The organism is Micromonospora sp. D93 (assembly GCF_018070365.1).
In the GTDB taxonomy this organism is placed as follows: domain Bacteria; phylum Actinomycetota; class Actinomycetes; order Mycobacteriales; family Micromonosporaceae; genus Micromonospora; species Micromonospora ureilytica.
Genome location: NZ_JAGPXW010000003.1, coordinates 223166 through 279443, shown reverse-complemented (window position 1 = coordinate 279443; position 56278 = coordinate 223166). Strand labels below are relative to the sequence as shown.

At 71.4% G+C, this 56278-nt stretch carries 53 protein-coding genes and 1 riboswitch (2 of these 54 cut by a window edge); of the genes, 25 read left to right on the top strand and 28 right to left on the bottom strand.

Annotated features, from left to right (window positions below; translation table 11 throughout):
* Both KBX71_RS05695 and KBX71_RS05690 read left to right on the top strand, forming a co-directional pair.
* Positions 1–376: the 3' portion of an SRPBCC domain-containing protein gene (locus KBX71_RS05695; RefSeq protein ID WP_210816883.1), read on the top strand. The gene continues 722 nt to the left of window position 1, outside the view; the window shows 376 of its 1098 coding nt (coding positions 723–1098); its start codon lies beyond the left edge, outside the window; the stop codon is at positions 374–376.
* 13 nt (positions 377–389) lie between these two features.
* Positions 390–1025, top strand: coding sequence for a hypothetical protein (locus tag KBX71_RS05690; RefSeq protein WP_210816881.1), 636 nt, complete (start codon positions 390–392; stop codon positions 1023–1025).
* A 45-nt stretch (positions 1026–1070) separates the two neighbouring features.
* Here the strand turns inward: KBX71_RS05690 and KBX71_RS05685 are convergent, their stop codons facing one another.
* The gene (locus KBX71_RS05685) at positions 1071–3107 is read right to left on the bottom strand and encodes a glycosyl hydrolase family 28-related protein (protein WP_210816880.1); all 2037 of its coding nucleotides are present in this window, start codon (positions 3105–3107) and stop codon (positions 1071–1073) included.
* A gap of 219 nt (positions 3108–3326) precedes the next feature.
* Between KBX71_RS05685 and KBX71_RS05680 the strand changes: the two genes are divergently transcribed.
* From KBX71_RS05680 to KBX71_RS05665, 4 genes are all read left to right on the top strand, one after another.
* Positions 3327–4421, top strand: coding sequence for a PIN domain-containing protein (locus KBX71_RS05680; protein WP_210816879.1), 1095 nt, complete (start codon positions 3327–3329; stop codon positions 4419–4421).
* A gap of 177 nt (positions 4422–4598) precedes the next feature.
* Positions 4599–4820 (top strand): hypothetical protein, encoded by a 222-nt coding sequence (locus KBX71_RS05675; RefSeq protein WP_030335934.1) that lies wholly within the window; start codon positions 4599–4601, stop codon positions 4818–4820.
* Between the two features lie 453 nt (positions 4821–5273).
* Positions 5274–5525, top strand: coding sequence for a winged helix-turn-helix domain-containing protein (locus tag KBX71_RS05670; protein ID WP_210816877.1), 252 nt, complete (start codon positions 5274–5276; stop codon positions 5523–5525).
* 442 nt (positions 5526–5967) lie between these two features.
* Positions 5968–6126 carry a hypothetical protein gene (locus tag KBX71_RS05665; RefSeq protein WP_167492920.1) on the top strand — a complete coding sequence of 53 codons (159 nt, stop codon included), beginning with the start codon at positions 5968–5970 and terminating at the stop codon, positions 6124–6126.
* 172 nt (positions 6127–6298) lie between these two features.
* Here the strand turns inward: KBX71_RS05665 and KBX71_RS05660 are convergent, their stop codons facing one another.
* From KBX71_RS05660 to KBX71_RS05645, 4 genes are all read right to left on the bottom strand, one after another.
* Positions 6299–6781 carry a DUF1062 domain-containing protein gene (locus KBX71_RS05660; protein WP_307846971.1) on the bottom strand — a complete coding sequence of 161 codons (483 nt, stop codon included), beginning with the start codon at positions 6779–6781 and terminating at the stop codon, positions 6299–6301.
* A 303-nt stretch (positions 6782–7084) separates the two neighbouring features.
* A complete protein-coding gene (locus KBX71_RS05655; RefSeq protein ID WP_210816875.1) occupies positions 7085–8146 on the bottom strand; it encodes a Gfo/Idh/MocA family oxidoreductase in 1062 nt (353 codons plus the stop codon).
* A gap of 95 nt (positions 8147–8241) precedes the next feature.
* Positions 8242–8907, bottom strand: coding sequence for a response regulator transcription factor (locus tag KBX71_RS05650; RefSeq protein ID WP_210816874.1), 666 nt, complete (start codon positions 8905–8907; stop codon positions 8242–8244).
* Entirely contained in the window at positions 8895–10187 is a 1293-nt protein-coding gene (locus KBX71_RS05645; protein ID WP_210816873.1) for a sensor domain-containing protein, read from the bottom strand. Before KBX71_RS05645 ends, KBX71_RS05650 begins: the two co-directional genes overlap by 13 nt.
* 164 nt (positions 10188–10351) lie before the next feature.
* Here KBX71_RS05645 and KBX71_RS05640 point away from each other — a divergent pair, with 164 nt between their 5' ends.
* The 3 genes from KBX71_RS05640 (at position 10352) to KBX71_RS05630 (ending at position 13528) form a co-directional block, all read left to right on the top strand.
* Complete coding sequence (locus tag KBX71_RS05640; protein ID WP_210816872.1) at positions 10352–11047, top strand: SDR family oxidoreductase; 696 nt, start codon at positions 10352–10354, stop codon at positions 11045–11047.
* Entirely contained in the window at positions 11041–12675 is a 1635-nt protein-coding gene (locus tag KBX71_RS05635; protein WP_210816871.1) for an MFS transporter, read from the top strand. The genes KBX71_RS05640 and KBX71_RS05635 overlap by 7 nt, the downstream gene beginning before the upstream one ends.
* An 85-nt stretch (positions 12676–12760) precedes the next feature.
* Entirely contained in the window at positions 12761–13528 is a 768-nt protein-coding gene (locus KBX71_RS05630; RefSeq protein WP_210816868.1) for a TetR/AcrR family transcriptional regulator, read from the top strand.
* 25 nt (positions 13529–13553) lie between these two features.
* Here the strand turns inward: KBX71_RS05630 and KBX71_RS05625 are convergent, their stop codons facing one another.
* Positions 13554–14363, bottom strand: a complete 810-nt coding sequence (locus tag KBX71_RS05625; RefSeq protein WP_210816867.1) for a helix-turn-helix domain-containing protein — start codon at positions 14361–14363, stop codon at positions 13554–13556.
* A 131-nt stretch (positions 14364–14494) separates the two neighbouring features.
* On the opposite strand from KBX71_RS05625, the gene KBX71_RS05620 reads away from it, so the two are divergent.
* The 3 genes from KBX71_RS05620 to KBX71_RS05610 all read left to right on the top strand — a co-directional run bounded on the left by KBX71_RS05620 (position 14495) and on the right by KBX71_RS05610 (position 18914).
* Entirely contained in the window at positions 14495–15436 is a 942-nt protein-coding gene (locus tag KBX71_RS05620; RefSeq protein ID WP_210816865.1) for an SDR family NAD(P)-dependent oxidoreductase, read from the top strand.
* A 98-nt stretch (positions 15437–15534) separates the two neighbouring features.
* Positions 15535–16737, top strand: a complete 1203-nt coding sequence (locus tag KBX71_RS05615; RefSeq protein WP_210816860.1) for a low temperature requirement protein A — start codon at positions 15535–15537, stop codon at positions 16735–16737.
* 8 nt (positions 16738–16745) lie between these two features.
* Positions 16746–18914, top strand: coding sequence for a hypothetical protein (locus tag KBX71_RS05610; RefSeq protein ID WP_210816859.1), 2169 nt, complete (start codon positions 16746–16748; stop codon positions 18912–18914).
* A gap of 41 nt (positions 18915–18955) precedes the next feature.
* Here the strand turns inward: KBX71_RS05610 and KBX71_RS05605 are convergent, their stop codons facing one another.
* From KBX71_RS05605 to KBX71_RS05595, 3 genes are all read right to left on the bottom strand, one after another.
* Complete coding sequence (locus KBX71_RS05605) at positions 18956–19354, bottom strand: hypothetical protein (RefSeq protein ID WP_210816858.1); 399 nt, start codon at positions 19352–19354, stop codon at positions 18956–18958.
* Positions 19351–19800: a hypothetical protein gene (locus KBX71_RS05600; protein WP_210816856.1), complete on the bottom strand. Its 450-nt coding sequence runs from the start codon at positions 19798–19800 to the stop codon at positions 19351–19353. The genes KBX71_RS05605 and KBX71_RS05600 overlap by 4 nt, the downstream gene beginning before the upstream one ends.
* A gap of 367 nt (positions 19801–20167) precedes the next feature.
* Complete coding sequence (locus KBX71_RS05595; protein WP_210816854.1) at positions 20168–21046, bottom strand: alpha/beta fold hydrolase; 879 nt, start codon at positions 21044–21046, stop codon at positions 20168–20170.
* A 138-nt stretch (positions 21047–21184) separates the two neighbouring features.
* On the opposite strand from KBX71_RS05595, the gene KBX71_RS05590 reads away from it, so the two are divergent.
* A complete protein-coding gene (locus tag KBX71_RS05590) occupies positions 21185–24523 on the top strand; it encodes a BTAD domain-containing putative transcriptional regulator (protein WP_210816852.1) in 3339 nt (1112 codons plus the stop codon).
* 216 nt (positions 24524–24739) lie between these two features.
* Here the strand turns inward: KBX71_RS05590 and KBX71_RS05585 are convergent, their stop codons facing one another.
* On the bottom strand, positions 24740–25093 hold the full coding sequence (locus KBX71_RS05585) for a hypothetical protein (RefSeq protein WP_210816851.1): 354 nt from the start codon (positions 25091–25093) through the stop codon (positions 24740–24742).
* Positions 25094–25472: 379 nt separating this feature from the next.
* On the opposite strand from KBX71_RS05585, the gene KBX71_RS05580 reads away from it, so the two are divergent.
* Both KBX71_RS05580 and KBX71_RS05575 read left to right on the top strand, forming a co-directional pair.
* On the top strand, positions 25473–25691 hold the full coding sequence (locus KBX71_RS05580; RefSeq protein ID WP_210816850.1) for a winged helix-turn-helix domain-containing protein: 219 nt from the start codon (positions 25473–25475) through the stop codon (positions 25689–25691).
* Positions 25692–25942: 251 nt separating this feature from the next.
* Positions 25943–27517 (top strand): Na+/H+ antiporter, encoded by a 1575-nt coding sequence (locus KBX71_RS05575; protein WP_210816849.1) that lies wholly within the window; start codon positions 25943–25945, stop codon positions 27515–27517.
* 8 nt (positions 27518–27525) lie between these two features.
* Here KBX71_RS05575 and KBX71_RS05570 read toward each other — a convergent pair whose 3' ends face one another.
* The 5 genes from KBX71_RS05570 to KBX71_RS05550 form a co-directional block, all read right to left on the bottom strand.
* On the bottom strand, positions 27526–28269 hold the full coding sequence (locus KBX71_RS05570; RefSeq protein ID WP_210816848.1) for an amino acid ABC transporter ATP-binding protein: 744 nt from the start codon (positions 28267–28269) through the stop codon (positions 27526–27528).
* Positions 28266–29039 (bottom strand): amino acid ABC transporter permease, encoded by a 774-nt coding sequence (locus tag KBX71_RS05565; protein ID WP_210816847.1) that lies wholly within the window; start codon positions 29037–29039, stop codon positions 28266–28268. The genes KBX71_RS05570 and KBX71_RS05565 overlap by 4 nt, the downstream gene beginning before the upstream one ends.
* Before the next feature lie 39 nt (positions 29040–29078).
* Positions 29079–29960: an ABC transporter substrate-binding protein gene (locus tag KBX71_RS05560; protein WP_210816846.1), complete on the bottom strand. Its 882-nt coding sequence runs from the start codon at positions 29958–29960 to the stop codon at positions 29079–29081.
* A gap of 100 nt (positions 29961–30060) precedes the next feature.
* Complete coding sequence (locus tag KBX71_RS05555; protein ID WP_167493100.1) at positions 30061–30201, bottom strand: hypothetical protein; 141 nt, start codon at positions 30199–30201, stop codon at positions 30061–30063.
* Positions 30202–30233: 32 nt separating this feature from the next.
* Positions 30234–30345, bottom strand: a riboswitch (SAM riboswitch).
* An 86-nt stretch (positions 30346–30431) separates the two neighbouring features.
* Positions 30432–32390 carry an amino acid transporter gene (locus KBX71_RS05550; protein WP_210816845.1) on the bottom strand — a complete coding sequence of 653 codons (1959 nt, stop codon included), beginning with the start codon at positions 32388–32390 and terminating at the stop codon, positions 30432–30434.
* A gap of 154 nt (positions 32391–32544) precedes the next feature.
* Between KBX71_RS05550 and corA the strand changes: the two genes are divergently transcribed.
* Positions 32545–33669 (top strand): magnesium/cobalt transporter CorA, encoded by a 1125-nt coding sequence (gene corA / locus KBX71_RS05545; protein ID WP_196927531.1) that lies wholly within the window; start codon positions 32545–32547, stop codon positions 33667–33669.
* A 16-nt stretch (positions 33670–33685) separates the two neighbouring features.
* Here the strand turns inward: corA and KBX71_RS05540 are convergent, their stop codons facing one another.
* Together KBX71_RS05540 and KBX71_RS05535 are read right to left on the bottom strand one after the other, a co-directional pair.
* The gene (locus tag KBX71_RS05540; RefSeq protein WP_196927530.1) at positions 33686–33871 is read right to left on the bottom strand and encodes a hypothetical protein; all 186 of its coding nucleotides are present in this window, start codon (positions 33869–33871) and stop codon (positions 33686–33688) included.
* A 196-nt stretch (positions 33872–34067) separates the two neighbouring features.
* The gene (locus KBX71_RS05535) at positions 34068–34583 is read right to left on the bottom strand and encodes a 2'-5' RNA ligase family protein (protein ID WP_210816844.1); all 516 of its coding nucleotides are present in this window, start codon (positions 34581–34583) and stop codon (positions 34068–34070) included.
* A gap of 79 nt (positions 34584–34662) precedes the next feature.
* Here KBX71_RS05535 and KBX71_RS05530 point away from each other — a divergent pair, with 79 nt between their 5' ends.
* The 3 genes from KBX71_RS05530 to KBX71_RS05520 all read left to right on the top strand — a co-directional run bounded on the left by KBX71_RS05530 (position 34663) and on the right by KBX71_RS05520 (position 37714).
* Positions 34663–35172, top strand: a complete 510-nt coding sequence (locus tag KBX71_RS05530; RefSeq protein WP_210816842.1) for a DUF664 domain-containing protein — start codon at positions 34663–34665, stop codon at positions 35170–35172.
* Positions 35173–35252: 80 nt separating this feature from the next.
* On the top strand, positions 35253–35660 hold the full coding sequence (locus tag KBX71_RS05525; protein WP_210816840.1) for an SCP2 sterol-binding domain-containing protein: 408 nt from the start codon (positions 35253–35255) through the stop codon (positions 35658–35660).
* Entirely contained in the window at positions 35657–37714 is a 2058-nt protein-coding gene (locus KBX71_RS05520) for a glycogen debranching N-terminal domain-containing protein (protein ID WP_210816838.1), read from the top strand. Before KBX71_RS05525 ends, KBX71_RS05520 begins: the two co-directional genes overlap by 4 nt.
* A 49-nt stretch (positions 37715–37763) precedes the next feature.
* Here the strand turns inward: KBX71_RS05520 and KBX71_RS05515 are convergent, their stop codons facing one another.
* Positions 37764–38267 carry a DinB family protein gene (locus KBX71_RS05515; protein ID WP_210816836.1) on the bottom strand — a complete coding sequence of 168 codons (504 nt, stop codon included), beginning with the start codon at positions 38265–38267 and terminating at the stop codon, positions 37764–37766.
* Between the two features lie 99 nt (positions 38268–38366).
* Between KBX71_RS05515 and KBX71_RS05510 the strand changes: the two genes are divergently transcribed.
* On the top strand, positions 38367–39272 hold the full coding sequence (locus tag KBX71_RS05510) for a DUF72 domain-containing protein (protein WP_210816835.1): 906 nt from the start codon (positions 38367–38369) through the stop codon (positions 39270–39272).
* Positions 39273–39310: 38 nt separating this feature from the next.
* On the opposite strand, the gene KBX71_RS05505 is transcribed toward KBX71_RS05510, so the two are convergent.
* Positions 39311–39682, bottom strand: a complete 372-nt coding sequence (locus KBX71_RS05505) for a hypothetical protein (RefSeq protein WP_210816834.1) — start codon at positions 39680–39682, stop codon at positions 39311–39313.
* Positions 39683–39839: 157 nt separating this feature from the next.
* Positions 39840–40469 carry a hypothetical protein gene (locus KBX71_RS05500; RefSeq protein WP_124821501.1) on the bottom strand — a complete coding sequence of 210 codons (630 nt, stop codon included), beginning with the start codon at positions 40467–40469 and terminating at the stop codon, positions 39840–39842.
* 197 nt (positions 40470–40666) lie between these two features.
* On the opposite strand from KBX71_RS05500, the gene KBX71_RS05495 reads away from it, so the two are divergent.
* A complete protein-coding gene (locus KBX71_RS05495) occupies positions 40667–40837 on the top strand; it encodes a hypothetical protein (RefSeq protein WP_167493101.1) in 171 nt (56 codons plus the stop codon).
* Between the two features lie 33 nt (positions 40838–40870).
* Here KBX71_RS05495 and KBX71_RS05490 read toward each other — a convergent pair whose 3' ends face one another.
* Both KBX71_RS05490 and KBX71_RS05485 read right to left on the bottom strand, forming a co-directional pair.
* Positions 40871–41734, bottom strand: coding sequence for an alpha/beta fold hydrolase (locus KBX71_RS05490; protein WP_210816833.1), 864 nt, complete (start codon positions 41732–41734; stop codon positions 40871–40873).
* Between the two features lie 141 nt (positions 41735–41875).
* A complete protein-coding gene (locus KBX71_RS05485; protein WP_210816832.1) occupies positions 41876–43132 on the bottom strand; it encodes a hypothetical protein in 1257 nt (418 codons plus the stop codon).
* 339 nt (positions 43133–43471) lie between these two features.
* Here KBX71_RS05485 and KBX71_RS05480 point away from each other — a divergent pair, with 339 nt between their 5' ends.
* The 3 genes from KBX71_RS05480 to KBX71_RS05470 all read left to right on the top strand — a co-directional run bounded on the left by KBX71_RS05480 (position 43472) and on the right by KBX71_RS05470 (position 48809).
* On the top strand, positions 43472–45529 hold the full coding sequence (locus KBX71_RS05480) for a type IIA DNA topoisomerase subunit B (RefSeq protein WP_210816831.1): 2058 nt from the start codon (positions 43472–43474) through the stop codon (positions 45527–45529).
* A 32-nt stretch (positions 45530–45561) separates the two neighbouring features.
* On the top strand, positions 45562–48045 hold the full coding sequence (locus KBX71_RS05475) for a DNA topoisomerase (ATP-hydrolyzing) subunit A (protein ID WP_210816830.1): 2484 nt from the start codon (positions 45562–45564) through the stop codon (positions 48043–48045).
* A gap of 245 nt (positions 48046–48290) precedes the next feature.
* A complete protein-coding gene (locus KBX71_RS05470) occupies positions 48291–48809 on the top strand; it encodes a TrmH family RNA methyltransferase (protein WP_307846970.1) in 519 nt (172 codons plus the stop codon).
* A 146-nt stretch (positions 48810–48955) separates the two neighbouring features.
* Here KBX71_RS05470 and KBX71_RS05465 read toward each other — a convergent pair whose 3' ends face one another.
* A complete protein-coding gene (locus KBX71_RS05465) occupies positions 48956–49402 on the bottom strand; it encodes a hypothetical protein (protein ID WP_210816829.1) in 447 nt (148 codons plus the stop codon).
* A 75-nt stretch (positions 49403–49477) separates the two neighbouring features.
* The gene (locus KBX71_RS05460; protein WP_210816828.1) at positions 49478–50047 is read right to left on the bottom strand and encodes a peptidoglycan-binding protein; all 570 of its coding nucleotides are present in this window, start codon (positions 50045–50047) and stop codon (positions 49478–49480) included.
* A 333-nt stretch (positions 50048–50380) separates the two neighbouring features.
* Here KBX71_RS05460 and KBX71_RS05455 point away from each other — a divergent pair, with 333 nt between their 5' ends.
* On the top strand, positions 50381–53128 hold the full coding sequence (locus KBX71_RS05455) for a BTAD domain-containing putative transcriptional regulator (protein WP_307846969.1): 2748 nt from the start codon (positions 50381–50383) through the stop codon (positions 53126–53128).
* Between the two features lie 11 nt (positions 53129–53139).
* On the opposite strand, the gene KBX71_RS05450 is transcribed toward KBX71_RS05455, so the two are convergent.
* From KBX71_RS05450 to KBX71_RS05435, 4 genes are all read right to left on the bottom strand, one after another.
* Positions 53140–53775 (bottom strand): alpha-ketoglutarate-dependent dioxygenase AlkB, encoded by a 636-nt coding sequence (locus tag KBX71_RS05450; RefSeq protein WP_210816826.1) that lies wholly within the window; start codon positions 53773–53775, stop codon positions 53140–53142.
* Between the two features lie 67 nt (positions 53776–53842).
* Entirely contained in the window at positions 53843–54937 is a 1095-nt protein-coding gene (locus KBX71_RS05445) for a PseG/SpsG family protein (RefSeq protein ID WP_210817033.1), read from the bottom strand.
* On the bottom strand, positions 54934–55695 hold the full coding sequence (locus tag KBX71_RS05440; protein WP_307846968.1) for a glycosyltransferase family protein: 762 nt from the start codon (positions 55693–55695) through the stop codon (positions 54934–54936). The genes KBX71_RS05445 and KBX71_RS05440 overlap by 4 nt, the downstream gene beginning before the upstream one ends.
* Positions 55692–56278 carry the final stretch of a class I SAM-dependent methyltransferase gene (locus tag KBX71_RS05435; protein ID WP_210816825.1) on the bottom strand. 1240 nt of this gene lie beyond the right edge of the window, so only the last 587 of its 1827 coding nucleotides appear in the window; its start codon lies beyond the right edge, outside the window; it ends in the stop codon at positions 55692–55694. The genes KBX71_RS05440 and KBX71_RS05435 overlap by 4 nt, the downstream gene beginning before the upstream one ends.

Here is a 56278-nt window from a genome sequence, read left to right as displayed (position 1 = left end):
CCGGACCCCGTCGGCGAAGCCCTCGCGGACGCCCTCGTCGACCGCCCCACCCCCGCCGCCGGCACCCGTGGTGGTGGCCCGCTACGAGACCGACTCCAGCCGCCTGTTCGGCTACACCGGCGAGATCGTTGTCGACAACCCCGGCAGCGCACCGGTGGCGGACTGGGCCGTGGTGGTCACCCTCGCCGAAGGCACCACAGTCGATGACGTCGACGGCGCGAGCGGCCGACAGGACGGACGGGCGATCACCTTCACCGGAGCCGCCGTTGCGGCTGGGAAATCCCTGACGATCAGCTTCGATGTGCGCGACAGTCGACCGAAGGCCCGGGAACCGGAGAGCTGCACGATCGGCGGGCAACCCTGCGCGGGCCTCTGACTAGGCTGCCGTCATGGCACTACTGCACAGGGCGACCCTGCGCCCCACGAAGCTGGACCTGCTGGCGACCTGGCTGCCCGACCAGAAGTGGTTCGCCGGCCCGGCCGGCGTCGAGGTGGTGAGCCGAGGCGCCTACCGCTTCGACGACCCGGCCGGCGAGGTCGGCATCGAGACGATGCTGGTCAGCGCCGCCGACGGGCCGGTCCACCATGTTCCGCTCACCTACCGAGCCGCGCCCCTCGACGGTGCGGACGCCTGGCTCGTCGGCACCACCGAGCACTCGGTGCTCGGCCGGCGCTGGGTGTACGACGGCTGCGTCGACCCGGTGTACGCCGCCGCGCTCGCCCACGCGATCCTCACCGGCAGCGGCCAGGCGGAGCAGTACTTCGAGGTCGACGGCCGGCGCGAGGTGCGTGAGCCGACGGTGACGCTCGTCGTCGACGGCGCGGCCGACGCTCCCCTACCGGCCGTCGGCGCGGTGCGACGGGTCGTCGAGGAGGACCGCACGCTCATCGACACCGACACCGTCGAGCTGGTCGTCGTACGTCGGCCGGGTGCCGGGGCCGACGGGCCAGCCGGCGTGACGCTGAGCGGTCGGTGGGACGGTCAGTCGACGACAGTGCCGCTTGCGTACGCCAGGACGCGCTGATCTGTGCGCGGTGGGCGGCCCGACGTCTCGGGCCGCCCACCGCTCTCACCACTGTGCCGGAGGCGGGGGCGGCGACACGGGCGGCCGGTCGTCGCAGGTGATGGTGTTGGGCAGCAGCCACGGTGCGAGCCACCCGCCGTCGTTACCGCCGAGGTCGGTCACTGTGAACTCCGAACCGGCCGGGGTGAAGTGGAACGATCCGCAGTTGTTGACGCCTACCGCTCCCACGTTGCGGGCGTCCACGTTGGCGAACGAGGCGGACCCGGCCGCGCGGGCGCTGACCACCGAGGTGCCGGTGCCGTCGACCCGGACGTTCCGGAACCGCGCATCGGAGATCGAGTAGAGATCCTTCACCGGCCAGTCGCTGACCAGCATGATCGCGTTGTACGTGTTGTCCAGGTACGCGTCGCCGGTCACCTCGATGGGCGCCTCGATGCTGCGATCCAGGGCGAAGACCCAGATGGCGCCGAGCCCGATGTTCCAGTTCAGCTCGTAGGTGCCGGCGCGGGCTGTGGTGTTGTTGGTGAACCGCAGGTGCCCGGTGAACGGCTCCGCGCCGAAGCGGGCCCCGGCGTGCAGGCCGCTACCCTCGCGTACCGGGTCGGCGACCAGGTTGTGCGAGACGGTGGTGTCGGTGCCGCCGTAGATGGCGATGCCGTTGGCCAGGGTCGGTGACTGCACTGTGTTGTGGTCGAACGTGTTCCGCGCGTTGGCCGTCTTCTCCGACCACATCGCCAGGCCGTCGTCGCCGGTGTTGCGGACGAAGTTGTGCGACACGAGGGAGTCGGTCACACCGGTGTGGAAGTTGAGCGCGTCGGCGATCTGGTCGACGACGATGTTGTTGGTGACGCGGACGTTGCGCATCGGGCCGTCGAACCACAGGCCCGCCTTGGTGTGGTGCAGGTACAGCCCGTCGATGGTGGAGTCGCTCATCGCCCCGCCGATCGCGTTAACCTGGTCGGTGTCGATGCGCTCCCGCACGTCGCCCTCGATGGCGAAGCCGGAGAGGTGCACGTTGCGGCTGCCGCCGTCGGCGGCGTCCCGACCGTAGAACCCGACTCCGGTGTGCACGGAGCCGTCCGGCGCGGGGGTCGGCAGGGCGACCTCGCGGCCCTTGATGATGGTGTACCAGTTGCCGGCGCCCTCGATGGTCACGTCGTCGACGATGACGTGCCGGTTGACCTGGTAGGTGCCCGGCGGGACGTACACCTTGAGGTGGGCGCGCCGAGCGAAGGCGATGGCCCGGTCCAGCGCGTCGGCCGAGTCCCGCCGGCCGGTCGGGTCGGCCCCGAAGGCGAGCACGTTCGCCGCGAGCAGCCGGACGTGTGGCGGCGCGACCAACTCGGAGTCGAGCAGGTCGATGACGGTCCAGGCGGCGGCGCTGCCGGGCGGCGCGGTGAGTCGGACCTTGTCGCCGGCCCGGTAGGTACGCCCGAGCAGCAGTCGCTGCTCGTCGTAGAAGTGGGTGGGCCGGAACGGCGTGCTGATGCTCGGGTACGGCGTGGTGGCCGACGGCACGCACTGGCACTCGGTGATCCACCAGTCCGGGTGCAGCAGCCCGGCCTGCGGGTCGTTGGTGAACGGGTACTGGTTGTAGAGCCACGAGTACTGCGACGTGAGCGTCATGGTGCGCAGGTGCTTGCCGTTGACAGCGACCCGCAGCGGCGCGGTGATCCCACCACCCTGCGGCGCGTCCGGGATGCTGTACCGCACGGTGATCCCGTTCGCCGCGCTGGGCAGGACGAACTCCACGTACTCACCGGGCGTGAGCCGGACCGCCCGGCGGCCGGAAGCCTCCGCGGGCAGTGTGTAGGCGGACCGGTCGGGCCCGATGATCTCGCCGTTGGTGCGGGCGTTCTCCGCTTCCTGCTCGAGAAAGTCGACGTCCGCGCCGCGTCCGGCGACCAGCGCCGGATCGAGGGCGGCCCGGGTGACCACCGGCTGCGCGCCGGCGGACGCCTGTGGACTGGCGGCGGCCACTGTGGGCCCGGCGACCAGCACGGCGAGACCGGCCGCGAGAGCGACGGCGGTGCCGCCGGGCCGGCCGGGGCGTCCCCGCGCCGGCGTGAGGCTGCGAAACATCGGTGACCCTCCTGGGTGGGTGGTGGTGGAGGTCCGTCCGGCGTCCCCCCGACGCCCGACATTGATCGTCATGATGCAGCACCGAACATGGCACTGCAAGACACCTATCGAACAACGAAAATAAACGACTATTAGGCCGCAAGAAATGGACGGACGTCGAGTTGAGGTGTCGCGCGTCGTCCGCCCCGGCCAGCTCAGGCCCGGCGTAGGCTGGTCCGCGTGGATCAAGAAGACCGGATCGCCCTCTTTCTCGACTACGAGAACCTCGCGTTGGGCGCGCGCGACCACCGCGGCGGCGCGGCCTTCGACTTCCGGCCCATCGCCGACGCGCTGGCCGAACGAGGGCGGGTGGTCGTGCGCCGGGCGTACGCCGACTGGTCCTACTTCGACGAGGACCGACGGATGCTCACCCGGTCCCACGTCGAGCTGATCGAGATTCCGCAGCGGATGGGCGCGTCCCGTAAGAACGCCGCGGACATCAAAATGGCCGTCGACGCGATCGAGTTGGCATTCGAACGCGACTACATCTCCACCTTCGTGATCTGTAGTGGTGACAGCGACTTCACCCCTCTGGTGCACAAACTGCGCGAGCTGAACAAGCGGGTCATCGGCGTCGGGGTCGAGGGGTCCACATCGGGGCTACTGCCCCCGGCGTGCGACGAGTTCCTCTACTACGACCGGCTGGAGGGCGTCGACATCCCGCCGGCCCGTGGTCGGCGCGCTCGCCCGACCACCCGACCGGCCGGCGCCGAGCAACGCCCAGCCGAGCCGGAGCGGGAGCAGGAACCGGAGGCGGACCGTCGGCCGGCGGGGGAGGAGCCCGGCCGCGACGTGGACGCCCTCGCCGTGCTCGTCGCCCAGTCGGTCGCCGGGTTGCAGGGCAGCGCCAACGGTGAGGTCACCGCCTCCCGACTCAAGCGCACCCTGCTGCGCAAGGACCCGACCTTCAGTGAGTCCGACTACGGCTTCCGCACCTTCGGCGAACTGCTGCGTCACCTCGCCGAGCGCAACGTGATCGAGTTGGGCGAGGGCCCGGCGAAGGGTGATCCCGAGGTCTCGCTGCCCGAACACGGCGACCGGGAGGTGGCGTTCGGCCTGCTCCGGGGCGTCGTGGCGGACCTGGGCAGCGGCGGCAACCCGGTGGCGTTGTCCGGGTTGAAGAACCAGGTACGCAGGGCCCGCCCGGACTTCAGCGAGAAGAAGCTCGGCTACCGCAGCTTCCTACAGTTCTGCAAGGCCGCCGCCACCGCGGGCGTACTGGATCTGCGCTGGAGCCCGGAGGCCGACGACTACCTTCTGACCACCCAACCCTGACCGCTCCGGCCCCTTCGGGGTGGCCTCCTGATTCGCAAGTCAGGAGCGGGAGAACCGCCCGTTATGGTTTCGAACCGTCAACGGTTGGGCCGAAATGCGCCTGGAATGTCGCTCTTGCCCAGGTCCGAGCATACCTGCGCCGTACCCTCGGCGCGGGAATTGCTATACGGTCGGCGAATGAAGGTGGAGGAACACTGGTGGAACGGAGACACGACCCCGCGCGGGCGCAGGGACGTGTACATCCGTACTGACGGGCAGGGTTGGGAGGTCCGCGCCCAGATCGGTGGGGCGTCGGGTCGTGAGCGGGTGCAGCAGTGCCCCAGCCGGGCCTCGGCGGCCATCCTCGCCGACGCCTGGCGCGGCACCCACCCATCCTGGCGCGAGCTAAAGCAGCGCTGATCCGGCACCGGGCCGGGTCGGCAACGCTCCCGGGCTTCAGCCCGGCGCACCCGCCGACCGGCCCGGCGCTCGGTAACGTTCGTCCGCCGCAAGCGCTCCGCGGTTCACCCGCCGCCCGTGCCAACCCACAGGTCACCGCTTCTGAAGCATGACGGAAGCAACGTCTGCCAGAAGCGCCAACGCCTAATCCAGTTGCGAGCAGTTGTCGCGACCTTGGCACTCAAGGCAACCGCCCGCTCGCCACGGCCTCTCAAGAGCCCGAGTCCAGTGGGTGTTCAGCACCCGTCCGGCCGTGAACAACTCCGTCGCCTTGGACACGGGTTCGTCGATCGGCATCATCGGCACCCCTTTCGCGAGACAGGCTCAGGCCCGCCCAGGGTCGACCTGTTCGCCGTCGCCCCTGGGCGGGATCGTTGATCCGGTCCGCCGTTTGCCGAACGAAGGAACCTTCACATGCCCATACCTACCGGCGGATACCGCGAGGTGGCCGAGGACCTTGCCGCTCGGATCAAGAGCGGCGAGTACGCGGCAGGGGAGCGTCTGCCCACCTACAACGAACTGTCGGACCTCTACGACGTCAGTGTGACCACGGTCCAGCGGGCGATCATCGTTCTTCAGACACGCGGCCTGGTGGTGGGTCTCCAGGGCCGTGGCCTCTGGGTCGCCGAAGACGTGGGATCTCCTCGATCACCTGATGAGGAGTAGTTCAACACCGTTGCGTTAGCGAGCGGTTGCTGGGTGCAAGGGCGCGGTGAGCACAGGTCCCCCACTCCAGAAACGCCCCGCCCGCGCCGATCTTGCAGTTTCGGTCGCCGATATGCGCCGATTGCCCTCTTGTGTCGCGACAGTAAACGCAAGATCGCGGAAGAGGGGCACCCCACCCTCGTCGATCATGGAGTTACGGTGCCGGGTATGGCTCGATCCGGGCACTTTGCCACCCACCACAAGTCCATGATCGACAAGAACAGCGCGGGGTTGACGAACAGCCACTCCGCCTAACGCAACGGTGTTGAGGAGTAGTTGCTGGCGGCTCGATTCAACTACTCATCATCACGTGATCAGGGGATATGGCGGACCTTCGTGTCCCCGCCGTCAGTTCGGGTACACGTACACGGATGTCTGCCAGTCGCGCCCGATGGAGGTCCCGATGTCGCAGGGTCCCGACGAGGAGAACCCCAGGCTCGACGAGGAGATCCGAGAGGCCGAGCGGCGGCTCGCCGATCTGGCCACATCGTCGGACGACGCGCTGACCGACGATGACGCTCGCGCGCCGGACGACGCTCGCTCCGAGCAGAACGCCGACTGAGGCCACCGGAACCGGACGGCGGGCAGATCCACTCGACTTCCGTGAAATTGCGGTGTTGGAGGCGGACTAACCCCGCGCTTTCACGGAAACCGAGTCGATCAATGTGCTGGCCGCCCAACCGCCGCCAACAGGGCCTGCCCGGCGTCGTGCCGGACAGGCCCCGAGGGCGGGGTCAGCGTTTGAGGGTGAAGGCGAAGTCCCCGGAGAGCTTGCCGGCCAACCGGGCCGCCGAGACGACCTTCCCCTCCGTGATCAGTCGGTCGACCTCGGCGCGGGAGAGGCCGCAACCCTCAGCGATCAGTCGGGCCGGCCGGACCGGGATCCGCACGGCGTTGCGGACCGCGACGTCGATCACGTCGAGGTCCAGGTGATCCGATCCGCCGGTGTCGAGACGCCAGGCGTCGGTCCAGTCCAGGACGAACCGGTTTCGGCGCTGAACGTCCGGATCCTGGAGCAGATCGGCGGTCAGGCCGGTGTCGTTGGCATGGAGCCGGTCCAGCAGTTCGGGTGGGATGGAGCGCACGGTCATCCGCTCCAGGACGGTGAGCTTGGCCGTCTCCCCGCACGCGGTGCAGAGCACGAGAAGCCAGACGTCGAGCAGCTTCTGGTTGGCGTTGACACGGAACTTGCCGCTCGCCCGAAGGCGTTGGGACACGCACGCGTGGCAACGGCGGCGAACGATCGGTAGGCAGGTGGGCACGACGGCCCAATTTTTGAGCACAGAAGTACACCGGTTTCAGTGAGAAGTCCGCAGCAAAAAGGAGCGCGGCGCAACTGCGCGACGCGCGACAGATCAGCTCTCGGGAGGTCTCACAGGGTGTACAACGGCACGTCCTTGCCTAGACGACCACGTTGCGCAGCACGGTAACGGCGCACGGCGGCGCCGCTCCACCGGTTTTCGGGCACGCCTCGGGAGCCCGGGTGGCGGGAGGCGCGCCGGTCGGGTGTCAGGCCCAGGTCAGGCGGTCGGGACCGGCAGCACCACGCCCTCGGTCGCCGACCGGTGCGCCAGCTCGATCAACTCGACAGTGTGGACCGAGTCCCGTGGGTCCACCGGCATCGGTGCGCCGTCGCGCAGCGCGGCCGCCACCTGTGCGTAGAAGCTCTGGTACGCGCCGGGCCGGGTCGGCACCGGCCGCAGGTCACCGTCGACGCCGAGCAGGCCGTAGCGCTCCGGCGGGACCTCGCCCCAGCCGGGCTGGTCCGGTCGACCACCGTCGTGCAGCGCCGCCTCCTGCACGTCCAGCCCGTAGCTGGTGTAGCCGGCCCGGTCGCCCAGCACCCGCAGGCGCGGCCCGAGTTGGGCGGTCACCGCGCCCATCCACAGGTGCGAGTGGACCCCGTTGGCGTGGGTCAGCGCCACGAAGGCGTCGTCGTCGACGGCCGCGCCCGCCCGGCGACGGTCCACCTCCGCGTAGACCCGGTCGACACTGCCAAACAGCTGCACCGCCTGGTCGACGAGGTGGGCGCCGAGGTCGAAGAGGGCGCCGCCGGCCTCCTCCGGACCGGCGAGCTCCCGCCAGCCCGGCTTGATCGTCGGACGGAACCGCTCGAACCGGGACTCGAAGCGCAGCACCTGCCCCAACTCGCCCTGCTCGACCAGGCGGCGGACGGTCAGGAAGTCGCCGTCCCAGCGCCGGTTCTGGAAGACCGTCAGCGGCACCCCACGCTCGGTCGCCTCGTCGATCAGGACGCGGCCCTCCGCGGCGGTCGGGGAGAGGGGCTTGTCGACGACGACAGGGAGGCCGGCGGCGAGGGCCGCGCGCGCCATCGGCACGTGCTGCCGGTTCGGCGTCGCCACCACGACCAGGTCCAAAGCGTCCGGGGTACGCCACAGCTCCTCGGCGTCGTCGACCAGGCGGGCGTCGGGGAAGTGCTGTCGCGCCTGCTCGCGTCGCTGCGGATCACGGGTCACGATGGCGTCGAGCCGCAGCCCGGGAGTCGCGGCGATCAGCGGCGCGTGGAACACCCGGCCCGCCAGCCCGTACCCCAACAGACCAACCCGCAGCGCCTTCGCCATGCCGTGCCCCCGTCTCCCTGGTCCGCGCCCTGACCTGGCGCCGGTACCGCTGATGAGGTGAATCTACGCGCGGGCCCGAGCCCGGCCGACGCTGGTCAGCTCACCGGGTCGGCGCGCAGGTAGGTGAGGACCGCGAGCACCCGACGGTTGGTGTCGTCGCTGGGCGGCAGGTCGAGCTTCAGCAGGATGTTGCCGACGTGCTTGCCGACCGCCGCCTCGCTGACGTGCAGCCGGCCGGCGATCGACGCGTTGGACCGCCCCTCGGCGAGCAGGGCCAACACCTCGCGTTCCCGGGCGGAGAGCGCGGCGAGCGGGTCGCGCGGGCGGTGCAGAAGTTGCCGGACCACGTCCGGGTCGATGGCGGTGCCGCCACCGGCGACCCGGCGCAGCGTGTCGACGAACTCGGTGACCTCGGCGACCCGGTCCTTGAGCAGGTAGCCCACCCGTTGGCCGTCGCCGCTGTCCAGTAGCGCCGTGGCGTACCCGGTCTGCACGTACTGGCTGAGCACCACGACCGGGAGGTCAGGTCGCTCGGTGCGGAGCGCGACGGCCGCGCGCAGCCCGTCGTCGCGGCGGCCCGGCGGCATCCGGATGTCGGTCACCACCAGGTCCGGTTGGTGGTCGCGGGCCGCCGCGAGCAGGTCCGGTGCGGTGCCGACGGCCGCGCACACAGTGAAGTCGAAGCGGGTCAGCAGCGCGACCAGACCCTCCCGCAGCAGCACCTCGTCCTCGGCGAGCACCACCCGGGTCACCGACGACATGGCAGCTCCACCCGGACCACTGTAGGCCCGCCGGGCGGGCTGGACAGCAGCAGCCGGCCGTCCACGGCGGCGACCCGGTCGGCGAGCCCGGTCAGGCCGGTGCCCCGGGCCGGGTCGGCGCCGCCGTGACCGTCGTCGGTCACCTCGACGACGAGGTCACCGCCGGCCCGGGTGAGGCGTACGTCGGCGCGGGTCGCCCGAGCGTGCCGGGCCACGTTGCCCAACGCCTCGGAGACCACGAAGTAGGCGGTGGTCTCCACGATCTCCGGCAACTCGTCGTGCAGGTCGGCGTGCACGGCCACCGGGATGGTGGCGGCGTCGGCCAACTCGCGTACGGCTCCGGCCAGGCCAAGGTCGGTGAGGCTCTGCGGGCGGATGCCGTGCACCAACTGCCGCAGCATCACCATCAGACCCCGGGCCTGGTCGTGGGCCACGGCGAGTGGTCGGGAGGCGGGGGAGTCCTCGGGTACGTCCAGCCGGGCCAGACCCAGCTGGAGGGTGAGGCTGGTGAGCCGGGGCTGCGCGCCGTCGTGCAGGTCGCGCTCGATGCGGCGGCGTTCGGCCTCGTACGCGCCGACCAGTCGGGTGCGGGAGCGGGTGACCTCCCGCAGGGCCGCCGCGTCCACCGGATGGGCCAGTGCCCACCGGGCCACGGCGGCCTGGACGGCGGCGAGCAGACCGGTGGCATACCAGAGCACCGGGATCAGCAGCACCCCCACGATCGCGTACGGAACGGCTTCGCCGGTGCTGTCGATCGGCTGCCAGATCACCACCGGCTGGTTGGCGTCGCCGGCCAGCCAGGGGCTGGAGATCATCCCGAGGTCGAGCAGCACCAGGATCAGGAACACCCAGTACGCGACAGGCGTGAAGCCGCCCAGCCAGAACAGGTACGCCACCTCCCGCCAGGTCGCGGGGCTGCGGTAGCGGGCGGCGAGGCCGGGCCACGGCGACGAGGGCAGCGGACGGTTGTCGACGAGCCGGACCCGCCACCGCTCGACGGCGGCCACCGCGAAGCTCAGGATCGGGGCCAACGCCACCAGGATGACGCTGCCGGTGATCAGGAACAGCATCAGCGCGATGCTCGGCGGTCGGCCGTGCCGCCGGAGCGTGCTGAAGACGGGCAGCATGGGGCCGCCGATGACGAGCAGCCCGACGGCGAGGAACCCGGCGATCGGCACGGTGGTGACCAGGTAGGCCAGCGCGCGCCAGGGCCACGCGGAGATCAGCCAGCGGCGGCGGCGCAGCGCCTCGGCCAGGTGCGAAGGGTGTTCCGTGGTCATGCAGCAGACGCTAATCGGGAGCGACCGGGTGCCCCAGCCGTCCAGATCCACTCTTCGGGGTATGCCCAGCACTACCGGCCGAACGGGTGTGCGGGGTCCGGAAACGGGAAGAACGGGCCGTCACGCGGCCCTGCGTGACCTGTGCGAGCGGCGGCTGGAGAGACATGGGTGCCAGAACCTTCGTGGTGGTCGGCGGGACCAGCGGTCTCGGCCTCGCGGTGGCCCGACTGCTCGTCGACGAGCATCAGGTCGTGGTGTTCGGCAACGTGCCGGCCGAGGTCGCCGCCGCGACCGACGAGCTGGGTTGCGACGGCGCGGTCTGCGACATCTCCTCGTACGAGCAGGTCCGCGACGGGTTCGCCGAGGTGGTCGAGCGCTACGGCACCATCGACGGGGTGGCTGCCTGCGCCTCGATGTGGGCGGGCGGCGACCTGGGGGACCTGTCGGTGGAGCACATCCGCCGGGCCGTGGAGATCAACGTTCTGGGCATCACCTACCTGCTGCGGGAGGCGGTGCAGCACCTGCACCGGCAGGGCCACGGCAACGTCGTCTACATCGGCGCGCTGGCGCTGGCGGCCCCCCGGCCCGGCATCCCCGTCTACCGGGCCACCAAGAGTTACGGCAACAGCCTTGTCGACTCGCTGGCCGAGGCCCAGCACAGCAACCGGGTCAAGGTGATGCAGCTGCATCCCGGGCCGATGCCGACGCGGCTACAGGAACGGGTCGGCGCGGAGTTCCTGGACGAGGTGTACGCGATGCCCGAACAGGTCGCCGCCGAGGTCGTCCGGCTGCTGCTGCTCGAACCCGACGACCTCTACGTCTCCGGTGAGCGCGTGCTGCGCGCGGACGGGCGGTGGTGACGGCCGCAGCCGGACCCACCGACCGTCCGGCCTCGGCCTGGGCGCCGCTGCGAACGGCGGTCTACCGCAACCTGTGGCTGGCCCTGCTCGCCGCCAACATCGGCACCTGGATGCAGACCGTCGGCGCCCAGTGGCTGCTGATCAACCACTCCAACGCCTCCACCCTTGTCGCGTTGGTGCAGACCGCCAGTCTGCTGCCGGTGCTGCTGCTGGCGTTGCCCGCCGGGGTGCTGGCCGACAGCTTCGACCGCCGGCACCTGCTGATCGCCGTGCAGCTGTTCCTGGTGGCGGTGGCTGTGGCGTTGACGCTGCTCACCCTGACCGACCGGATGCCGCCGGCGCTGCTGCTCACCCTCACCTTCGCGTTCGGGGTGGGGCAGGCGCTGACCCTGCCGGCCTGGGCGGCGGTGATCCCGGAGCTGGTGCCGCAGGACCAACTGCGGTCGGCGTCCGCGCTCGGTTCGATAAGCGTGAACGTGGCGAGGGCGGTCGGCCCCGCGGTGGCCGGCGTGCTGATCGCCCGTACCGGAGTCGCCCCGGTCTTCGGCATCAACGCGGTCGCCTTCGGGATCTTCGCGTACGCGCTGTGGCGTTGGCGGCCCGCCAACGCGCGCGCGGTCGAGGTGCCCGAGCGGTTCACCGCCGCGTTGCGCGCCGGCAGCCGCTACGTACGCCACTCGCCGACCGTACGCCGGCTGTTGCGCCGTGCGTTGGTCTTCGTGGTCCCGGCCAGCGCGCTGTGGGCCTTGCTGCCGTTGGTGGCGAGTCGGCGGCTGGGACTGGGCTCCGGCGGGTACGGGGTGCTGTTGGCCGCCCTCGGCGTGGGCGCCATCGCGGGTGGCGTGCTGCTGGCCGTGATCCGCACCCGGCTGTCGGCCAACCAGTTGCTGCTGATCGCCGGTGCGTTGTTCACAGTGACGCTGACAGTGGTCGGCACCGTGCGGGTGGTGCCGCTGGTGCTGCTCGCCCTGCTGCCCGCCGGGATGGCCTGGGTGACGGTGCTGGCCAACGTCAACGCCGAGATGCAGCTCTTCCTGCCCAGTTGGGTGCGGGCCCGGGGTCTGGCCGTCTACCAGGTGTGCTTCGCCGGTGGGCAGGCGGTCGGCGCGCTGCTCTGGGGGTTGGTGGCCGACATGGCCGGGCTGCTCCTCGCGTACCTGGCGGCGGCGGCGCTGATGCTTCTCGGCACCCTGACGAGTCGGATCTGGCCGTTGCCGGACCTGCGGTCGGTGAACCGGGAACCGGCGGCCTACTGGCCGCAACTGCACCTGGCGCACGAGCCGGACCCGGGGGTGGGGCCGGTGCTGGTGACTGTGCAGTACACCGTCCGGCCGGAGCGGACCCAACGGTTCCTGGCGGCGATGGACCTGGTGCGTGGCGCGCGGCAGCGGACCGGAGCGATGCGCTGGGGGCTGTTCCGCCCGGCCGAGACGGTGGACCGGTTCGTCGAGGTGTATCTGGTGCCGTCCTGGGACGAGCACCTGCGCCAGCACGGTGGCCGGTTGACCGGCGAGGACCGCGCGGCCGAGCAACGGGCCCGGGAGCTGACCGACGGGGAACCGGAGGTCCGACACCTGGTGCCCGCCGCCGCCGGTCCGACGCTGTCGGACGACCGCGAGGCGCTCTGACGCACACCGTGGCGACCGCGCGGGGGAGCAGGCCGGCGCAGCGCGGGCGTACGGCGTACGGCCACCTGGTTAGGATGGTCGCACCATGGCGAGTGAGCGCAAGTCGACCGCAGACCCGGCCCGCAGCCTGGCCCTTCTCTGGCGCACCCGGGAGCCGACCAGCCGCAGCGCCGGTCCGGCGCTCAGTGTCGACCGGATCGTCCGGGCCGCGATCGACGTCGCCGACGCCGAGGGGCTCGACGCGCTGACCATGCGCCGGGTCGGTGAGGCGCTGGGAGTCGGCACGATGTCGGTCTACACCTACGTGCCGGGCAAGGCCGAACTCGTCGCCGTCATGATCGACACCGCGTACGGCGAGATGCCGCGTCCCGCCGTCGAGGCCGACTGGCGTACCCGGCTGGAGCGGATCGCCCGCGACAACCTGGCGCTCTACCAGCGGCATCCCTGGATGCTGCGGGCCGAGACGACGCGCCCGGTGCTCGGCCCGCACCTGATGGCCAAGTACGACTACGAGCTCGGTGCGGTCGTCGACATCGGGCTCACCGACGTCGAGGTCGACGCGGTGCTCACCCTTGTGCTGGGTCACGTGAAGAGCGCCGCGCGCGCAGCCTCCGAGGTGGTCGACCTGGAGCGCGAGTCCGGCATGACCGACGGCCAGTGGTGGCAGTCGCATGCGCCCTGGCTGGAGACGTTCATGGCCGCCAACGCCTACCCGACCGCCTCCCGGATCGGCACCGCGGCGGGCCAGCAGCACGGCGCCGCGTACGGCCCGGAGTACGCGTTCGAGTTCGGTCTGCAACGCGTTCTCGACGGGATCTCGGTGGTGGTCGCCGAGCGGGCGGCCACCCGGTAGCCGGCCCGCTTCGGAAACGGCGACGCTAGCCTCGGGCCAGCCGGGCGAGTGAGCGCGCCGACGGGCTGCCCGGTTCGGCGTGATAGACCACCAGCGACTGGGTGGTGCCGCTGATCGTCAGCTTCTCGTAGCGCAACGCCAACTCGCCCAGCTCCGGGTGCTGGAACACCCGCACCCCACCGCCCGCGCGGGCGGTGACGTCGTGCCGGGCCCACAACCGCCGAAACCGTTCGCTGCCGGCGGTCAGCTCCTCGACCAGCTCGACGAGGCGGGGGTCGTCCACCTCGGGGCCGACCTGTGCGCGCAGGCCCGCCACCGCGTTGGCCGCGACCGCCGTCAGGGCCGGGTAGAGCGCTGGCACGCTCGGGTCCAGGAAGACCGCGCGCAACAGGTTCACCCCGGGGGTGAAGATCGGTGCCAGCGCGGTCGCGACGGGGTTGGCGAAGAGCACGTCCAGGTGTCGGCCGTGCACGAAGGCGGGCGTCTCGGCCCACGAGCCGACCAGCTGCCGGATGCCCACCGGCACCCGCTCCGATGGTCGCGCCGCCCGGCGGGCCGGCACCGGCCGGGCCAGGCCGTGCAGGTGTGCCGCGGCGTCCGCGTCCAGCATCAGCGCGCGGGCCAGGGCCTCGACCACCTGCGTCGACGGGTGCCGGTCACGCCCCTGCTCCAACCGCAGGTAGTAGTCGGCGCTGATGCCGGCGAGCAGGGCGGCCTCCTCGCGGCGCAGGCCGGGCACCCGCCGACGGCCGTGTGCGGGCAACCCGACGTCACCCGGCCCGATCAGCTCGCGCCGGGCACGCAGGTATTCGCCGAGCGGGCCGGCCGTGCTCACCCGCCCATCGTAGGAGCCGCCACCGGCCGCCCAACCTGGTCCTGCCACTACCAGGAAAAACAGGGAACCGGCTAGCACCTGCCGTCTGGGTGACAGTGTCGGGGTAAGCGTGATCGAGAGACGGGACAGCAATGACAGAGCGCATCACGACCCCCTTCGGTTTCGCCTCGACCGCCGACGAGGTCATCGCCGGCGTCGACCTGACCGGCAAGCGGGCCGTCGTCACCGGCGGCGCCGCCGGCATCGGCGTCGAGACGGCCCGGTCGCTCGCCGCCGCCGGCGCCGAGGTCGTGCTCGGGGTCCGCCGGGTCGCGGCGGGTGAGCAGGCCGCCGCCGACATCGCGGCCAGCATCGGCGCGGAGCGGGTCACCGTCCGGGCACTGGACCTGGCCGACCAGGATTCGGTACGCCAGTTCGTCGCCGGCTGGGACCAGCCGCTGCACATCCTGGTCAACAACGCGGGGATCATGGCGCTGCCCGAGTTGGAGCGCACCGCCGAGGGCTGGGAGATGCAGTTCGCCACCAACTTCATGGGGCACTTCGCGTTGACCGTCGGCCTGCACGACGCTCTGGCCACGGCCGGCGGCGCCCGGGTGGTGTCGGTCAGCTCCAGCGGCAACCTCTTCTCCCCGGTGATCTTCGACGACCTGCACTTCGCGTTCCGGCCGTACGACCCGCTGCTGGCCTACGGGCAGTCCAAGAGCGCCGAGGCTCTGCTCGCCGTGGAGGCCACCCGCCGCTGGGCCGGCGAGGGCATCTACTCCAACGCGCTGAACCCGGGCGCCATCGCCACCGGCCTGCAGAAGCACACAGGTGGGCTCAAGTCGCCGAAGGAGATGCACAAGACCCCGCAGCAGGGGGCCGCGACCTCGGTGCTGCTCGCGGCGTCCCCGTTGCTGGACGGCGTCGGCGGTCGCTACTTCGAGGACTGCACCGAGGCCCCGGTCGTCACCGAGCGGCCGGCCGACTACAGCGGCGTGGCCGCGTACGCGGTCGACCCGGGCAACGCCGAGCGGCTCTGGGACCTGGCAACGGACCTGATCTCCCGAGGCGGCGGCACCGCCGGGCGCTGACGACGACGGCCCGGCTCGGCGAAACCCACCCGGGCCCGGTCGACCGGGTGGTACGACTGGGGCGGCGGTGAGCAGCTGCGGGCCGGGGAAGGATGACGATGGCGGGCAGGCTTCCGGGAGGGCTGCTGCTCCGGCGGGAGAACCCGGGCAAGGCGTCGTTCCTGGAACTCTTCTTCGACCTGGCGTTCATCTTCGCGCTGACCCGGTTGTCCCGGACGCTGCTCGACGACCCCAGCATCAACGGTGGCTTCGAGGTGCTGCTGATGCTGGCGGCGCTCTGGTGGGTGTGGTTCGTGACCGCCTGGTCGGCGGACTGGTTCGACCCCCGCGCCCCGCTGATCGTCGTACTGCTGCTCTGGACGATGTTCGGTGGCCTGCTGATGGCCGCGGCCGTACCCACCACGTTCGACGAGCACGCCATGGTGTTCGCCATCGCCTACGTGGCCATCCACCTGGGTCGGGGGGCGATCCTGATCCCCGCGCTGCGGGGGCACCCGCTACAGGTGCGCAGCCTGCGGGTGGCGGTCTGGTTCGCGATCTCCGGAGCGCTCTGGGTGGTCGGGGCGGCCGTCGCTCCGGCCCGGGAGGTGCTCTGGGCGCTGGCACTGCTGCTGGAGTACTCCCTGGCACGGCTGCGCTGGCCGTTCCCGTGGCTCGGACGCAGTACCTGGCCGGAACTCCAGGTGAACGGGAGGCACCTCTCCGAGCGGTACCAACAGATCTTCATCATCGCCCTGGGTGAGCTGATCCTGATCGCCGGTGTCACCTACAGCGCGTCCAGCCTGGACCGGGACAGCACTGTGGCCTTCGCCCTGGCGTTCGTGACCGCGGTGGCCCTCGCCCGGCTCTACCTGGTGCCCGCCGGCGGGCGGCTGGGCGCCAGAATCGAGGCGGAGGGCACGTCCGGCAGCAAGTTGACGCTGATGGCGGGCTACCTGCACCTCGTCATGATCGCCGGTGTGCTGGCCACCTCGGTCGCCATGGAGATGACGATCGGCCATCCGGAGGAACACAACACGGGGCAGACGACAGTGGGCGTCATCGGCCCCGCGTTGTTCCTGACCGCCCGGATTCTGCTCGCCATGATGGTCGACGGCAGCCGGCCCTGGGCGCGCCTGGTCGGTGTGCCGGCCATCATCGTGGGCGGCCTGGCCACCGTGCGGTCTCCGCAACTGGTCAACAGCGCCGTCGTCGCCGGGGTGCTGCTGCTGATCGTCCTGTTCGACGCGATGCCGGGACTGCGGCGGTTCATTCGCCAGTCCGGCAAGAGCGACGCGTCCGACCAGCGGCGACACGGGTAGCTGCCCCGATGTCGGAGAGAAGACGGCAGCGGGGCGACCAACCGCGCGCACCCGACGTGGTGGAGTTGCGGGTGCACGGCGTGTCCGGGGCGGACCCCACTGTCATCCTCGACCAGGCGCAGGTCCGGCAGGTCGCCGGCGACGGCAGCGGGGGCTTCCACCGCGCCGCCCGGTCGGACGGCGGCGGCCCGGACGGGGTGACGCTGGAGGCGTACCGCTGGGGTGATCTGCCCTCGGGCACCGTCGGCCGGACCCTCGCCATGGTCTTCCTGCTGCCGTTCATGCTCAGCAACGTGGCCGTGTGGATGCGCCCCACGGGCCACCGCCGAGCCGGCTGGGTCACCGTGCTGTGTCGGCTTCTCGCGCTCAACCTCACAGTGCTGTACGTGGTGTCCATCGCCGGGGTCGCCCTCGACCTGCTCGCCTGGCGGTGTCTCGGCGCGGCCCCCTGCCGCGCGCCCTTCGACACCATGGCCGGGCTCGACGGCCGGCACGTCGGGCAGCGGCTGGCCGTGCTGGCGCTCCTGCCGATCGCCGCCATCGGGGTCCTGCGCCTGCTCGGCACCCGTCGGTCCGGCCCGGCCGACAATCCACTGTGGGCCGTGGAGCCGCTGGTGCACAGGCTGCGCGCGATCCACGTCGCCGCCGCGCTCGCCGTACTCAATGTCGTGTTGCTCACGGCCCGTCGCGCCGGCGGTGCGACGTTCTCCACGACGTTGCTGCTGGCGCTCAGTGCGGCGGTGTTGCTGGCCTGCGTCGGTCTGCTCGCCGTTCCGGGGATGATCGACCGGGCGGCGACCGCGCGAACGGCCACCTGGACCGCCCGCACGTTGGGCGTGGTGGCGGCCGGCCTGAGCGTGGCGACCCTCGCCACCGTGGCGGTCGACCGGCGCGCCTGGTTGCCGGCGGCCGGGCTGCCCGGCTACGGCGGGATCGCGGGTGTCGCGCTGTTCGGCCAGATGGTGCTGCTGGTGCTGCTCAGTGGGGTGGTGCTGTGGCACCACGGTCGGGTGGGCGGCCGGTCAGCGCTGCCCGATGGCCTGGGCGCGGCGGTCCTCGCCGCCTTCGCGGTCGGCCTGACCGGCGCGCTCTCCGCCGGCCTCGTCTACCAGACGGGGGAGTTGCTCGGTGGCTACCGCGGTGACGGTGGGCCACCGCTGCCGTATCGCTGGACGCTGCTGGCCTTCTTCCTGCACGTGGTCGCGGCGGTGCTGCTGTGTGGCGCGTTGACAGTGGTGTCGCTGCGCCGCCGGCGGCGTGCGGCGGCGGCGATCACCGCCCGGGACTTCCCGGTCGTGCCGCCGGAGGCGGTCGGTCGGCTGCGGCTGACGACGAAGACCATCGCCCAGGCGCGGTTCACCGAGTGGTTGGGTCTGCTGGCCGCCACCTACGCGGCGCTCGCGGTGGTCGGACTGGCGACGAGCCTGGTGGGGAGTACCGGGCGCGACCCGGAGGAGTTGACCCGGCAGCTGTTCGGGCTGCCGGTCGGAGCCGTCCAGATGGGGCTCAGCGGCGGCAGCTACCTCCTCGCCGCGTTGCTGGTCACGCTGTTGGCGGGTGGTGTGTTCGCCTACCGGACCGTGTGGTTTCGCCGGCACGTCGGCATCCTGTGGGACCTGGGCACCTTCTGGCCCCGGGCCGCGCACCCGTTCGCGCCGCCGAGCTACGCGGACCGGGCGGTGCCGGAACTGGCCGACCGGATCAGCCAACTGACCGAGCGACACGTCGGGGTGTTGCTCTGTGGGCACAGCCACGGGTCCGCGCTGCTCGCTCTCGCGGTGCTGCGGCTGCCCCCGCGCGTACGTCAACGGGTCGCCCTGCTCACCTACGGGTCACCGCTGGACCGCCTGTACGCCCGGCTCTTTCCGGCCTACCTCAACGAGGAGGTGCTGCGTGAGGTGGGGGAGCGCGTCCAGTGGCGGTGGCTCAACCTCTGGCGGGACACCGACCCGGTCGGCGGCTGGGTCTTCGCCGCGCACCGCCCCGGCGATCCGCCTCCGGACCCGGACGATCCGGCTAGCCAGGTCGACAGGCGGTTGCGGGACCCACCGGACCTGCTGCCGGCGCCGGGGGAGCGGTCCGCGACGCCGCTACGGGGACATCATCCGGGCGAGTGCGACAGCGAGTTCCGGGCGGCGGTGCGCGAACTCGCCGAACGCCTGCGTGATGCTGGCTGAGCCGTGCCGCCGGACCGAACAGTGCGGGGACGCGACGTGGCTCAACGTTCCATTTCGGGAATCCGGTCGGACTCCGCCACCGTCGCTCGGACCTTCCGCAGCGTGGCGTCCGGGGCACGGATGGCGGCACGCCAGCGGTCCAGCGTCCGAGTGAGCACCCGGACCACGAACTGCAACTGGTTGACCTGCTCGCGGAGCGTGCCCAGCTCGGACCGGGCGCTGAGCGCCTCGCCCTCCAACTGGTTGACCCGGGTCTGCAACGGCTGCACGAGGGTCAGGGCGGCCTCGGTGAGCGTGTCGGCGGCATCGGCCTTGAACTTGCCCCGCTGCACCACGACGGTGGCGATCGCGGCCAGGCCGGTGCCTCCGCCGAGGATGCCGAGCACGCTGAGCGCCACCTGCACCCAGTGCGGTGCGGCGGGCGCGGGTGCGGTGTTCACGTCACACCTGCCTGGAGCTGTTCGTACGGGACGGTTTCGCAGGCTCGGGCCAGACGACGCAGGTCGATGGCGATCTGCGCGGCCCGCCAGAGCGACCCGACCGTCACCGCCATCACGAACGCCGCCGCGACGATGGAATTTCGTCCCGACATCACCAACACGGCAACCGCGTACATGCCGGTGATCGTTCCGAGCACCAGCACCGACGCGAGTTCGAGGCCGAGCCCGGTGGAGAGCCGGCCGGGCCACAGGATGCCCAGTAGCCCACCCACGCCCACCGCGATCAATCCGAGCTCCCAGGCGGCCTGGATGGGCGCTGGCATGGACGTCTGAACAGACGTCGGCCGGACGTCGAGGGTCATCATCAGAATGCCGCAGAGAGGCGCCGCGACCAGGACAGCGATCTCGTACGGTTGGTGGCGGGATCGGATACGTAGGTTTCCCACGGCAACTCCTTGGTCCAGGACCGGCGTCCGGCAGCGGCTGGTGGACCACTGCCGTTCGGGGATCGAGACTGTCGGGCTGCGGTCCGTGCGGCGAAGCCCAGCGGCGCGTTGCCCGTGGACGGTCGTTGAGGCGAGAAGATGGAGCGACTCGACGTCGTTGGCTGCCGGTATCTGCCTGTGTATCACCGATGACCGGTTCGCGTCCACCTGGTGTAACGTCGTATTTCCGCAGGTCAGGAACCTTTTAGGCTTGTTTCGATGCCGTGGGCGCAAGAAGTGCGACCCGGTCACTTCACCACCTCGGTGGCGAGGAGAGTGTCGGATATCTTGCCGAGGGTGACAGTGGTGTGGCCGGGTCGCCGATCGATCAACGGGCGAGCAGGTCCCGCAGCGCCCGGAGCACCTCGGCCGGCGCCTCCTCGGCCATGAAGTGTCCGCAGCCGACCGTCTGGTGGTCCAGGTCCGGCGCCCAGGCCCGCCACACCGCCGCCGCGTCGTAGCCCAGCGCCGCGCCCCAGTCCTGCTGGAGCACCGTCACCGGCATCCGCAGCTGGTTGCCGGCCGCCCGGTCAGCGGCGTCGTGGGCCACGTCGATCCCGGCGGATGCCCGATAGTCGGCGACGATCGAGGGGACCGCGTCACGTGACGCGCGCAGGTACGCGGCCCGCACGTCCGCCGGCAGGGCCTCCGGATCACGGGTCCAGACGTCCAGGAAGTGCCCGAAGAAGGCGTCCGGGCTGCCGGCGATCAACCCTTCGGGCAGGCCGGGCGGCTGCGCCATCAGGTACAGGTGAAACGCGACAGCGGCGTTGACGCCGTGCAGCACGTCCCACATGTCCAGGGTGGGTAGCACGTCGAGCAGGGCCAGCTGAGTGATCGCCGCCGGATGGTCGAGGCCGGCGCGGAACGCGACCAGGGCACCCCGGTCGTGCCCGGCCAACGCGAACCGGTCATGACCGAGCGCGCCGGCCAGCGCCACGATGTCGGCGGCCATGGTGCGCTTGGCGTACCCGACGCCGTCGCTGTCGAGGGGTTTGTCGCTGTCGCCGTACCCCCGCAGGTCGGGGCAGATGACCGTGTGGTCGGCGGCCAGGTCGGCCGCGACGTGCCGCCACATGAGGTGGGTCTGCGGAAAGCCGTGCAACAGCACGATCGCCGGCCCGGAACCGCCCACGGCGGCGTTGAGCGTCACCCCGTCGGCGACGGTGACGCGTCGGTAGTCGAATCCGTTGATCCTGGGGTCCACGGGGAACCTTCCTGGTGAGCAGTGCCGGCGGGGGCGGTGGCCCGTCGCCGTCGTACCTCGTCGAGCCTGCCCGGAGGTCATCAGCAGCCGGTCAGCGTCGAATCAGTGCCGGCCGGACCACGCGCCTAGGGTGGTGCCATGACCAGGCAACTGACGGCGCCCGTCGTGGTGACCTTCGGTGTTCTCGGGCCGGTGATCGCCGCGACCGAGCGCGGCCCGGTCCCCCTGCGGGGCCACCGGCAGCGCCTGGTGCTGGGCCGGCTGTTGATCGCCCACGGTCGGGTGGTGCCTGTGGATCGGCTCGTCGACGACCTGTGGGAGGTCCCACCGGACGGCGCGGTGGGCGCGATCCGGACCTTCGTCGCCGACCTGCGCCGGGCCCTGGAACCCGATCGACCACCCCGGCAACCGCCAGGGATCCTGGTCACCGAGCCACCCGGGTACGTGCTCAAGGCCGCCCCGGAAACGGTGGACGCCGGACAGTTCGAGGCGGCCGTCGGGGAGGCGGGCCGACTGCTGGCGGCGGGACGCCCCGGGCCGGCCCTGGCCGCGCTGGAGACGGCACTCGGGCTCTGGCGGGGGCCCGCCTACGCCGACTGCGCCAACGAGTCCTGGGCGGTCGCGGAGATCAACCGGCTGAACGAGTTACGGATGCTCGCCGTCGAGCGACGGGCGGAGGCGCTCCTCGCGGTGGGCCGACCGGACGACGCCGCCGCGGACCTACCGGCGCACCTGGCCAGCCACCCGCTGCGCGAGGACGCCTGGCGGCTGCTCGCGGTGGCCCGGTACCGCGCCGGCCGGCAGGGCGACGCGCTGGCCGCGCTGCGGGAGGCCCGCCACGTCCTGGTGACCGAGTTGGGCGTGGACCCGGGGCCCGAGCTGCGGCGACTCGAAGCCGACATCCTGGCCCAGGCGCCGCACCTCACCCCGCCCCCCGAACGGGCCGCCACCCCCGACCTCCGGGAGGTCGCTCGACCCGTCGAGGTGGGGCAGCGCCCGTTCGTCGGCCGCGACGCCGAACTGGAGCGGCTGCGGCGCGCCGCCGCAGCCGCGTCCCGACGCCACCAGCCCACGCTCGCCCTGCTCAGCGGCGACCCGGGCGCCGGCAAGACGGCGCTGGCCGAGGCCCTGACCCGGCGCCTCGTCGCGGACGGCTGGACCACGGCGTGGGGACGCAGCCCGGAGTACGAGGGCGCCCCACCAGCGTGGCCGTGGACCCAGATCACCGACGCGCTCGCCGGGCCGGCCGCCCCCGTCGTCACCGTCGAGCCGGCCGCCGGCTCGGCGGGCCCCGCCGAGAGCCGGTTTCGCCGGCACCGTGCGGTGGCGTCGCTGCTCTCGGCGGTCGCCGACCGAGAGCCGGTCCTCCTGGTCCTCGACGACCTGCACCGCGCCGACGGTGACACCCTGGACCTGTTGACCGCACTGCTCACCGGCCCGCAGCCGGTCACCGGTCCGGTGCTGATCCTCGGCACCTACCGGGCCACCGAGATCAGCCCGGAGCTGACCGCCACCCTGGCCCGCGCCGCCCGACTGGAACCGGTCCGGGAATATCTAGCCGGTCTGCCCGCGTCGGCGACCGGTGAGCTGGCCGGCGCCATCGTCGGGGCCGAGCTGGACCCGGCCACCGCCCGGTCGATCCACAGGCGCAGCGGCGGTAACCCGTTCTTCGTCCGCGAACTGGCCCAGCTGTACGCGGCTGCGGGGGAGGCGGGTCTGGCCGCCGTGCCGCCCGGGGTACGCGACGTGATCCGGCACCGGTTGGCGCAGCTGCCCGCCTCGACCCGTACCGTGCTGCGGCAGGCGGCAGTGCTCGGCCGGGACCTCGACGCGGACGTGCTCGGCACGTTGGCCGGTGACCCGACGGCGGCGCTGGAGGCCGTGGACCGCGCCCTGGCGGCCGGGTTCCTCACCGAGAGGGAATCCGACGGGCGGCTGCGCTTCACCCACATCCTGGTCCGCGACACGCTCTACGCCGACCTGTCCGCACCGCGCCGCTCCGCCTGGCACGCGGCCGTCGCCGAGGTGCTGCGACAGCGGGAACCCGTCGAGCCGGCGGCCCTCGCGTACCACCTGCTGCGCGCCGGTGGGCCGGTCGCCGCCGCCCAGGCGTCGACGTACGCCAGGTTGGCGGCCGAGCGGGCCGAACGGGGCGGCAGCCCGCACGAGGCGGCCCGCCTGTGGGGCCAGGCGATCGAGGCGTACGACCGCGCCGGCGGGACCGAGCCGCGCGGGCGGGTGACCGCGCTGCTCGGACTGGGGCGGGCGCTGGCCGTGACCGGCCGGCTTGCCGAGGCGCGGCGACGGCGAGCCGAGGCGATCACCGCCGCCGAGTCCACCGGCGATCCCCTGCTGATCCAGGAGGTGCTCGCGGGCTTCGACGTGCCCGCCAGCTGGACGCGCAACGACGACGATCTGCTCTCCGGGCACATCGTCCGAGCCGCCGAACACGCCCTGACCGCGCTCGGCCCGACCGGTTCGGCGCAGCGCAGCCGGCTGCTGAGCACCCTCGCGCTGGAGCTGCGCGGCACCACCACCGATCGTGGCCGCCGCGCCGCCGACGAGGCCGAAACTATTGCCCGCGACATCGGCGATCCCGGGCTGCTGGCCTTCGCGCTCAACGCCCGCTTCATGCACGCCTTCGAGCGCGTCGGTCTGGCCGACGAACGGGCCCGGATCGGTGTCGACCTGGTCGACCTGGCCGCCCGGCACCATCTGGTGACCTTCGAGGTGCTCGGCCACCTCGTCCTGGTCCAGGCCCACTGCGCGCTGGCCGACCGGCCCGGCGCCGACGCGCACGCGCGCGCCGCCGACCGCCTCGCCGAACGGTACGAGCTGCCGTTGGTCGGCGTCTTCACCCAGTGGTACGCCGCACTGCGCCTCGCGCTCGACGGTCAGTCGGCCGCGGCGGCGGACGCGTACCGGGCGGCGGCCGATCGAATGCCCGCCGACGGTATGCCGGGACTGGCCCAGGGGTTGCTGCCGCTCGCCCTGCTCGGGCTGAGGCTGGCCGACGCCGTCAGCGACGACTCACCGGCAGGCGACGCCCGGTTGGTCCCCGAGCTGCGACCGATTCCCGGGCCGGACGACGAGGACTGGGCGCGGCTGGACTGGGGCCCGCACGAGCCCTGGGTCCGACCACTGCTGCTCGCCGCCGCCGGCGACCCCAGCGGCACCCGGGCGGCGCTGTGGGCCCTGCCGGACGGGCCGCACGACCTGCTGCGGGAGGTGCGGCTGTGCCTCACCGCTCGGGCGGCGCTGGCCATCGGCGACCGGCCAACCATGGAACGCGTCGCCGTCGCGCTCCGCCCGGCCGCCGCCGAACTGGCCGCCGGCAGCGGGGTGGTCACCGTCGGCCCGGTAGCCGGGCACCTCGCGGATCTGGCCGCTGCGCTGGGCCACGACGAGGAAGCCGCCGAGTACCGCCGTACCGCCAGGGTGCTCACCGCGCGCGTCCGCGCCGAGCACCCAACCTGAGCGCCACCAGGCGAAGGCTGCCCGATGCCAGGGCCGGCACCTCATTTACTGAACGGGCCGACGCTGGTGACCATGCCCGATGCTCTTCATGGCCAGCTTCCACAACGCCGAGGCGGCGCACTACCCCACCGCCTGGCAGCCGCACCGCTCCAGGGGCCACGTACTTCGTAGATCTTGGACACTTTCCGTTACGGCGTAACGGAAACTGTCCAAGATCTACGAACGACCGCCAAGCCGAACGCCGGGCCGCGCCTGTCGCGCCGCGACGGCCGGAATCTGTGAAGCACGGCCTTGGCCCGTACGCGTCGGGTAACGCTCCTTAGGCCCCGGTTTGCTGACCACTGTTGGTGCCGGGGCGACCCGCAGCCCGGCTTTGATCACGTACAGCTCACGCTTGGCCGTGGCCAGCCCTCGCGCGTCGAGGACGTACCCCGAAACCCACACCCACCCGTTGTACGGGTCGACCTCGCCGATGGACCCCAGCCGCATCATCAGCGCCCGGTCCCCGGTGAACTGCACCGAACAGTCCGGGCCGATGAACACGACGTCTCCGGCCTTCACGGCAACCAACCGATGAACCTGCGTCGGAGCACATCCGGGGGTGCCCAGCTCAGCCGATCGCATCCCTCGCACAGCCACAGTGGCAGGACCGGTGCGTGTGTGGTCATCGGCTTTCACCTGGCCAGTGGCCCCGGTTGATTGGGATCTTGTGTCTGGCACGACAGGGCAGCTCGTTCCCGCACTTGTAGACGTTGCGCCACCTGACCCACGACCACACCGGCTTATGCCTGCGCGCCAGGGTCATGGCTACTGCCGCGACGTACTCGTTGAAGCTCACCATCGGCACGTCTCCAACCTACGTTACTGGGTACGCTGGGTGTACCTACGATACCCCGTGTCGTCTCATGAATCCCCCTGCGTGTTCTCTGGAATGCAGGGAGGACGACCGATGGCTGAGCCGCTCTATCAACAGATCGCAGACGACATCACGAGACAGATTGAGTCGGGCGTGTTGAAGCCTGGCGACAAGCTGCCCAGCACATCTCAGCTCTGCGCGCTCTACGAAGTGAGTGAGACAGTCATCCGCTTCGTCATGATCCAACTTAAGGCTCGGGGCTTGGTGTATGGCCAGCCCGGCCGAGGGGTCTACGTCACGGCGCGCGACTAGCGCCGGCCACTGAACAGGTCTGTTAGCTGGGCAAGGCGCACGGCGAAACCACGACCCATGCCGAGAAGTAGCCCGTAGCTCTTCTCTCCCGGCTCACGCTTTCTCCCGGTGCCCGGTCTCGTGCCGCACGACACGCCCCTGCTCGGGCTACCCGGCGACTTGCCGGTTTCCGCCGGAACCCACCGCCGGGTGCGGTCAGATGGAACCGTCGGCGCGTCCGCCGTCGGCCATGGTCCGAGGGGGGAGTACGCGTGGAGGCGCTCATCCTGATCGTGGCGCTCGGCGTCACAGTCCTCGTCGGCACCACCCTCGGCGGTCGGTACCGGGTCGCCCCACCGGTCCTGCTCATCGCGTTGGGCGTGTTGCTCGGGCTCACACCGCCGCTGTCCGAGGTCACCCTGGAACCGGACCTGGTCCTGCTGATCTTCCTGCCGGCGATCCTGTACCGGGAGAGCCTCACCATCAGCCTGCGCGAGATCCGGGCGAACCTGCCGGTGATCGGGTTGCTGGCCGTGGTGCTGGTGGTGCTCACCATGGTCACGGTGTCGCTCGCGGCGCAGGCGCTCGGGGTGAACCCCGCCGCCGCCTGGGTGCTCGGCGCGGTCCTCGCGCCGACCGACGCCGCCGCGGTCACCGGCCTGGCCAAACGGTTGCCCCGGAAGCTGCTCACCACCCTGCACGCGGAGAGCCTGGTCAACGACGGCACCGCGCTGGTGATCTTCGCGGTGGCCGTGGCTCTGCTCAGCCAGAGCGCCGAGCCGGGTGTGCTGGGTATCGGCGAGGAGTTCGTCGGCGCCAGCGTCGGCGGCGTGGTCGCCGGTCTGCTGGTGGGGGCCGCCGTGGTGCTGATCCGCAAACGGCTCGACGATCCGCTGCGCGAGGGCGCGCTCAGCGTGCTGACACCCTTCGGCGCCTTCCTGCTCGCCGATTCGGTGCACGCCAGTGGTGTGCTGGCGGTGGTGGTCGCCGGCCTGGTGCTGGCCTACGCCGGCCCTCGGGTGATCCGCGCCCGGTCCCGGGTGCTGGCGTACGCGTTCTGGGACCTGACCACGTTCCTGATCAACGGCGGGTTGTTCGTCCTGCTCGGCACGCAGATTCCCCGCGCGGTCCGGAGCATCACCAGCACCTCGCCCGAGCGGGCTCTGGTGATCGTCGTCGTGGTCACCCTGGTCGTGATCGGCACCCGCCTGCTCTTCGTCTACCTGACCGCGCAGTCGGCCCGGGTACGCCGCCGGCGGATGGTGGACCCGAGCCAGGGGCCGTCGACCTGGCGGGTGGGGACGGTCGCGGGCTGGTCCGGCTTCCGGGGTGCCGTGTCGCTCGCCGCCGCCCTGGCCGTCCCGACGGTGACTGTCGACGGCCGTCCGGTGGTCGAACGCGACCTGATCATCTTCGTCACCGCGCTGGTGATCGTGCTGATCATGCTCTTGCAGGGCACCACCCTGCCACTGGTGGTGCGCTGGGCCGGTCTGAGCGGCGACCCGGAACGCGTCGACGAGGCCCGCAACGCCCGGCGGCGGGCCACCGAGGTGGGCCTTGCCGCTCTTCCCCAGGTCGCCGCCGAGGTCGGTGCCCAGGACGACTCGGTACGTCGGTTGCAGGCCGAGTACCAGCGGCATCTGGCCGACCTCGACGAGAGCGGCGGCAACACCGCCGAGGAGCGCCGGCTGGAGCGGCGGCTGCGCCTCGGCGTCCTCGCCCACAAGAGGCGGGAGGTCACCCGGCTGCGCGACAACCGGGAGATCGACGACCTGGTGCTGCAGGAACTCCAGGCCGCGCTGGACAACGAGGAGATCCGGCTGCTGGGGCGCGGGCCCAACGAGTGACCGTCGGCTCAGAGCACCTGGTCGAGAAACCGGCGAAGCCGCGGATGCTCGGCCCGCTCGAAGATCGCCTCGGGTGGGCCGGCCTCCAGCACCACGCCCCGGTCCATGAAGGCCACGGTGTCGGCGACCTGCCGGGCGAAGCCCATCTCGTGGGTCACCACCACCATGGTCATCCCGGCGGCGGACAGGTCGGCCATCACCCCGAGGACGCCCTTGACCAACTCCGGGTCGAGCGCCGAGGTCGCCTCGTCGAAGAGCATCACCTCGGGCCGCAGCGCCAGCGCGCGGGCGATCGCCACCCGCTGTTGCTGACCGCCGGAGAGCTGCGCCGGCCGGGAGTTCGCCTTGCCGGCCAGCCCCACCAGCTCCAACTGGGCGCGGGCGACAGTCTCCGCCTCGTCCGCCCCGAGCTTGCGCAGCCGGCGCAGCGCCAGCGTGATGTTGCGCAGCACGCTCATGTGGGGAAAGAGGTTGAACTGCTGGAACACCATGCCCACCCGCTGCCGCAGCGCGTCCGGGTCGTCGCCCAGCACACTGCGCCCGTCCAGCAGCACGTCGCCCCGGTCCGGTTCGATGAGCCGGTTGATGGTGCGCAGCAGCGTGGACTTGCCCGACCCGGACGGGCCGATGACGCAGGCCGTCGCACCACGCGGCACCGAGAGGTCGACGCCGCGCAGCACCCGGTTCGGTCCGAAGGCGAGGTGCACGTCGCGTACGTCGAGGCTGACCGAGGTCGTCGTGGCGGTGGTCATCGCCGATCTCCTTCCGTCGCGGCGTACGACGCGGTGTCGTCGTCCTCCTCGGTCGACGCGGTTGCCGGCCGACCGTTGCGCAGCCGCCTGTCGATCCAGTTGACGACGTGCGTCAGCGGAACGGTCAACGCCAGGTAGCAGAGCCCCGCCAGCAGCAGCGCCGACTCGTTGCCGGTGGTGGCCGCGTAGTCCTGCCCGATCCGGAACAGCTCCCGTTGGCTGGCCACCAGGCCGAGGAAGTAGACCAGGCTGGAGTCCTTGATCAGCGCGATGAGCTGGTTGACCCAGGCCGGCAGCACCCGTCGGATCCCCTGCGGGATGATCACCACCCGCATCGCGTCGGCCCAGGAGAAGCCGAGTGCCCGCGCGCCCTCCAACTGGGCGGCCTCCACCGACTGGATACCCGAGCGGAAGATCTCCCCGATGTACGCGGCGGCGATGAGCGACAGCGCCAGGATGCCCAACGGGTAGGGATCCGGTCCCCAGACCTGCATGCCCAGCGGGGCCAGCCCGACACCGATCAGCAGGATCGTCGCTGCGGCCGGTAGTCCCCGGAACACGTCGGTGTAGACCCGCGCCGGCCAGCGCAACCAGCGGCTGCGGGAGATCCCGGCGACGGCCAACAGCAGGCCCAGCACCGAGCCGAGCAGGGCGGCGGAGACCGCCAGGATCAGCGTGTTGGGCAACCCGACGGTCAGCATCTCGGGCAGCGCCTCGCGCATCGCGTCCCAGTCGAAGAAGGTCTCCCACAGGGTGCTCAACGGATCCATCGGTCGCCCCTCCTACCGCCCCGCTCGCTCGTCACCGGCTCAGGACGCGGCCGACGCGGACGCCGACGGCACGGCCGGCGCGGCCGGCGGCTTCACCGTGCCGCTGCCCGGCGTGAAGTCCGCCGGGATCGGTCGGCCCGGGTAGTACTGCGCCTGCAACCGGCTCCAGGTGCCATCGGCGACGACCTCGTCGAGGCCCTTGTTCAGCGCCTCGCGCAGCTTGTCGCCGCCCTTGGCGACGGCGTACGCGGTCGGTGCCGGGCTGAGCTGCTTGGCCGCCACGGTGATCTTGCCGTTGCTGTCCGTGGCGGACTTCTCGCCGATCTCCGCCGGGGCAATCCAGGCGTCGGCGGTACCCGCCTTGAGCTGGTTGATCGCACCGTTGTAGTCCGGCACCCGCACCGGGTTGAGCTGCTTGCCGGTGGCGTAGTCGTCCTGGACGGTGCCCTGCACCACCACTACCCGCTTGCCAGCGAGCTGGTCGAAGCTGGTGATCGGAGAGCCGGCCGGGACGTCCAGGCCGAAGTAGCCGAAGTCGTAGCCGTTGCCGAAGTCGACTGTCTTCTTGCGGGCCTCGGTGATGGTGATCGAGGAACTGCCGACGTCGAACTTCCGGTTGTTGACCTGGCTGAGCAGCGCGGAGAAGTCGGTGCCGACGAACTCGACAGTGAGGCCGAGCTTGCCGGCCACGGCGGTCAGCAGGTCGTTGTCGAAGCCGGTGAACTTGCCGTCCTTGAGATACACGTTCGGCGGGGCGTCGGTCAGCGTGCCGGCGCGCAGCACGCCCGGCTGCGCCAGACCGTACGGGTTGGCGGTGGCGTCGGACGAGCTGTCGTCGCCGCAGGCGGTGAGGGCGGTGGCGGCCAGGATCGTGGCAGCGCCCAGGGCGGCGGCGCGGGTCAGGGCAGGAAAGAGTCGCACGGGTGTCTCCGAAGGGTGGTGTCTCGGCGCGCACGGACGTGCGCCACCGACGGCGCGCCCGCTGGGCGTACCGGTGGGAAGGAGCTCGGGAAGGGGTGTGCTAGAGCGCGGTGCCGCGACGACAGGCGGCGCTGCACATTCGCATCATGTCCACGTGCCGTCGCCGGGTCAGTGCGGGCGACTGTCGACCGGTGCGGGAGGCCGCGACGTCGGTCGGTGGGGTGGTGCTGAGGATGCGCATGGTTCTCCCGGGTCTGTGCTGACCTGGGTGCCAGGCCACGCTTGCACCGACGTCGTGCCGGTGCCTGGTCTTCACCCGGGGCACCCCACCGCGGAGGAGGGTTGCCGGCCAGCGAGCCGGGGCTTCGCGCTGGCACTCATGACCTGCGCAGAGGCTAGCAGCAGGAACGGGTGGGTCGTCCAGTCGGTATGACCACGCTCACCGTGCGCGGCGGGCTGCCCGCTCGCAGGTCAGCCGGCGTGCACGTGCGGTCGACGGTGCGGGTCGGGCTCCTGGCGGCGCAGGATCTCCCGGGTCACCGAGGCGATGGCGCCCTGTCCGAACGCCAGGTAGCGCAGGAAGTTGCGAGTCGGGCCGCCCTCGGACCACTCGAAGTAGATGTGCGGGCGTCGCCGGCTGCGGTCGCGGATCTCCAGCAGCAGGGCGGCGAGCGCGGTGGGCACCGACGAGCTGGCCAGGCTGAGCACCGGGAAGCGGCCGTCGACCACGCCGCCCCGGACCAGCAGCTCGGCCTCGAAGTCGGACGGGTCGGTGACAGTGACCTCGACGAAGATGACGTCGCTGTCGTCGGGGAAGTCGTTGTCCGCCATGGTCTGGGCCAACTTGGCGCGGTACTCCGCCTCGTCACGCCTGTCGGGTTCGTGGGCGATGAGACGGATCCGCCGTCCGGCCCGTTCGTCGATCATCCGGGCCGCGACCGGGTCCAGCTCGACGTGGTCGACGCGCAGCTCGTAGGCCCGCATCAGCCGGGACAGCACCGAGACCAGGATGATCCCGCCGATGAAGCAGGCGGCGATCTTGACACCGTCCGGGCGCTCCACCACGTTCGCCAGCGTGGTGTAAACGAAGATCACCGCGATGACTCCGAACGCGATGGTGCTGCCACGCTGACGCCGCCGGAGCGCCGCGAGCGTCACCGCCGTCGCCGCCGAGGTGATCAACACCAGGACCCCTGTGGCGTACGCGCCGCCCTGCGCGTCCACGCTGGCCTCGAAGACGATGGTGATCAGGAACGCCACGGCGGTGAAGACCAGCACCAGCGGCCGGACGGCTCGCGCCCAGGTTGGCGCCATGCCGTAGCGCGGCAGGTAGCGCGGCACGAGATTGAGCAGACCAGCCATCGCCGATGCCCCCGCGAACCAGAGGATCCCGATGGTGGACAGGTCGTAGATGGTGCCGAACACCTCGCCGAGGTGGGCGTGCGCCAGGTAGGCCAGCGCCCGCCCGTTCGCCGGCCCGCCCGGCTGGAAGGCGTCCGGCGGGATGAGCACTGTGGTCGTCACGCTGCTGGTGATCAGAAATACGCTCATGATCACCGCCGCGGTGGTGAGCAGCCGGCGCGCGCCACGGATCCGGCCCAGCGGTCGTGCCTCCGAGTCCTGCGGGTCGCCCCGTACGCTCGGCATGACCGCCACCCCGGTCTCGAAGCCGGACAGACCCAACGCCAGCTTCGGGAAGACCAGCAGCGACAGCCCGACCACCAACCACGGATCGCCGTGCCCGGTGGTCAGCATGGTGGTCCAGTCGCCGACCGCGCTCGGATGCGTCACCACCCGCCACAGCGCGTCGGCCACCACCACCGCGTTCAGCGTCAGATAGATCGCGACCAGGACGACGGCGATCCCGATGGCCTCGGTGAATCCCTTGAGGAACACCACGCCCAGCAGCGACACGAGCAGCAGCGTGACCAGCACCTCGTGCCCCTTGAGCCCGCTCGGCCAGAACGGGTTCTCGTCGATGTGCGCCGTCGCGTCGGCGGCCGAGAGGGTGATGGTGATGATGAAGTCGGTGGCCGCGAAACCGAGCAGCACCAGCACCAGCAACTTGCCCGGCCAGTAGCTCAGCAGGCGTACCAGCATCGCGATGGAGCCCTCGCCGTGTGGGCTCTCCACCGCCACCCGCCGGTAGACCGGCAGCGCCCCCAGCAGGGTCACCAGCACCAGCACCAGCGTCGCCACCGGCGAGAGCGCCCCGGCCGCCAGCGCCGCGATGCCCGGCTGGTAACCCAGTGTGGAGAAGTAGTCGACACCGGTCAGGCACATCACCTTCCACCACGGGTGGTGCCGGTGCTCCGGCGGGCGCCCGTGTGGCCCCGGGTGCTGCACGGCCTGGTCCGAGCCGGCGGCGAGTAGCCACCCCCGCAACCGGCCGGCACGTCTGTCGACCTCCACCGGCGCGTCCCCCGTCATCCCGCCCACGGTCACCGTGAGTATCCGCCCGCCGGGCCGCCCCCGTCCGCCGGTGCGCGGAACCCAGCCGACGCCCCGGCGGGTTTCGGGCTCAGGACAGGGGGGAAGCAGCGCCCCGGGCTGGACCGGACGGCACCGGGGGAGGGGACAGGGCATGGTCGGCGGCCGTCGCTTCCGCCCGGGTGGTGGCTTCGGCCGCCAACTCGACGAGTACGAGACGACTGTCGATGTGCCGCCGTCCACGGAGCCACCCGCCCCGTCCCACGGCGGTCTGGTGGACAGCGCGGTCTACGTCCGGGGGCACCGGTTCGCCTCGCCCTCCGGCCTCGCCGAGACGTACCGCTGCCTCCAGGAGCAGGACGGCGCGATGGCCTGGATCGGGTTGTACCGACCCGACATCGACCAGATCACCTCGCTGGCCCGGGAGTTCCGGCTGCACGACCTGGCGGTCGAGGACGCGATCAACGCCCACCAGCGGCCCAAGCTGGAGCGGTACGGGCACACGCTGTTCGTGGTGCTGCGCGCCGCCCGCTACGACGACCTCCGGGAGGAGGTCGAGTTCTCCGAGTTGCACCTGTTCATCGGGCCGGGCTTCGTGGTCACCGTCCGACACGGTGAGGCGCCCGATCTGGCCGCGGTGCGGCGGCGGATGGAGACCGAGGCGCAGATGCTCGCCCGGGGCTCGGAGGCGATCCTGTACGCGATCCTCGACCAGGTCGTCGACGGGTACGCGCCGGTGGTGGCCGGGCTGGAGAACGACATTGACGAGATCGAGACCCAGGTGTTCGGTGGCGACCCGAACGCGAGCCGCCGCATCTACGGCCTCAGCCGCGAGGTCATCCAGTTCCAGCGGGCCGCCCGCCCACTGCTCAGCGTGCTCGACGCGCTGGCCGTCGGCGCGGGTAGCGACGACGAGGAGCTGCGGCGCTACCTGCGCGACGTGACCGACCACCTGACCCAGGTGGTGGAGCGGGTGGACGGTTTCCGGCACCTGTTGCAGAACATCCTCACCGTCAACGCCACCCTCGTCTCGCAGCAGCAGAACGAGGAGATGCGCAGCCTCACCGCAGCCAGCTACAGCCAGAACGAGGAGCTGAAGAAGGTTTCCTCCTGGGCGGCGATCCTCTTCGCTCCCACGCTCATCGGCACCGTGTACGGCATGAACTTCGTCCACATGCCAGAGCTGAACTGGCGCTTCGGCTACCTCTTCGCGCTGCTGTTGATGCTGCTGGTCTGCGGCACCCTCTACGTGATCTTCAAGCGGCGCGGCTGGCTCTGAGCCGGGCGGCCGGGATTCACTCGATGCCGCGCAGGATGTGCCGTTCGTCCTCGACGTCGTCGTCGCCGGCACCGATCCGGCCGAGCAGCACGGCGGCCGCCCAGATCGTCAGTGGCGTAGCCGCCCCGGTCAGCCCGCCGCCGGTCCGGTCGTCCCGGGTCTGGCTCCGCTCCGTGCGCGGTGGCCTGCGCTGAGCCTGCATGGGCCCTGCCTCTCCTCGTCGAAGCCGCCGTGGGCGGCGCGGGACGGACCCGCGCCACCGGCCGGGCGAACCGCCTGCGAGCAGCACGCCACCGGTACGACAGCCACTCGAACCTTCCCACGTCCGGCCACATCCGCACCGCTTGTTTTCGGGTTTCCGACTGTCGCCCGCCAAACCGGACATTACGGATTGACGGTCAGGGCAGCGGGTGGGCGATACCACGCGCGTGGTCGGTGAGCGCCGCGCCGACCACGGTCGCGGCCAGCGGTAACACCTCCAGGCAGCGGCGCACCGCGGCGGCCATCAGCGCGTTCGGCACCCGCATGGAGAGCGTGCAGTGCGGCACCCAGCGCCCCGGCTGGTAGTGCTCGGCGAGGGGGATGCCGGCGGCGGCGAGTCGGTCGTGCACCAGCCGGTGGTGCGCCAGCAGCTCCGGGGTGGGCGCCGGGCCGAGCCAGAGCACCCGACCGACGAACTGGCCGGCGTGCTGGAAGTCGAGCCGCAGTGGGGCGGCCACCACCGTCCCCTGTAGCGCCTCGGCGACCTGCTCCGTGTCGAAACGGGGCGCCACCGTGAGCGAGACGTGCGGACGGTGGCGCTGCTCCAGCAGTGAGCGCATGCTCTGCACGCCCTCGGCCTCCAGCGCGTCCCAGAGCACCCGGATCCGGCGGGTGGCGTCCGGGTCCAGGTACAACTCCACCGCGGCGACCATTCGATCACCGTAGCGGCCGAGGTTTGCGCGCCCGAATCCAGCGGTACCTGGTCGGAAAGCGACAAGAAAGGCGTACCCAGTGGATGTGAGTGACCTGCTGACCGAGGCGTACGACCGGCTGCCCGACCTCGTTCGCGCCGCCGTCGACGGCCTCAGCCCCGAGCAACTGCGCCACCAGCCCGGTCCGGGCGCCAACACGGTCGGCTGGCTGGTCTGGCACCTCACCCGGGTGCAGGACCACCACGTCGCCGACCTGCTCGACGCCGACCAGATCTGGGTCAGCGGTGACTGGGCTGGCCGGTTCGGGCTCACCGCCGACCCCGACGACACCGGCTACGGGCACTCGGCCGCGCAGGTCGCGGCGGTGCGGCCGGAGAGTGCGCAGGCGTTGATCGACTACTACGGGGCGGTCGCCGCGCGTACCGGAAGCTTCCTGGCCGGCCTGGGCCCGACGGACCTGGACCGCGTGGTCGACGAGGGGTGGGATCCGCCGGTCACCCTCGGCGTCCGGTTGGTCAGCATCGTCGACGACGACCTGCAACACGTGGGCCAGGCCGCCTACGTGCGCGGCCTGATCGAGGCCACCTGACGCGCTCCTCACCCGTTTCGGGTGAACCGCGCTCACCCCGACGCGGGTGATCCTGCGGGAAACCGTGGGGAGGGGACCCGATGGGCGCGACGGCGGAGCAGTACCTGCGACAGCTGGACACCGGTCGGCGGCCCGACCTGCCGGAGACCACAGCGGGAACGCTGCGGCTGGATCTCCGTGACGACGGCAGCACCGATCACTGGTACCTGACCATCGCGGACCAACACGTCCGGGTGACCCGCTCGGCCGACGACGCCGATCTGGTGGTGCGGGCCGACCGGACGGTCTTCGACCGGATGGCGCGCGGCGAGCTGCACCCGGGCGCGGGCCTGCTGCGCAACGAGCTGACCGTGCACGGCAACATGCGACTGCTGATGCTGCTGCGGCGGATCTTCGCCGGGCCGGGCGGCGCCCGCCATCCGCACGAGCTGGGCCGGGCCGCGTTGGTTGGCCGGGCCGCGTCGACCGCTCGGGATGAGCGGTCGTGAAGCAGGAACTGGTGCACGTCATCGCGGGCAACCTGTTCGCCATCAGCGACGCCCAGGGCGACATCGAGATCGATCCGCAGACCCCGGTCGGACTCTTCGCGTACGACACGCGCTACCTGTCCCACTGGGTGCTCAGGATCGACGGTGAACGGATCAATGCGCTAGCCCGCGACGACCTCACGTACTTCGAGACCCGGTTCTTCCTGGTCCCCGGTGCGGCGAGCCACTACGTCGACGCCGACATGTCGATCATCAGGCACCGCTCGGTCCACGACTGTTTCCACGAGAAGATCACAGTGCTCAACCACTCGTCGCAGCCCGCCGAATACACCGTCCGGATGGAGATGGCCAGCGACTTCACCGACATCGTCGAGGTCGGGCAGCTCCGGCAGCGGGCCGTCGAGGTCACCGCCGACTCGGCGGACCAGCGGCTCGTGCTGCGCTACCAGCGGGACCGGTTCGTGCGCGAGACCACAGTACGCAGCACCGTCCCCGCCGAGGTGGACGAGCGGGGAATGACGTTTCGGATCCGGATCGCACCCGAGGGGAAATGGGAGACCGACCTGCACGTCAGTGTGACCATGGGCGGCGAGGAAGGCCGGGATCTCCGCGCCGACCTGCAGTCGCACCAACAGACCGTGCGGACGGGGATGCGCGAGGACCTGGCGCAGTGGCTGGACCGGGCGCCGCAGCTGGTGGCCGAACGCAACGGCCTGGAGGAGCTCTACCAGGGCAGCCTCGCGGACCTGGAGGCACTGCGGTACAAACCGTTGTCGTACCGCGAGAGGGTGCCGATCGGTGGTCTGCCGTGGGCGATGGGGCTGCGCGGACGGGACGCCATCATCACCTGCCTGCAGACGATGGCGTTCACCCCCGAACTGGCCCCGGCGACGCTACGGATGCTGGCGCTCATGCAGGGCGGTCAGCTCGACGACGCGCTGGACGAGGAACCCGGCAAGATCCTGGCCCAACTCCGGTACGGCGAGACCGGGGCGTTCAACGACCGGACGAGCGCGCTGTACTACGGCGCGGCGGACACCACCCCACTCTTCGTCGTGTTGCTTGACGAGTACGAGCGCTGGTCCGGTGACGCGGACCTGGTCCGCGAGCTGCGCCACCCGGCCCGGATGGCGCTGGACTGGATCGACGAGTACGGCGACCTGACCGGGGACGGCTACGTGCGCTACCAGCGCCGCAACGAACGCGACGGCACGATCAACCAGTGCTGGAAGGACTCCCCGGAGGCCGTCGTCGACGCCCAGGGTCGGCAACCCGCCTTCCCTCGCGCCACCTGCGAGTTGCAGGGCTACGCGTACGACGCGAAGCGGCGGGGCGCCCGTCTGGCCCGGGAGTTCTGGGGCGACCCCGCGTACGCCGACCGGTTGGAACGGGAGGCGGCAGCGCTGAAGGAGCGCTTCAACCGGGACTTCTGGTTGCCGCACGGGGAGTACTACGCGTTGGCGCTCGACCCGTACGGCGAACCGGTCGATGCGCTGGCCTCCAACATCGGGCACCTGCTCTGGAGCGGGATCGTCACGGACGACCGCGCGGAAGCGGTCGCCGAGCACCTGGTCGGGCCGCGACTGTTCAGCGGTTGGGGGGTACGCACGTTGGCCACGGGGCAGCGCACGTACAACCCGGTGGGCGCACACCTGGGCGCGGTGTGGCCGTCGGACAACGCGCTGATCGCCGCCGGGTTGCGTCGCTACCGCCTCGACGCGCAGGCGGCCCGGATCGCGGCCGGCATCTTCGACATGGCACAGACGCTCGGTGGCGAGGCGCCGGAGGTGATCGCCGGCTACGAGCGAAGCCTGACGACCTACCCCGTCCGACTGGCGATGAGCTGCCGCCCGCAGGCGTGGTCGTCCGGAGCGCTGCTGATGCTGCTCGGCACCATGCTGGGCCTGCGACCCATCGGCGACAACCTGCTGGTGAACCCGGCGGTGCCGGAGGGGTTCGGTCGGCTGGAGCTGCTGGACATCCCGGGCCGTTGGGGTCACTCCGACGCCTACGCGAGAGACCGGACCACCGAACGCCAGCACCGCCTGCGCTGAGGCCGAGAAGCAGCGCTCAGCCCGCCACCGGCGGCGCTCCGAGGCCGGCTCAGCCCATGGTCCTGGCGCCGTCGATCGACTCCCGCAGGATGTCGGCGTGCCCGGCGTGCTGGGCCGTCTCGGCGATGAGGTGCAGCAGCACCCGGCGGACGGTCCAACTCGCCCCCGGCTCGAACCAGGGCGCCTGCGGCAGCGGATGCGCCGCGTCCAGGTCGAGGGTGGCGACCAACTCGTCGGTCTGGTCGGCCACCTCGTGGAAGCGCTCGACCAGCCCGGCGAGGGTCTCACCCGGCATCATCTGGAACTGGCCGACCCAGTCGATTTCCTCGCGGCCCATCGCCTCCGGGCCGCCGACGGCGAAGAGCATCCACCGGTGCTCGACGCCGGCCACGTGCTTGACGAGGCCGCCAAGGCAGAGGCCGCTGACGGTGGGACGGCTGGCCGCCTGCTCGTCGGTGAGCCCGTCGACCGTCTGCAGGAGGAAACCGCGGTGCCTGCGGAGCGCCTGCAGGAGGTCGGCGCGCTCACCCGTGAGCTGCTCGGTGCTGGTCATGCCGCCACCCTTCGTTGATGTCATCCGGTGCCACAGTAGGGCGAGGCACCGACACTTTCCGGGTTGCCGATCCGCGCCGGTGGCGGTCCACTGAATGACATGGGTGTGATTAAGGTGGGCACGTCGTCCTGGGCGGACCAGTCTCTGCTGCGCTCCGGGTGGTACCCACGCTCGGCCGGCACGCCCGCCCGTCGGCTGGGCTTCTACGCCAGCCAGTTCCCGATGGTCGAGGTGGACACGTCCTACTACGCCATCCCGGTGCCGGAGACGACCCAGGGCTGGGTGGACGCCACACCTGACGACTTCACCTTCGACGTCAAGGCGTTCAGCCTCTTCACCGGCCATCCGACGCCGGTCGCCGTGTTGCCCCGGGACCTGCGTCCGGCCGCCGGCCCGAGCCGGATCCGCCGCCGAGACCTGCCGGAGCGGGCGTACGACGAGCTGTGGGCCCGGTTCCGCGCGGCCCTCGACCCGATCGCGGCGGCCGGCAAGCTCGGTGTGGTGATGTTGCAGTTCCCCCCGTGGCTGGTGCGCAGCCCCGCTGCCGAACGCCGGATCGTCGAGCTGGCGCAGCGCTGCCGGCCGTGGCGGGTCGGTGTCGAGCTGCGGCACCGCTCCTGGTTCGACGACGACGCCGCGGCGGACACTCTGGACCTGTTACGCGCCCACGACCTGTCAGTGGTCTGCGTCGACATGCCACAGGGGCACCCGTCGTCGGTGCCACCGATCCTGACCATGACGGCGGAGCCGGCGATCGTCCGGTTCCACGGTCACAGCGACGCCTGGGGCGAGGGCGACAAGCAGGACAAGTTCCGGTACGCGTACGCCGAGGACGAGCTTCGGCACTGGGCCGGACTGCTGGCCGAGTTCGCCGGTCTCCCCGACGACCTGCACGTGCTGTTCAACAACTGCTGCGCCGGGCAGGCCCAGCGCGACGCCACGCGGCTGGCGCAACTGCTCGCCGAGACGATGGTCGCCGATCACGTCGTACCGGCGACCGGCTGATCATCGCGCGTGGGTCACCCCGCCGATAGTCGGTCCGCTCAGGACCGCCGTCCCCGGCTGCGTAGCGCGTCCTGGGTCGACTCGCCGATGTCCGCGTCGTCGGGGAAGGTCCGGCCGCTGGGGGCGGGATCGGGTGGGGCGCCCGGTCCGGCCATCGTCGTACGGGTCGGCTCGACCGAGCCGAAGCCGTGTCGTCCCGCCGGGTCCGTCCGGCCCGCCGGGGCACCCGCGCGCCGCTCACCGCGCCGCCCCTCGGGCACCGCGGTCTCCTCGCTGCCCTCGTCCATCGGTGAGTCGTCGTCCGCGCCCCAGGGGGCGTCGGCGTCGAAGCCGTCGCCGGTGCCCCACGGCTTGGTCGCCTCCGGCTCCAGCCGGTCGTTGTCACCGCTGCGTCCCTTGTGCGCCGTCATGGCCACCCCGCTCGTCGGTCCGCCGCTACCGGCGGACGATGTGCCGTTCTCGGGGCGGGACTGCCCGCCCGACCTCGTCGCATCGCTCCGGTACGTGCGCAGGGCCGGCCAGCGCCCCGCCGTCGAGGTGGCGGCGGGACGCCGGCCGGCCCGACGTTCAGCGTCCGGCCATCGCCATCGGCCGCTTGCCGTTGCTCATTCCCGCCATCTTGATCATGCCCTTCGACGCGCCCTTCATCCCACCGGCGCGACCGAGCATCCCGCGGAACACCTGGCCGGGCTTCTGCTGCTCACCCATGTACGCGGTGACCACGACCAGGGTCCCGGTCAGCGCCGGAATGGCCCACTGGAGCAGCTTCATCTGCCGCTGCGACGAGGCCACACTGGCCGGTGTCTGGTGGTTCGGCTCGGTGGCGCCGCTCACCGACGGGCCGCCGGCCTTCTCCAACCGCATGCCGACCAACCGGCTGTAGCCGGTGACCGCCAGCGCGCCGATGGTCAACGCCGTCTTGATGGCGCTGGCCCGGCCGACGCCGGACTGTGCCGCCACCCGTGGGCTCTCGGTCACCAGCTCGCCGACGGCGCCGGCCAGGTGGGCGCCGATCGCGGCCGCGTTGACCGGAGTCCACTTGGACCATCCGGCCGAGGCGACCGGAAGTCGCTGGGTCGAGTCGCTGATTTTCGCCGCTGCGCCGTTGACACCGAAGGCACCCATGAGGGAGCCGCCAAACCAGGCCGCCAGGCCCAGATCGTGCATCGAGCGCAGTGCGGTGTGCCGTTCGGACATGTGATCCCCTTCCGCCGTGTCGGGCGGTGCGGCTTACCCGCCGGTCGGGCGGCTAACCCCGCCCCGGGCGGGCCGACCCGGGCCGTAGCCGGCAGCTACGGGACATCCGTGCCGTCGGCGGGTCGGCGTCGCCCGGGCAGGAGTCGTTCGCTCGGTGGCGGGTAGATCCCGAGCGACGCCGACGAGAGGGGAACGCGATGTCGCAGCCGGACGAGAGCCGGGAGAAGACCCCCAAAACAGACGCGGTGCTCATGCACCCCGACAACGACCCACACCGGAACACCGCCGAGGTGGCGCCCCGCAAGGAGCACGCCGAGATCCGGGTCGAGCGCGACGGTGAGCTGGTGCCGCTGGACCAGGACGAGTGAGCCGAGCGGTGCCCGCCGACCGGCCGGTACGCCTCAGCGGGGCGGCAGGTCGCCGACGAAACCGGCGATCCGCCGCGCCAGCGGGGCACCCGCGCGGACCCAGGTGAAGTGGTCCAACGTCGCCCCGGCCTGCGCCACTGTGTACCGCTCACGGGTCACCGGCGCGTTGCCGAGCTTCGCGCAGAGGTGGTCCATGGTCTCGTGCGGGGTGAACTGGTCGTCGTCCACACTGACGGCCAGTACCGGGGTCCGCACCGCGTGGACCGCCGCCTCGGTGTCCGTACCGTCGAGCCGGGGGAACCGGCCGGTCCGCGCGGTGTACGCCCAGTCGCGGATCACCCCGCGTGCCTGCCGACCGCCGAAGCCCCAACCCGGCCAGACCCCGAGCAGGGCCGCCGTGGCGGCGATCCCCTGGGTGTAGGGCAGCACGCCGAGGCCGCGCCGGCCCGGGTAGGTCCGCCAGTACGGGATGCCGACCGCGATCAGCGCCAACCCGTCCACCTCGTCGCCGCCGTGCAGGGCGAGGTGCAGCAGTGCGGCCTGCCCGCCGAGCGAGTGCCCGAGAAGCAGCCGGGTGCGACCGTCCAGTCGCGGTTTGAGAGCGGCCTGGACGGCGCCGACGTCGTCGGCCAGTTCGGCGTAACCGTGCCGGTCCGCCCGACTCGGCGCGGGCGTGCTCTCCCCGGTGCCGCGCAGGTCGGCCACGACCACGGCCAGCCCGGCGGCGCGCAGCGCGGCGGCGAAGGGCCGGTAGTACCGGGCCCGGACCCCCATCGCGGGCCAGATCACCACCACCGGCGCACCCGTCACCCCGGCCGGCTCCGGGTAGACCTGGACACCCAGCCGGCCACGGTCGACGTCGACGAACTCCTGCGCGTACTCCGGGTCCCCGTTCACCGGCTCAGCCTACGGCCAGACGTTACCGGCGGGTAGCACCAGGCGGCCGGGCGACTGCCGCGCCGTGCGGATGCGCCGCGCGCTCGACGGACGCGACGGAGGGCCCCGCCGAACGGCGGAGCCCTCCGATTGGCGCCGCGGTCAGGAGACCGAGATCGTCCCGTTGCTGGCCCGGACGCAGGCCACCGAACGGGCACTCGTGGAGGCCGCGCCGCTCAGGCACTGGCCGAGGACCTGGTGCCCGGTGGCGTTCGGGTGCCACGACTCCTGGCAGGTCTGGAAGTAGCTGACGCAGGTGTTGGCGATCCGCTGGATGGCGATCTTGTCCTTGCCGGCGAGGCTGGTGACGAAGGTGCCGGTCGCGCCGTCCTGAAGCCGGATCGGAGTGGCCAACGCGCCGCTCGGGCTGCTGGTCTGCTCGCAGAGCCGGGCACCGTTGAAGGCCTGCTGCACGTTCAGGTAGACCAGGTCGTCGGCGGGAAACTCGGCGGCCAGCGTGTCCCGGGTGGACTTCACGATGCCGCCCAGACCCTGGGAGAAGCGGTGCCCCGGCGCCAGGCTGGCCCGGTGGATCGGGCAACCGGCCGCGTACCGCTCGGCACCCAGGTCACGGAACTTGTCCCGGGTGTCGTCGCGGCTGTCCTCCTCGTGGAACTGCTGGTTCAGGTCCAGCGGCAGCGGGTTCGTGTAGTCCTGGAACACCACCCGGTGCTGACCGTCCGCGTCCACCTGGTCGAGGGTGGTCAGGATCTGGCGTACGGCCGCTGTGGTCTCCGCGGTCGCGGCGCTGATCTGCGCGGCGGTGGCCAGGTCGGCGTCGCTGCACGGCTTCTGCTCCACCGGGCCGTTCAGGTACGCCCAGAACTCCCACCAGCCCGTCCACGCGTCGGCGATGAACCGGTTGGCGCACTTCTCCGCGACGCTGCCGAAGGTGAACGAGCTGTTGTTGGAACCGAGGCCGACCAGCACCAGGTCGATGTCCTGGGTCTGCGCGACGGCGCGCAGCTGGCTCAGCTGCGAGGCCACGGTACGACCGTTGGTCCGCGCCTGGGAGGCGTTGGCGATGTCGTGGGGCTGACCACCGGAGCAGGCCAGGTTGAACCGGTTCTGGATGCCCGGCAGGTTGGCCTGGTTGAGCGAGGCGTTCGCCGAACGGTGGCAGAAGAACGCGTTGTTGTTCGCCCCCGTCCAACCCGGGAAGCCCTGGCTGACTCCGTTGACGTCGACCACCGGGGTGTACGCCCCGGCGCCCTCGCCGCTGATGAAGCTGTCCCCGAGTGCCACCGCGGCGGTGGGCAACGCGGCGGACGCGGGTGCGGGCAGCGCGACGGCGGTCGACAACGCGGCCATGGCGATCGTTAGTCCCGCGGCGAGCGCGGTACGGCGGAACCTGGGCATGGGGGCCCCCATCCATCGAAAGATGAAAGATTCTCTGAGAGCGCGATCAGATCACCCCTGCGCGACAGGCGTCAATGGCCCGTAACAGATTCGTTCGACGAAAGACACGCGCCCGTAGACATGACGCCGTACCCGGGCGCGGAAGGGTGGTGTCTCTGCGTAGCCCCATGATCACCGGCCGGTTGTTCGTTGGCTCACGTCTGGACGGCCGCGCGCGGCGGGTCGCGTAGGTCCTCCGGTGGTTGTCCTAGCCTCGGGCTAGGCTCGCTGCGGCGCGCCACGCCGGCTGATGTCGCCGGTGACCGGCAGCACACCGCCGAGACCGGGGAGTACGACCAGTTGACCGCAGAGCCTGACACCCTGTACGGGGCCGATGACCTCACCCACCTTGAGGGGCTGGACGCTGTCCGCAAGCGGCCCGGCATGTACATCGGTTCCACCGACAGCCGTGGCGTGGGTCACCTCGTCAACGAGATCCTCGACAACTCCACCGACGAGGGTGTCGCCGGTCACGCTGGCCACGTCGAGGTGATCCTGCACGCCGACGGCTCGGTGCAGGTCGACGACGACGGCCGGGGCATCCCCACCGACGTGCACGCCAAGTCCGGCATCTCCGGCGTCGAGCTGGTGCTGACCCGGCTGCACGCAGGTGGCAAGTTCGGCGGCTCCGGCTACAAGACCTCCGGCGGTCTGCACGGCGTCGGCGCGTCGGCGGTCAACGCGCTGTCCCACCGCTTCGACGTGACCGTCCGTCGCGCCGGCAAGGTCCACGCGATGTCGTTCCGGCACGGCGTCCCGGGCATCTTCGACGGCGACGGGCCGGACGCCCGCTTCACCGCCGGCCCCGGGCTCCAGGTGATCGGCGCCATGAAGCGCGGCCAGCGCACCGGCACCTCGATCCGCTGGTGGCACGACGCCCGCTACTTCGAGACCGGCGCGGCGCTCGACGTCGACGCCGTCCGGATGAAGCTGCGCAACACCGCGTTCCTCGTCCCCGGCGTGACCTACCTGCTCCGCGACCTGACCGGCGAGACGCCCGCCGAGGAGCGGTTCCACTACCCCAACGGGCTCAGTGACATGGTGGAGTTCCTCGCCCCGGCCGGCGACCGGCCGGTCTCCGGCACCCTGCTGGTCAACGGCGAGGGCACCTACCGGGAGAACGCCGCCGACGCCAACGGTGTCATGCAGTCCAACGTGCAGCGGCGCGCCGAGGTCGAGGTGGCGTTCCGGTGGGGCACCGGTTACGAGCGCACCGTCGAATGCTTCACCAACACCATTCGCAACGCGCACGGCGGCACCCACCGCAAGGGCTTCGAGCGGGCCCTCGTCCGCGCGCTCGCCGACGCGATCCGTAACACCCGCGGTCTGCTCAAGGCCAAGGAGGAGCCGCCCACCCTGGACGACGTCCTGGAGGGTATGACCGCTGTGGTGCACGTGCGGATCCCCGAGCCGCAGTTCACCTCGCAGACAAAGGACGAGCTCTCCACCACCGGCATCACCAAGGTTCTCCAGTCCCTGGTCGACGCGCACATCAAGACCTGGCTGGAGGACCGGCGCACCAAGGCCGAGGCGCGCACCGTCCTGCAGAAGATCGTCGACGCCGCCCGGGTGCGACTCACCCAGAAGCAACAGAAGGACGCCGCCCGGCGCAAGACCGCCCTGGAGGGCGCGTCCATGCCGCCGAAGCTTGTCGACTGCCGGGCCACCGGCATCGATCGCAGCGAGCTGTTCATCGTCGAGGGCGACAGCGCGTTGGGCACGAGCCGGATGGCCCGTTCCTCGGAATACCAGGCGCTGTTGCCGATCCGCGGCAAGATCCTCAACGTGCAGAAGGCCAACCTCCAGCAGGTTCTGGACAATGCCGAGTGCGCCGCCATCGTGCAGGTCCTCGGCGCCGGCTCGGGGCGCACCTTCGACCTCTCCGCGCTGCGCTACGGCCGCGTGCTGATCATGGCCGACGCCGACGTGGACGGCGCCCACATCCGTACGCTGCTGATCACCCTGTTCGCCAGGTACATGCGGCCGCTGATCGAGGCCGGCCGGCTCTACGCCGCGATGCCGCCCCTGCACAAGATCACCACCAGGGGGCGCAGTCCGCAGACCGTCTACACCTACACCCAGGCCGAGATGGAGACGACGGTCCGCAAGCTGGAGAAGTCCGGCAAGCAGATCGTCACGCCCATCCCACGGTTCAAGGGTCTCGGTGAGATGGACGCCGACGAGTTGTGGGACACCACGATGAACCCGGCCACCCGTGCCGTCCGCCGGATCACCCTCGACGACGTCGACGCCGCCGAACGCATCCTCGAACTGCTGATGGGGGAGAAGGTCGAGCCACGCCGCAACTGGCTGATCGACTCCGCCGACCGCGTCGACCGGGATGCGATCGACGCATGAGCGCCCGTTCCGTTTCGATGGAGAGCTGAGTCATGGCACGCCGTAAGGAAAACAAGGTCGACCTCTCCTCGTTCGACCAGGCCGGCGCGCGGGTCTACGACAACCCGCTGGTCACCGAGGTCTCCGACTCCTATCTGGAGTACGCGTTCTCGGTCATCCACTCCCGCGCCCTGCCCGACGCACGGGACGGCCTCAAGCCCGTGCACCGGCGCATCCTCTGGTCGATGTACGAGCAGGGCTACCGCCCGGATCGCGGGCACGTGAAGTCTGCCCGAATTGTCGGGGATACAATGGGAAAGTACCATCCGCACGGTGACACGGCGATCTATGACGCGATGGTCCGCCTCGCCCAGGACTTCTCCCTTAACGTGCCACTCATCGACGGGCATGGAAATTTTGGATCCCCAGACGATGGACCGGCGGCATCGCGTTACACCGAAGCACGCATGTCTCGCGAGGCCATGCTGCTCGTCGGTGAGCTGGGCGAGGACACCGTCGATGTCGAGCCCAACTACGACGGGTCGCTGACCCAGCCGACCGTGCTGCCGGCCGCCTTCCCCAACCTGTTGGTCAACGGCGCGTCCGGGATCGCGGTCGGGATGGCCACCAACATGATCCCGCACAACCTGGCGGAGGTCGTCTCCGCGGCCCGCTGGCTGATCAACCACCCGGACGCCACTCTGGACAAACTCATGGAGTTCGTCCCCGGCCCCGACCTGCCCACCGGTGGGGTGCTGCTCGGCCTGGACGAGGTGCGCCGGGCGTACGAGACCGGGCGTGGCGTGGTGCGGATGCGCGGCAAGGTGGAGATCGGCCCGATCGAGGGCAGCCGGGGCCGTCAGGCGATCACAGTGGTCGAGTTGCCCTACGGCGTCGGTGCGGAGAAGGTCATCGCCGCCATCACCAACGAGGTCACCAAGACCAAGCGGCTGACCGGCATCGCCGATGTCAAGGACCTCACCGACCGGGAGAGCGGCACCCGGCTCGTCGTCGAGTGCAAGGTGGGGGTCAACCCGCAGGCGCTGCTCGCCGACCTCTACCGGCTGACCCCGCTGGAGCAGTCGTTCGGCGTCAACAACCTGGTCCTGGTCGACGGGCAGCCGCGCACGCTGGGCCTCAAGGCGCTGCTGGAGGTCTTCCTGGCCCACCGGTACGAGGTGGTCACCCGGCGCACCTCGTACCGTCGGCGCAAGCGCCAGGAACGGCTGCACCTGGTCGACGGTCTGCTGATCGCTCTGCTGGACATCGACGAGGTGGTCCGGCTGATCCGGGGCAGCGACGACGCGCAGGCCGCGAAGGACGGGCTGATGAGCCGGTTCGGCCTCTCCGACATCCAGGCGACGTACATCCTGGACACTCCGTTGCGCCGACTGACCAAGTTCGACCGGATCGAGCTGGAGGCCGAGCAGGAGCGGCTGCGCACCGAGATCGCCGAGTTGAGCAAGATCCTCGACGACGAGCGGGTGCTCAGGAAGGTGGTCTCCGACGAGCTGGCCGCCGTGGTCAAGCAGTTCAGCACCGAACGTCGTACGACGCTTGTCGACGGTGACCTGAAGGAGGTGCTGGCGGCGTCCGCACCGGCCGGCCCGCTGGAGGTCGCCGACGACCCGTGCCAGGTGATCCTCTCCGCTACCGGGCTGGTCGCCCGGACCGCGGCCGAGTCGGAGGAGAGCTCCGAGGGGCGCCGCCGCAACGGCCGGGTCAAGCACGACACGGTACGCGCCATCGCGCACTCCACCGCCCGTGGCCGGGTGCTGCTGTTGACCAGCGCCGGTCGGGCGTTCAAGGTCGACGTCCTGCCGCTGCCGGTGCTGCCCGAGCAGGCGGGCACTGTGTCACTGCGGGGCGGCATGTCCGCGGCCGAGCTGGTGCCGTTGGCGGCGGGGGAGACTGTCGTCGGCCTGGCCCCGCTCGGCGGGCAGGCGGAGGGCTCACCGGGGCTGGCGTTGGGCACCCGGCAGGGCGCGGTGAAGATCTGCGCGCCGGAGTGGCCGGTGCGCTCCGACGAGTTCGAGGTGATCGGTCTGCGCGACGGCGACGAGGTGGTCGGGGCGACCTGGCTGACCGACGGCACCGAGACGCTGACCTTCGTCACCTCGGAGGCGTCACTGTTGCGCTTCCCCGCCGGGTTGGTCCGTCCGCAGGGCCTCAAGGGCGGTGGCATGGCCGGCATCAACCTGCCGGCCGGTGCACGGGTGGCGTTCTTCGGGGCGCTGCGCACCGACGACCCGGGGCATGGCGAGCCGATGGTGGTCACCTCCACCGGGGCGACGGTCAAGGTGACGCCGTTCAAGTCGTACCCGGCGAAGGGCCGGGCGACCGGCGGCGTGCGCGCGCACCGCTTCCTCAAGGGTGAGACGGACGTGGCCGTCGCCTGGGTGGGCCCGCGACCGGTTGGCGCGACGGCCACCGGCGACCCGGTGGAGCTGCCCGCGGCGGACCCGCGCCGCGACGGCAGTGGCTTCGCGGTGATGCTCGGCCCAACTGTGGTGGGCCACCTGATCGAACGCGACTGACCCACCCGCGTTGTCGCGCCCGGCCCGTCTGGCGCCCCCGGCAACAAGATCTTGCTCGATCCTGGAAGTAGTGGTGTCACCGACGCGGTGATACCACTCGATCCTGGATCGAGCACGATCTTGGGCAGTGGGGGTGTCCGCCAGCGCGGTATGGTGGGGCCTCTGTTGTCGGTGAGGGTCCGGGTGCACCGCGAAGCGCCCCTCAACATGATTTCTTCTCTGTCCGGCGGAGTCGCCGGCGCGGCGTGAGCGCCGCCATCCGGGTCCGGCCCAGGCGTGAGCTGCGCGCAGCCCGCCGTCCCCGGCCACATCGCTGCTGGGGTCACCTGGTCGCCGCCCCACTCTGGCCGATGCACGGCGCGAACCTGGGCACCCTGTTGCGGACGTGCGACGCGGTCGGCGCCTGCCTCGCCGTGCCTCCGTTCCGCTGGGTGGACGAGGCCGTGGCCCGGGGCAACACGCTGCGCCGGCCGGGCTGCGTTCACCGGGTCGGCAGCCCGCTGAGCTGGCTGGCCGCCGAACGGGCCGCCGGCACGCGGGTCCTCGGGGTGGAGTTGGCCGATGAGGCCGTCCGGCTTGGTGATCTGCCCGCCGCTCGGGGCCGCACCGTCGTGCTGCTGGGGCACGAGGCGACAGGCATCCCGCCCGAGGCGCTCGACCATCTGGACGCGGCGGTGGAGATTCCCATGGTCGGCCATGGCCACAGCCTCAACGTCGCGGTGGCCGGCTCCCTGGTCCTCTACAAACTGGCCGGCCTCCTCTAGGACGGCGCCCGGTCGCCGCTGGATCAATGGCGATCAGGCCGGAGAACCGCAAGGTAGATCCGGATAACCGGACCCCCGCGTCCGGACCTACCTTGCGAGTCGCTGGTCACCGCGTGGCGGTCGGGCCACTCGCGATGCGTACCCGGTCAGACCGCCGGGTTGGAGTAGGCCTTGCGCCAGAACGCCGCCTTGGTCCCCGGCCCGGCGATGCCGTCGATGGCACCGGTGTAGCCTTTGAACTTCTTCAAGTTGGCCTGTAGCGACACGATCGTCCCGGCTCCCACGATTCCGTCGATGGCGCCCCGGTACGGAGAGGGCTGGTCGGGCCAGTTGGCCAGGTAGCGCTGCATCGCCTTCCAGCTGTTGGTCCCTAGCGCCCCGTCGATCGCGCCGTTGTAGCCGTACATGGTGAGGATCCACCGCTGGATCCGTTTGGCACCTTGCTTGTCAAGGCCGAGGTTGACCACGGCCGCGCTCGCCGGGCCTGCGAAACCGACCACCGCCACGCCCGATGCCGCCACCGCCAGCAGCCCGCCTCGGATCAGCCCGCGACGCGAGACGCCGTTCCGCCTGCTCTGCTCCATGCTCGTCACTCCATCTGTCGGTATTTTTCCCGGATCGGCGCACAGGCTGGCCCGGCATCCGCCACGTCGCGGTGCTGGCCGAGGTCAGCAGGTGCGGGAGTTGTAGGCGGCCCAGTAGGGCCCGCCGCCCTGCGGGTAGAACCGGTAGTTTCCGTCGGGCGAACGCTGCAGGACGAATTGGTGCGAGCCGTACGGGCTCCTGGAACCCGTCGCCCCGTGGTACACCACGTACAGCCAACCGTTCTGGTTGTCGTGCTGCACCAGCTTGTCGCCGGCCTTCGTCCAGCTGTTCCGGCCTGCGGAGCCATCCGCTGAGAGGCCCTTGTCGCGCTGGAAGTTCCTCGTCGCGGCATCGGTCTGGTCGCCGAAGACGCCGTCGACCCCGGACGAGGGCAGGTAGCCGTTCGCCCAGAGAATGGTCTGCCAGAGACAGGCGACGTTCGAGTTGCGGTGCGTGGTGACGTTGGTGACGCCTTCGTCATCGAAGTCGTCAGACACCCCGCCGGTGCCATGGACGTACGCCCTGCCCGTGTAGGAGCCGCTGGCCGCGGCCGGCGTGGCGATGGTGACGTTGATGCCGATGGCCAACGCCGCGCCGATGGCGGGCACGGCAACTCTCTTGAGGATGCGGCGGGTGGAGCGGAGCGACGACATGTGTCTCCTCTGGTCGGGAATCAGAAGGGGGCAACGGTGCTGGGGCGTCGCGGCAGCGTCGTGCAACCAGGGCTGGCGATCGGTGCGCGGGTAGGGGGCGGTGGGGAGGGTCCACCCGCCCCCACCGCTCCGAGGCCCCCCTTGGAGAAGGTACGGTGGGGCCGGTACAACCGCCGCACAACTCACGCATAGCTCATCTACTCGCCCGCCTGTCCGGGTGCGGTACGCGTGGCGGCACATGGCAGCGCCCACATGTGAGGTGCCTGGTTGCGTTTCGAACTCCTTGGCCCGTTCCGGGTGTACCGCGACGGCCGGCTGGTTCCACTGGGATCGGTGAAGCAGCGTCTGCTGCTGGCGACCCTGCTGTTGCGCCCGAATGAGGTCGTCGGCACCAACGAGTTGACCGCGATGCTGTGGGGTGACGACGAGCCGGCGTCGGCCGCCGCGAACCTGCGCACCTATGTGCGCGGGTTGCGGCGGTCGCTGGGCGGTGGGGTGACCTGGGACGGGATAACCGCTGCGGCCGGCGGTTACCTGCTGCGGGTGGGCCCAGGCGAACGGGACCTGGACCTGTTCGACGCCGCGGCGGCGCGGGGCCGCGAGGCGCTGGCCGTTTCCGATCTGGACCGGGCCGAGGCCGAACTCTCGGCCGCGGCGCGCCTGTGGCGTGGTGCGCCGCTGTCCGACCTGCCGCTGCGCTCGGCGCTGGCTCGGCGGGTGGCGCAGTTGGAGGAGCGCCGGCTGCTCGTCGAGGAGGACTACGCCGAGGCGGTGCTGGCCCTCGGCGCATCGGCCGACGTGGTGCACCGGTTGCGCGGCCTGCTCGACCGGCATCCGTTGCGGCAGCGGGCATGGGGCCAGTTGATGCTCAGCCTGTACCGGATCGGAGACGTAGCCGGCGCACTGGATGCTTTCCGGCAGGCCCGGCAGACGCTGGCGGAGGAGACTGGCCTCGATCCCGCGCCCGAGCTCGTCACGCTGTACGACGACATCCTGCATCACCGCCCGGGCCTGACGGCCCAACCGCCAGTGGGGCCGGACCTGCCGGCGCCGGAGACGACAGTGGGGCCGCTCATCCAGCACCCCGAGCAACTGCCGCGTGCGGTGCCGGAGTTCGTCGGACGCAGCGCCGAGTTGGCGGGCCTCGACGGGCTTCTGCACGGCAGGGCTGACGGGCCGACGGGCGTGGCCGTCTCCGTGGTGTCCGGGATGGCCGGAGTCGGCAAGACGGCCCTGGCGTTGCACTGGGCGCACCGGGTTGCCGACCGCTTCCCGGACGGCCAGCTCTATGTGAACCTTCGCGGTTACGACGAAGCCGGCGCGGTGTCACCGCCCGACGCCCTGTCCGGTTTCCTCGAAGCGCTCGGCGTGCCCCACGCCCGGATACCCTCCGACATGGAGGCCCGGACTGGTCTCTACCGCAGCCTGCTGGCCTCCCGCCGGATGCTCCTGGTGCTCGACAACGCTCGCGACTCCGCCCAGGTGCGCGCCCTGCTGCCCGGTGCGGGCCGTTGCATGGTGGTGGTCACCAGCCGTGACCGGCTCGGCGGCCTGATCGCCGCCGAGTGTGCCACGCCGTTGACACTGGACGTGCTGACGGTGGAGGAGTCGAGGAGCCTGCTGGCCAGGCGTCTCGGGGTCAGCCGGCTCGCCTCCGAGTCGGTGGCGGTGGCCGACATCATCGAGGCCGCGGGCCGGCTTCCGCTGGCACTGTCGATAGTGGCGGCGCGTGTCGCGACCCATCCCACGTTCCCGCTCAGCGCGATCGCCGCCGAACTGCACTCGGCCGAGGCGAGGCTGGACGCCTTGGCCGACGGCGACGTCCGGCGCGTCTTCTCGTGGTCGTTCCTGGCCCTGGGGGTGGACGCGGCCCGGTTGTTCACCCTGCTGGGGCTGCATCCGGGCCCGGACCTGACCACCGCAGCGGCCTCGGCGCTCGCCGGTGTGTCGGCCGCGGCCGTTACTCCGATCCTGCGGGAACTGACCCGGCTGCATCTGCTGGCGGAGCACGCGCCCGGCCGGTTCGCCTTCCACGATCTTCTGCGCGCGTATGCGGCCGAGCTCGCGCAGTCGTCGGAGCGTGGCGACGAACACGGCGCAGCCCGACAGCGCCTGTACGACCACTACCTGCACGCCGCCTATCCGGCCGCCCGGCTCCTTCAGCCGCAGTGGCCCCCGATCGAGCCGATGCCGCCGCTGCCCGTACCCGTCAGGCGGGCGGTGACCGATCACGACGGCGCGTTCGCCTGGTTCACGGCGGAGCATCGAGTGCTGGTCCGGGTCGTCCGACAGGCTGCCGAGAACGGCTTCGAAGCGTACGCCTGGCAGATCGCGTGGGCGCTGACCACCTTCGTGGCACCGCGCGGGCTGTGGCAGGACCAGCTCGCCATCCAAGAGGTCGCGCTGGGCGCCGCGGAGAAGATCGACGACATCGCCGGTCAGGCCGTCGCCAACCGGCTGGTCTCCCGCGCGCTGACCCGACTGGGCGACCGCACCACGGCCGAGGACCGGCTCAAGCGCGCGCTTGAGCTGCACGAACGTCTCGGCGACCCGATCGGCCAGGCCCAGACGCTGCACAACTACTGCGAACTCTGCTACCTGGACGGTCGGCTCGACGAGGCGCTCGCACACGGTCGCGAGGCGCTGCGGCTCTACCGGTCGGTCGGCAATCACGCGGGCGAAGCCCGGACGCTCAACGCGATCGGTTGGCTACTCGCCACCACCGGCGACTATGTTCAGGCCATCGCCAGCTGCACCGCGGCCCTCGACCAGCAACGACTGTCCGACGACCGCAACGGTCAGGCCGCGACGCTGGACAGCCTCGGCTTCGCCTACGACCGCCTCGGTGAACGCGACCGCGCGGCCAACTGCTACGAGCAGGCGATCGAACTCTTTCGCGACTCCGCCGACCGGTATCACGAGGCTGAGACCCTCATCCGACTCGGGGAAACCCGGGAAGGGATGGGTGACCGGAACGCCGCCGCCGTCGCCTGGCGCCTGGCCGCGCGGATCTATGAGGACGTGGGCGACCCCGCAGCCGAGGAGGTCCGCCGCCGCCTCGAACGTCTGATTCCGTCCTAGCCGAGCCACAGTCAGGCGACGTTGTGGGGGCGGAACTGGACGCTCACCCGCGGGCCGACGGGGCGGGTGGTCTTGGGGATGGCGTGTTCCCAGGTGCGTTGGCAGGAGCCGCCCATGACGATCAGGTCGCCGTGGCCCACCGGGAAGCGCAGGCTCTCGCCGCCGCCGCGTGGGCGTAGCAGCAGCGGTCGGGGTGCTCCGAAGGAGACGATCGCGACGATCGTGTCGGTGTGCGCCGAGCGGCCGATGGTGTCGCCGTGCCAGGCCACGCTGTCGCGCCCGGAGCGGTAGAGGCACAGGCCGGCGGTGACGAATGGCTCGCCCAGCTCGGGCGCGTAGTGCGCGCTGAGTGCGGCCTGCGCGGCGGTGAGCACGGGGTGGGGGAGTTGCCGCGCGCCGTCGTACCAGCAGAGCAGGCGGGGCACGTCGACCTCGGTCTCATACATGGTGCGCCGTTCGGCACGCCAGGGCACCTCGGTGAGCAGGGTGTCGAGGACCGTGTCGGAGCCGCGCACCCAGCCGGGGAGGTGGTCGACCCAGGCGCCTCGGCTGAGCTGGTGCCGGCGGATCTGGCCGGGCAGTGGCCCCAGGGTCGGCCCGGCGTCGGCCAGGTCGAGCATCGACGGCTGGTAGGCGGCAGGCGTCATGCAACCACCCTAGCAGCACTTTCGTACACCCGTGCTAGCCGTGTGTCGGGGCCGTGGCCGGCTGCGGTCAGCCGGTGACGGCGGCGGCGCGTACAGCGTCGAACACCGCGTCCACGACCCGCGCCCGGCCCTGCCCGTCGACAGTGGACCAGGCTCGCGCGGCGAGCGTCGTGCGCCGCTGCGGCGAGTTGAGCAGGCCGTGCAGGGTCCGCGCCGCCGTCGCGCGGGCGGCTCGTCCGGCGACGCCGCCGGCGGTCAGCTCGGGAAGCTCGCCGAGGCCGGCGGCCAGGCCGTGTCGCACCACCCGGGTGTACGACTCACGTTGGTTGTCGACCACGCAGACCAGTGCAGTGGGTGCGCCGAGGCAGCAGAGTTCCCAGGTGGACGTGCCGGCGGCGCTGACCACCAGGTCGGCTTCGGTGATCAGTGCCGGTAGCGAGGTGGTGGGCGGGACCGGTCGGATGATCTGCCCCCGGCCGGGGGTGACGTCCTCGACCTCGGCTTCGATCTCGGGTCGCCCCACGATGACTGTGAGGTCCATCGGGTGACCGGTGGCCACCAGCACCCGGGTCAGGACCGGGGCGGCGCCGACCGCGTCGGTGCCGCCGAAGAAGGCCAGCACCCGGGGGCGGCCGACCGCCGTGGCGGGCGGGGCGACCGGTGGCCGGGCGCTGATCACGGTGTCGCGCAGCAGGGCGTACCCGCTCCCGGCGAGCAGCCGGCCGGGCAACCCCACCCCGGCATCCGGGCCCGTCTCGGCACCCGGGCCCGGCAGTTCCGCTCCGAAGTTCTGGTCGAGGTAGAGGTCCGCGACCTGGCCTCGGCTGTCCCCGTCGATGATGGCGAGGGTGTTCACGCCGGCGGCGCGTAGGGCGCCGGCACCGGCCGGGTCCAGCTCGTAGGAGTCGAGGACCATTACGTCCAGGTCGTGTCGGCGGGCCGTCTCGACCAGTTCGGCCGCCGAGTCCGGGCCGGGGAGCAGCGGCATGCCCCGGGCGGCCAGCTCCGCGGTGGCCCAGTCGAGGCGTTCGACGGTGCCGAACACCGTGACGTCGGCGCCCCGGGCGAGGAACTCCTCGGCGAGCGCCAGGCAGCGGACGAGGTGGCCGACGCCGCGCCGTGGCCCGGCGTCGCAGCGCAACCCGACCCTCAGGGTGCTCAGGACTCCTCCAGCTGCTTCTGTCGTACGTCGGCGTTGAGCGAGCGCAGCCGGGGCTGACCGTCGAGCCAGTCGGCAAGTTTGGCGAGCGGCACGCTGACGTCACCGAAGTGGTCGATGATCGCGCTGACCAGCGCCCAGTCCTGCTCGGTGTCGAGGGTCAGCCGCAGCGCGGAGCGGTCCGGCGTGAGTGTCACCCCGAGCACCCGGAACAGCTCCGGGTGGGTGTACGCGTACGAGGTCACGTGCACCCGGTGGTGGTCGGTGGCGAGCCGGCCCAGGGTGCGGAGGGTCTCCGCTCGGATGATCTCGACGTCCAGCCCGCGGGGCAGGGTCCGGGCGATCGACGTGCTCGCGTAGTCCAGCCCGGGGACCGCCCGGTACACCGACGCGACCAGTGTGATGATCTCCGGGTCGAGCAGGGGGCAGTCGGCGGTGAACCGCATGACGGCGTCCCCGGGGTGTGCCGCGAGGGCGCCCAGGAAGCGGTCCAGCACGTCGTCGACCGACCCGCGGTGGCACGGCACGTCGAGCCGCGCGCATTCGACGGCCACCGCGTCGTCGACGGTGTCGGTGCTGGTGGCGACCACCAGGTCGGCCAGGACGCCACTGTCCCGGGCGGCGCGTACGACCCGGCCCAGCACGGACCGTCCGGCGAGCGGGCGGAGCACCTTGCCGGGCAGTCGGGACGAACCCATGCGCGCCTGCACGATGCCGACGATCCGTGGCCCGGAGTCGTCCGTGGGGAGTACGCCGGTCACTGCTGCTCCTCCTGCTTGGGGGCGAGCACCGCTGTGGCCCGGCGTTTGGCGGCGCGGGCGCCCCGCTTGGCCAGCCGGGCCGGGGTGATGGCGAGCCGGCCCACCCGGTAGCTGAGCGACCCGCTGAGCAGGCCGATCGTCGTCTCGGCCCGGCGCAGTGCCCGTTCCCGCGAGGTGAGCAGTTCCTCGGTCCACGCGGTCAGCGCGGCCAACCGGGTGAGTTCCTCGCGCTGGCGCAGCCACGCCTCGCGCAGCTGTTGGTAGCTGTGCCCGCCGACCGGCGGGTCGGTCGGCGCGACGGCGTGCAGCTCGGTGGCGAGGTCGACAGTGCCGCCGGCGTCCAACCCGTGTAGCGCGGCGGCGATGGCCGCCTCGGCCTCCACCGCCTCGTCGACTGTCGCGCGGTCGAGGTCGTGGCCGGCGAGGCCGCCGAGCACCACGGTCAGGCCCGCGACGTCGAGTGTGGACGACCACGGATGGGCGTACCCGCCGGTGAGCAGGCCCGCGGCGAAGCGCCACAGGCCGCGGGCGAGCACCACGTCGGCGGGCAGCGCGGCGGTGGCCCGCCAGCTGGGGTCGAGCA

Bases quoted from the DNA above. Each gene is read 5' to 3' on its own strand.
- KBX71_RS05650 (WP_210816874.1), bottom strand. From the start codon at position 8,907: ATGTCGTCGGTGACCCGGGTGGTGCTCGCCGAGGACGAGGTGCTGCTG.
- KBX71_RS05590 (WP_210816852.1), top strand. From the start codon at position 21,185: ATGACCAGGCAACTGACGGCGCCCGTCGTGGTGACCTTCGGTGTTCTC.
- KBX71_RS05690 (WP_210816881.1), top strand. From the start codon at position 390: ATGGCACTACTGCACAGGGCGACCCTGCGCCCCACGAAGCTGGACCTG.
- KBX71_RS05665 (WP_167492920.1), top strand. From the start codon at position 5,968: ATGTCGCAGGGTCCCGACGAGGAGAACCCCAGGCTCGACGAGGAGATC.
- KBX71_RS05570 (WP_210816848.1), bottom strand. From the start codon at position 28,269: ATGACCACCGCCACGACGACCTCGGTCAGCCTCGACGTACGCGACGTG.
- KBX71_RS05670 (WP_210816877.1), top strand. From the start codon at position 5,274: ATGCCCATACCTACCGGCGGATACCGCGAGGTGGCCGAGGACCTTGCC.
- KBX71_RS05580 (WP_210816850.1), top strand. From the start codon at position 25,473: ATGGCTGAGCCGCTCTATCAACAGATCGCAGACGACATCACGAGACAG.
- KBX71_RS05505 (WP_210816834.1), bottom strand. From the start codon at position 39,682: ATGACGGCGCACAAGGGACGCAGCGGTGACAACGACCGGCTGGAGCCG.
- KBX71_RS05565 (WP_210816847.1), bottom strand. From the start codon at position 29,039: ATGGATCCGTTGAGCACCCTGTGGGAGACCTTCTTCGACTGGGACGCG.
- KBX71_RS05685 (WP_210816880.1), bottom strand. From the start codon at position 3,107: ATGTTTCGCAGCCTCACGCCGGCGCGGGGACGCCCCGGCCGGCCCGGC.
- KBX71_RS05550 (WP_210816845.1), bottom strand. From the start codon at position 32,390: ATGACGGGGGACGCGCCGGTGGAGGTCGACAGACGTGCCGGCCGGTTG.
- KBX71_RS05495 (WP_167493101.1), top strand. From the start codon at position 40,667: ATGTCGCAGCCGGACGAGAGCCGGGAGAAGACCCCCAAAACAGACGCG.
- KBX71_RS05535 (WP_210816844.1), bottom strand. From the start codon at position 34,583: ATGGTCGCCGCGGTGGAGTTGTACCTGGACCCGGACGCCACCCGCCGG.
- KBX71_RS05515 (WP_210816836.1), bottom strand. From the start codon at position 38,267: ATGACCAGCACCGAGCAGCTCACGGGTGAGCGCGCCGACCTCCTGCAG.
- KBX71_RS05450 (WP_210816826.1), bottom strand. From the start codon at position 53,775: ATGACGCCTGCCGCCTACCAGCCGTCGATGCTCGACCTGGCCGACGCC.
- KBX71_RS05620 (WP_210816865.1), top strand. From the start codon at position 14,495: ATGACAGAGCGCATCACGACCCCCTTCGGTTTCGCCTCGACCGCCGAC.
- KBX71_RS05555 (WP_167493100.1), bottom strand. From the start codon at position 30,201: ATGCGCATCCTCAGCACCACCCCACCGACCGACGTCGCGGCCTCCCGC.
- KBX71_RS05540 (WP_196927530.1), bottom strand. From the start codon at position 33,871: ATGCAGGCTCAGCGCAGGCCACCGCGCACGGAGCGGAGCCAGACCCGG.
- KBX71_RS05610 (WP_210816859.1), top strand. From the start codon at position 16,746: ATGTCGGAGAGAAGACGGCAGCGGGGCGACCAACCGCGCGCACCCGAC.
- KBX71_RS05510 (WP_210816835.1), top strand. From the start codon at position 38,367: ATGGGTGTGATTAAGGTGGGCACGTCGTCCTGGGCGGACCAGTCTCTG.
- KBX71_RS05655 (WP_210816875.1), bottom strand. From the start codon at position 8,146: ATGGCGAAGGCGCTGCGGGTTGGTCTGTTGGGGTACGGGCTGGCGGGC.
- corA (WP_196927531.1), top strand. From the start codon at position 32,545: ATGGTCGGCGGCCGTCGCTTCCGCCCGGGTGGTGGCTTCGGCCGCCAA.
- KBX71_RS05500 (WP_124821501.1), bottom strand. From the start codon at position 40,469: ATGTCCGAACGGCACACCGCACTGCGCTCGATGCACGATCTGGGCCTG.
- KBX71_RS05485 (WP_210816832.1), bottom strand. From the start codon at position 43,132: ATGCCCAGGTTCCGCCGTACCGCGCTCGCCGCGGGACTAACGATCGCC.
- KBX71_RS05640 (WP_210816872.1), top strand. From the start codon at position 10,352: ATGGGTGCCAGAACCTTCGTGGTGGTCGGCGGGACCAGCGGTCTCGGC.
- KBX71_RS05525 (WP_210816840.1), top strand. From the start codon at position 35,253: ATGGGCGCGACGGCGGAGCAGTACCTGCGACAGCTGGACACCGGTCGG.
- KBX71_RS05675 (WP_030335934.1), top strand. From the start codon at position 4,599: ATGAAGGTGGAGGAACACTGGTGGAACGGAGACACGACCCCGCGCGGG.
- KBX71_RS05630 (WP_210816868.1), top strand. From the start codon at position 12,761: ATGGCGAGTGAGCGCAAGTCGACCGCAGACCCGGCCCGCAGCCTGGCC.
- KBX71_RS05615 (WP_210816860.1), top strand. From the start codon at position 15,535: ATGGCGGGCAGGCTTCCGGGAGGGCTGCTGCTCCGGCGGGAGAACCCG.
- KBX71_RS05645 (WP_210816873.1), bottom strand. From the start codon at position 10,187: ATGACCACGGAACACCCTTCGCACCTGGCCGAGGCGCTGCGCCGCCGC.
- KBX71_RS05460 (WP_210816828.1), bottom strand. From the start codon at position 50,047: ATGTCGTCGCTCCGCTCCACCCGCCGCATCCTCAAGAGAGTTGCCGTG.
- KBX71_RS05475 (WP_210816830.1), top strand. From the start codon at position 45,562: ATGGCACGCCGTAAGGAAAACAAGGTCGACCTCTCCTCGTTCGACCAG.